The sequence below is a fragment of the uncultured Photobacterium sp. genome, assembly GCF_947502415.1.
Lineage (GTDB): Bacteria > Pseudomonadota > Gammaproteobacteria > Enterobacterales > Vibrionaceae > Photobacterium.
Window position 1 is genome coordinate 1 of the sequence record NZ_CANMZV010000024.1, and the last position, 57,671, is coordinate 57,671.

The 57,671-nt window shown below is 46.6% G+C and carries 41 protein-coding genes, 2 tRNA genes and 4 pseudogenes; 32 read left to right on the plus strand and 15 right to left on the minus strand.

Annotated features, from left to right (window positions below):
* Window positions 1–932 precede the first annotated feature (932 nt).
* Both ltrA and Q0852_RS19515 read left to right on the plus strand, forming a co-directional pair.
* The gene (gene ltrA / locus Q0852_RS19510; RefSeq protein WP_299021033.1) at window positions 933–2,405 is read left to right on the plus strand and encodes a group II intron reverse transcriptase/maturase; all 1,473 of its coding nucleotides are present in this window, start codon (window positions 933–935) and stop codon (window positions 2,403–2,405) included.
* A gap of 308 nt (window positions 2,406–2,713) precedes the next feature.
* Window positions 2,714–3,115 carry an H-NS family nucleoid-associated regulatory protein gene (locus Q0852_RS19515; RefSeq protein WP_299021035.1) on the plus strand — a complete coding sequence of 134 codons (402 nt, stop codon included), beginning with the start codon at window positions 2,714–2,716 and terminating at the stop codon, window positions 3,113–3,115.
* A 297-nt stretch (window positions 3,116–3,412) separates the two neighbouring features.
* Here Q0852_RS19515 and Q0852_RS19520 read toward each other — a convergent pair whose 3' ends face one another.
* Window positions 3,413–4,003, minus strand: a complete 591-nt coding sequence (locus Q0852_RS19520; protein WP_299021037.1) for a phospholipase A — start codon at window positions 4,001–4,003, stop codon at window positions 3,413–3,415.
* Between the two features lie 145 nt (window positions 4,004–4,148).
* Here Q0852_RS19520 and Q0852_RS19525 point away from each other — a divergent pair, with 145 nt between their 5' ends.
* The 5 genes from Q0852_RS19525 (at window position 4,149) to Q0852_RS19545 (ending at window position 9,991) form a co-directional block, all read left to right on the plus strand.
* A complete protein-coding gene (locus Q0852_RS19525; protein WP_299021040.1) occupies window positions 4,149–4,934 on the plus strand; it encodes a hypothetical protein in 786 nt (261 codons plus the stop codon).
* Window positions 4,935–5,346: 412 nt separating this feature from the next.
* A complete protein-coding gene (locus Q0852_RS19530; RefSeq protein WP_299021043.1) occupies window positions 5,347–6,192 on the plus strand; it encodes a bile acid:sodium symporter in 846 nt (281 codons plus the stop codon).
* Between the two features lie 10 nt (window positions 6,193–6,202).
* Complete coding sequence (locus Q0852_RS19535; RefSeq protein WP_299021046.1) at window positions 6,203–7,915, plus strand: FAD-dependent oxidoreductase; 1,713 nt, start codon at window positions 6,203–6,205, stop codon at window positions 7,913–7,915.
* Window positions 7,912–8,970 (plus strand): HlyD family secretion protein, encoded by a 1,059-nt coding sequence (locus Q0852_RS19540; RefSeq protein WP_299021049.1) that lies wholly within the window; start codon window positions 7,912–7,914, stop codon window positions 8,968–8,970. Before Q0852_RS19535 ends, Q0852_RS19540 begins: the two co-directional genes overlap by 4 nt.
* The gene (locus tag Q0852_RS19545; RefSeq protein WP_299021051.1) at window positions 8,960–9,991 is read left to right on the plus strand and encodes a DUF2955 domain-containing protein; all 1,032 of its coding nucleotides are present in this window, start codon (window positions 8,960–8,962) and stop codon (window positions 9,989–9,991) included. The genes Q0852_RS19540 and Q0852_RS19545 overlap by 11 nt, the downstream gene beginning before the upstream one ends.
* Window positions 9,992–10,349: 358 nt before the next feature.
* Here the strand turns inward: Q0852_RS19545 and Q0852_RS19550 are convergent, their stop codons facing one another.
* Window positions 10,350–11,615: a RidA family protein gene (locus Q0852_RS19550; RefSeq protein WP_299021054.1), complete on the minus strand. Its 1,266-nt coding sequence runs from the start codon at window positions 11,613–11,615 to the stop codon at window positions 10,350–10,352.
* A gap of 703 nt (window positions 11,616–12,318) precedes the next feature.
* Here Q0852_RS19550 and Q0852_RS19555 point away from each other — a divergent pair.
* The 4 genes from Q0852_RS19555 to Q0852_RS19570 all read left to right on the plus strand — a co-directional run bounded on the left by Q0852_RS19555 (window position 12,319) and on the right by Q0852_RS19570 (window position 15,729).
* The gene (locus Q0852_RS19555; RefSeq protein WP_299021057.1) at window positions 12,319–12,780 is read left to right on the plus strand and encodes a hypothetical protein; all 462 of its coding nucleotides are present in this window, start codon (window positions 12,319–12,321) and stop codon (window positions 12,778–12,780) included.
* Between the two features lie 151 nt (window positions 12,781–12,931).
* Entirely contained in the window at window positions 12,932–14,005 is a 1,074-nt protein-coding gene (locus Q0852_RS19560) for an SGNH/GDSL hydrolase family protein (protein ID WP_299021059.1), read from the plus strand.
* A 270-nt stretch (window positions 14,006–14,275) separates the two neighbouring features.
* Window positions 14,276–15,277 carry a DNA-3-methyladenine glycosylase 2 gene (locus Q0852_RS19565; protein ID WP_299021150.1) on the plus strand — a complete coding sequence of 334 codons (1,002 nt, stop codon included), beginning with the start codon at window positions 14,276–14,278 and terminating at the stop codon, window positions 15,275–15,277.
* Complete coding sequence (locus Q0852_RS19570) at window positions 15,274–15,729, plus strand: methylated-DNA--[protein]-cysteine S-methyltransferase (protein WP_299021061.1); 456 nt, start codon at window positions 15,274–15,276, stop codon at window positions 15,727–15,729. The genes Q0852_RS19565 and Q0852_RS19570 overlap by 4 nt, the downstream gene beginning before the upstream one ends.
* Here the strand turns inward: Q0852_RS19570 and adeD are convergent, their stop codons facing one another.
* Both adeD and Q0852_RS19580 read right to left on the minus strand, forming a co-directional pair.
* Window positions 15,730–17,493: an adenine deaminase gene (adeD, locus tag Q0852_RS19575; protein WP_299021063.1), complete on the minus strand. Its 1,764-nt coding sequence runs from the start codon at window positions 17,491–17,493 to the stop codon at window positions 15,730–15,732. It abuts the gene before it with no gap.
* Between the two features lie 261 nt (window positions 17,494–17,754).
* Entirely contained in the window at window positions 17,755–20,343 is a 2,589-nt protein-coding gene (locus tag Q0852_RS19580) for a family 20 glycosylhydrolase (protein ID WP_299021065.1), read from the minus strand.
* A gap of 457 nt (window positions 20,344–20,800) precedes the next feature.
* Between Q0852_RS19580 and dbpA the strand changes: the two genes are divergently transcribed.
* On the plus strand, window positions 20,801–22,189 hold the full coding sequence (gene dbpA / locus Q0852_RS19585) for an ATP-dependent RNA helicase DbpA (RefSeq protein WP_299021067.1): 1,389 nt from the start codon (window positions 20,801–20,803) through the stop codon (window positions 22,187–22,189).
* A gap of 103 nt (window positions 22,190–22,292) precedes the next feature.
* Here the strand turns inward: dbpA and Q0852_RS19590 are convergent, their stop codons facing one another.
* A complete protein-coding gene (locus tag Q0852_RS19590; protein ID WP_299021069.1) occupies window positions 22,293–23,624 on the minus strand; it encodes a hypothetical protein in 1,332 nt (443 codons plus the stop codon).
* Between the two features lie 662 nt (window positions 23,625–24,286).
* Here Q0852_RS19590 and Q0852_RS19595 point away from each other — a divergent pair.
* The 5 genes from Q0852_RS19595 to Q0852_RS19615 all read left to right on the plus strand — a co-directional run bounded on the left by Q0852_RS19595 (window position 24,287) and on the right by Q0852_RS19615 (window position 28,806).
* Window positions 24,287–25,810, plus strand: coding sequence for a methyl-accepting chemotaxis protein (locus Q0852_RS19595; RefSeq protein WP_299021071.1), 1,524 nt, complete (start codon window positions 24,287–24,289; stop codon window positions 25,808–25,810).
* A 30-nt stretch (window positions 25,811–25,840) separates the two neighbouring features.
* Window positions 25,841–26,608 carry an ABC transporter substrate-binding protein gene (locus tag Q0852_RS19600; RefSeq protein ID WP_299021073.1) on the plus strand — a complete coding sequence of 256 codons (768 nt, stop codon included), beginning with the start codon at window positions 25,841–25,843 and terminating at the stop codon, window positions 26,606–26,608.
* Between the two features lie 334 nt (window positions 26,609–26,942).
* Window positions 26,943–28,415, plus strand: coding sequence for a C69 family dipeptidase (locus tag Q0852_RS19605; protein WP_299021074.1), 1,473 nt, complete (start codon window positions 26,943–26,945; stop codon window positions 28,413–28,415).
* 182 nt (window positions 28,416–28,597) lie between these two features.
* Window positions 28,598–28,688: transfer RNA gene (locus Q0852_RS19610), tRNA-Ser, on the plus strand.
* 41 nt (window positions 28,689–28,729) lie between these two features.
* Window positions 28,730–28,806, plus strand: a tRNA-Asp gene (locus Q0852_RS19615).
* Between the two features lie 605 nt (window positions 28,807–29,411).
* Here the strand turns inward: Q0852_RS19615 and Q0852_RS19620 are convergent.
* Window positions 29,412–29,774, minus strand: coding sequence for a LysR family transcriptional regulator (locus tag Q0852_RS19620; protein WP_299021076.1), 363 nt, complete (start codon window positions 29,772–29,774; stop codon window positions 29,412–29,414).
* 148 nt (window positions 29,775–29,922) lie between these two features.
* Between Q0852_RS19620 and Q0852_RS19625 the strand changes: the two genes are divergently transcribed.
* From Q0852_RS19625 to Q0852_RS19665, 9 genes and pseudogenes are all read left to right on the plus strand, one after another.
* A complete protein-coding gene (locus Q0852_RS19625; protein WP_299021078.1) occupies window positions 29,923–30,774 on the plus strand; it encodes a DMT family transporter in 852 nt (283 codons plus the stop codon).
* Window positions 30,775–31,224: 450 nt separating this feature from the next.
* A pseudogene (gene tnpA / locus Q0852_RS19630) lies at window positions 31,225–31,422 on the plus strand (IS200/IS605 family transposase); the annotation flags it as partial.
* On the plus strand, window positions 31,416–31,730 hold the full coding sequence (locus Q0852_RS19635; RefSeq protein WP_299021155.1) for a hypothetical protein: 315 nt from the start codon (window positions 31,416–31,418) through the stop codon (window positions 31,728–31,730). The pseudogene tnpA and the gene Q0852_RS19635, both read left to right, overlap by 7 nt.
* 156 nt (window positions 31,731–31,886) lie before the next feature.
* Window positions 31,887–32,101, plus strand: a pseudogene (locus Q0852_RS19640) (transposase); the annotation flags it as partial.
* Between the two features lie 353 nt (window positions 32,102–32,454).
* Window positions 32,455–32,813, plus strand: a pseudogene (locus Q0852_RS19645) (GntR family transcriptional regulator); the annotation flags it as partial.
* An 18-nt stretch (window positions 32,814–32,831) separates the two neighbouring features.
* Complete coding sequence (prpB, locus tag Q0852_RS19650; RefSeq protein WP_299021080.1) at window positions 32,832–33,704, plus strand: methylisocitrate lyase; 873 nt, start codon at window positions 32,832–32,834, stop codon at window positions 33,702–33,704.
* Between the two features lie 220 nt (window positions 33,705–33,924).
* Window positions 33,925–35,097, plus strand: a complete 1,173-nt coding sequence (gene prpC, locus Q0852_RS19655; protein ID WP_299021082.1) for a 2-methylcitrate synthase — start codon at window positions 33,925–33,927, stop codon at window positions 35,095–35,097.
* 48 nt (window positions 35,098–35,145) lie between these two features.
* Window positions 35,146–36,597 (plus strand): bifunctional 2-methylcitrate dehydratase/aconitate hydratase, encoded by a 1,452-nt coding sequence (locus Q0852_RS19660; protein ID WP_299021084.1) that lies wholly within the window; start codon window positions 35,146–35,148, stop codon window positions 36,595–36,597.
* 75 nt (window positions 36,598–36,672) lie between these two features.
* Complete coding sequence (locus Q0852_RS19665; protein ID WP_299021086.1) at window positions 36,673–36,990, plus strand: hypothetical protein; 318 nt, start codon at window positions 36,673–36,675, stop codon at window positions 36,988–36,990.
* A 302-nt stretch (window positions 36,991–37,292) separates the two neighbouring features.
* On the opposite strand, the gene Q0852_RS19670 is transcribed toward Q0852_RS19665, so the two are convergent.
* Window positions 37,293–38,075 (minus strand): hypothetical protein, encoded by a 783-nt coding sequence (locus Q0852_RS19670; protein ID WP_299021088.1) that lies wholly within the window; start codon window positions 38,073–38,075, stop codon window positions 37,293–37,295.
* A gap of 274 nt (window positions 38,076–38,349) precedes the next feature.
* Here Q0852_RS19670 and Q0852_RS19675 point away from each other — a divergent pair, with 274 nt between their 5' ends.
* A complete protein-coding gene (locus Q0852_RS19675; RefSeq protein WP_299021091.1) occupies window positions 38,350–38,781 on the plus strand; it encodes a universal stress protein in 432 nt (143 codons plus the stop codon).
* A 19-nt stretch (window positions 38,782–38,800) separates the two neighbouring features.
* Here the strand turns inward: Q0852_RS19675 and Q0852_RS19680 are convergent, their stop codons facing one another.
* Window positions 38,801–39,331: a GNAT family N-acetyltransferase gene (locus Q0852_RS19680; RefSeq protein ID WP_299021093.1), complete on the minus strand. Its 531-nt coding sequence runs from the start codon at window positions 39,329–39,331 to the stop codon at window positions 38,801–38,803.
* Between the two features lie 207 nt (window positions 39,332–39,538).
* Here Q0852_RS19680 and Q0852_RS19685 point away from each other — a divergent pair, with 207 nt between their 5' ends.
* The 5 genes and pseudogenes from Q0852_RS19685 (at window position 39,539) to murQ (ending at window position 47,450) form a co-directional block, all read left to right on the plus strand.
* Complete coding sequence (locus tag Q0852_RS19685; protein WP_299021095.1) at window positions 39,539–39,898, plus strand: diacylglycerol kinase; 360 nt, start codon at window positions 39,539–39,541, stop codon at window positions 39,896–39,898.
* 521 nt (window positions 39,899–40,419) lie between these two features.
* The gene (locus Q0852_RS19690) at window positions 40,420–42,456 is read left to right on the plus strand and encodes a methyl-accepting chemotaxis protein (protein ID WP_299021098.1); all 2,037 of its coding nucleotides are present in this window, start codon (window positions 40,420–40,422) and stop codon (window positions 42,454–42,456) included.
* A gap of 428 nt (window positions 42,457–42,884) precedes the next feature.
* Window positions 42,885–43,896: pseudogene (locus tag Q0852_RS19695) on the plus strand (ammonium transporter).
* A gap of 473 nt (window positions 43,897–44,369) precedes the next feature.
* Window positions 44,370–46,397, plus strand: coding sequence for a DUF885 family protein (locus tag Q0852_RS19700; protein WP_299021100.1), 2,028 nt, complete (start codon window positions 44,370–44,372; stop codon window positions 46,395–46,397).
* 147 nt (window positions 46,398–46,544) lie between these two features.
* On the plus strand, window positions 46,545–47,450 hold the full coding sequence (gene murQ / locus Q0852_RS19705; RefSeq protein ID WP_299021103.1) for an N-acetylmuramic acid 6-phosphate etherase: 906 nt from the start codon (window positions 46,545–46,547) through the stop codon (window positions 47,448–47,450).
* Between the two features lie 80 nt (window positions 47,451–47,530).
* Here murQ and Q0852_RS19710 read toward each other — a convergent pair whose 3' ends face one another.
* From Q0852_RS19710 to Q0852_RS19740, 7 genes are all read right to left on the minus strand, one after another.
* Complete coding sequence (locus Q0852_RS19710) at window positions 47,531–49,384, minus strand: hybrid-cluster NAD(P)-dependent oxidoreductase (RefSeq protein WP_299021105.1); 1,854 nt, start codon at window positions 49,382–49,384, stop codon at window positions 47,531–47,533.
* 184 nt (window positions 49,385–49,568) lie between these two features.
* A complete protein-coding gene (gene fbpC, locus Q0852_RS19715; protein WP_299021107.1) occupies window positions 49,569–50,624 on the minus strand; it encodes a ferric ABC transporter ATP-binding protein in 1,056 nt (351 codons plus the stop codon).
* 17 nt (window positions 50,625–50,641) lie between these two features.
* A complete protein-coding gene (locus Q0852_RS19720) occupies window positions 50,642–52,738 on the minus strand; it encodes an iron ABC transporter permease (protein WP_299021110.1) in 2,097 nt (698 codons plus the stop codon).
* Window positions 52,739–52,871: 133 nt separating this feature from the next.
* Entirely contained in the window at window positions 52,872–53,906 is a 1,035-nt protein-coding gene (locus Q0852_RS19725) for an ABC transporter substrate-binding protein (RefSeq protein ID WP_299021113.1), read from the minus strand.
* Between the two features lie 138 nt (window positions 53,907–54,044).
* Entirely contained in the window at window positions 54,045–55,370 is a 1,326-nt protein-coding gene (locus Q0852_RS19730) for an MFS transporter (RefSeq protein ID WP_299021115.1), read from the minus strand.
* A 90-nt stretch (window positions 55,371–55,460) separates the two neighbouring features.
* On the minus strand, window positions 55,461–57,038 hold the full coding sequence (uhpB, locus tag Q0852_RS19735) for a signal transduction histidine-protein kinase/phosphatase UhpB (RefSeq protein ID WP_299021118.1): 1,578 nt from the start codon (window positions 57,036–57,038) through the stop codon (window positions 55,461–55,463).
* Window positions 57,038–57,664 (minus strand): response regulator, encoded by a 627-nt coding sequence (locus tag Q0852_RS19740; protein WP_299021120.1) that lies wholly within the window; start codon window positions 57,662–57,664, stop codon window positions 57,038–57,040. The genes uhpB and Q0852_RS19740 overlap by 1 nt, the downstream gene beginning before the upstream one ends.
* Window positions 57,665–57,671 lie beyond the last annotated feature (7 nt).

Genomic DNA, 57,671 nt, shown 5'->3' on the forward strand with positions numbered 1-57,671 from the left:
AATGGGTGTTCACGTTAAACCAGAATAGGTGTTCACATTGAACCGGAATGAGTGTTCAGCATGGGCCGGAATACGCAATAAATAGAAGTCTTTAAATATCATTCAGTTATGTCAGACTATATCACTAATAATCTCCAAATTCTCACACCAAGACAAAATTCAATGGGTATGTAAAGTTCTGCATTAAGGTGTAATTTAGTAGTATTATCGGCGGTTTTCGCAACGCACGTTTCTATTCAAAACCGTGCAAAACTAGCCACCGCTAGAAGCGCTCACCTTTGTGCGTTTTGAGATACGAAAAGTTATCTGAAGGTAAAATCCATCTGAAAATCGTAACTCGTTTCTGTCCGTGCGACCTGAAGTCGTATGAAGCGTTGTTCACCACGATAAGAGTGAACCATCTGTATCACCAGATGCCCCTAGGATTCTGAATAAAGCAGCGAATCCGACAATGTAACGAAACTCGGTCGTTAGACTGAGTGGGAGTTGAATCGTGAGAGGACGTTCTTCCTGATAACCACAAATCGGGTAAGTGCTAGGGTGTCAGTATGATGAACGTAAGTGAATCCACGTAAGGCGCGTTATATGACGAAGCAGCGGAAGTGGTTAATACGCTGTGGCCAAAATGGCAATGAGAGTCGGAAAGAAGTTGGACAGTTCTCTTTCGTGATCGGTGTACTCTCCGCACTATAGTGGGCATCTAACCTGATATTTTGCGCGACATACGGAACAGGGTAAGCCTGTATATCTCCCTAGGGAAAGCAATCTATGAAGATCGCCGATAGGTATGCAGGTAAAGGAGGTTAGAGAAAGCAAATGCCGTGTTGTAATGATGCGGATACAGGTCGATATCTGGCGCGAAAGCGAGCTGACTTCTAACTGGTCTCCCGTTGCAAGATGATTTGAAGAACTTTATTTAAGGAGAAACGCAAATGGTGACTTCATCAGAAGTTAGTGCCTCTCCTAGCGGCACTCAATGGCAATCCATTGACTGGAGAGCGGTTGAGTCGCGTGTTTTAAAGCTTCAAATGCGCATTGCAAAAGCAACCCGAGAGGGAAAACACAGTAAAGCGAAAGCTTTGCAGTGGATCTTAACACACTCCAGATCGGCGAAATTGCTTGCTGTGAAGCGAGTGTCCCAAAACAAAGGTAGTAACACACCTGGAATCGATGGCGTTATCTGGAATACGGATGCTCGTCGAATGACCGCAGTAGATCAATTGAGTCGCAAAGGCTATCGAGCCAAACCGCTCAGACGCATTTATATCCCGAAAAAGAATGGCAAACTCAGACCTCTAGGCATTCCATGCATGATAGATAGAGCGCAACAGGCGTTGTATCTACTTGCTTTGGAGCCGATATCGGAAACGGTAGCCGATCCTAATAGTTACGGTTTTCGTCCTAATCGCAGCACGGCTGACGCAATAGCACAATGCTTTAAATGCTTGTGTCTTAAACGTTCAGGTCGTTGGATTTTGGAGGGCGATATTAAAGCTTGCTTTGATAAGATCGGGCATGAATGGCTAATTGAAAATGTTCAAATAGACAAACGGATGCTAGAGCAGTGGCTTGGCTCAGGCTATATCGATAGAGGTTTATTTTACCGAACATCGGAGGGAACTCCGCAAGGCGGTATTATCTCCCCAACCCTTATGTTACTTACACTGGCTGGCTTAGAAAAGCTCGTAAAGGAAGTAGCCAAGGAAGCAGGAGAACGAGTTAACTTCATTGGTTATGCTGATGACTTCGTGATAACAGGAACATCGAAGGATGTCCTCGTCAATGAAGTCAAGCCACGGCTGATTGATTTTCTACAAGAAAGGGGGTTGGCACTCTCCGAAGAGAAAACGCACATTACCCATATAGATGAGGGCTTTGATTTTCTTGGTTTTAATCTCAGGAAATACAAAGGTAAACTGCTCATCAAGCCGAGTAAGAATAACGTTCTCTCCTTCTTGAGTAACCTGCGTGAACTCATCAAGAAGCACGCGACAATGCCAGTCAATGATCTAATTAGACTATTGAACCCCAAGCTGAAAGGTTGGGCGAATTATTATCGCCACTGCGTGGCAAAACGTACTTTCGGTTATTTCGGTCATCAAATCTTCTGGTTATTGTGGCGATGGGCGGTCAGGCGTCATCCCACCAAACCAAAAGACTGGGTACGGCGCAAATACTACATGAATAGAAGTGGTGGTTGGCAATTTCATGGCTGGCAGAAAATCGCCAATATGGACTGTTACTACAACTTGGTTCAAATAGCGAAAACGCCGATTAAAAGACATGTGAAGATCCGAAGTGCAGCGACACCGTTCGATCCTCAACACCAAGATTACTTGGCAAAGAGGAAACCGAAAAAGGAAAGTCGTCACTCCTGGTTTGATCCTGTTCTAACTGCTATCTAGGTTGCTGGGTAACGTAATACGCCTTAGCGGAGGCTTGAGCCGTATGCAGTGAAAGTTGCACGTACGGTTCTTAGGAGGGCGGCACTTGGTAACAGGTGTCGCCTATCCGACACCTTCGATTCAGCCAGCTCCAGGCTGACTGAAAGGCATGGCACGCTTCTATTCCTCCCCCCTATTCTTAGTTAGAGTCAAAACTACATGCTAATGCCTCCAAAAGCGTTACAAGTGTTATTGTCATTAATAGTAAATAGTTTAATTATCGAATTTAGTGTAATGTATCTGCTTTATTTCCTATCAACATAAAAATTATGAGTGACGTTTTTAAGACACTATTAAACCTGCGCTCTCTGCGCGCTGCTGCACGAGAAGAATTTACGCTAGAGCAACTTCAAGAAGCCCTTGAGAAACTGCAAACGGTGGTTTCTGAGCGTGAAGAAACCGAAGCAGAATCTCGCCAAGCAGAGAAAGAAAAAGAAGAAAAATTACAGGCATACCGCACCATGCTGATTGCAGATGGTATCGACCCAGAAGAGTTGTTAGCAACTTTGGCCGACACATCTAAAAAAGCTAAGCGAGCACCTCGTCCAGCTAAGTATAAATTCACCGTTAATGGTGAAGAGCGCACCTGGACAGGCCAAGGTCGTATGCCAGCACCTCTGAAGGAAGCTATCGATAATGAAGGAAAATCACTAGATGACTTTCTGATTTAATCGGCGCAAAGCCCCCGATTATTGGGGCTTTCACTTGAATTCACCCTGTGCTTAACAGATTGTTTTCGTTATCACTTAACTGACAATCACTTAACTGACTTTGTAAGTCTTTTCTGCCCAAAACCATTTAGATCTTTTGCTTATTCAAGGTCTGTTCACATGAGTTTGTCATACTGAGCTAATGTAGTAGAAAGTACCAAGAACAATTTGGATTAAAATAGCCTTCTTGTATTCCCCAAATAGGCTCTTGTTGGCCGTCAAAATAGATTCATTCATGTATCCGTGGGATCTATACAGTTAGAGCCAATCATAGATAAGTATCCCCAGGCTCGCTCGATTTACATTGTGGTTGTAATCTATAAGGCTTTCACCATAACCGTTGTAATACTGTAAATAGACTTTTACGGTGTCATAAACAGGGAAGGCCCAGCTGAGTTCTACGCCTCCTTTGTTGTCGCTGGCAAAATTATTGCGCAGCAATATGCTGTAGAGGTGACCCTCGTTTTTGTAACTCAACCGGTAATTACCGTAACCCATATATTTATGAATATCCGGGTTATCGTCATCGTCGTCATCTTCGGGAATGCGGTACCAGGGTTGGAGCGACAGCAGGAAATTGCCTCTGGCAAGTTTAAAATTGGCATAGATGCGATTCCAGCTGCGCGTAAGGGCTTCTCCTCGTCCATTGGATTGGTGAATAAACCCTATATCCGTTTCTAGCAGGGTAAGTCCCAGGATATTGATATCGGAGTAATAGCTGGCAAAAATCTCGGGGTTGTAGTTGGTCTCGCGAAAGGGGGCGGACTCGTCGGAGTTGTACAGTTGCCACCAGGCGGTTTGCGTGTAGCCAAACCAGAGATCCGAGTTCACCTTTGGTGCACAGTACACTTATACCAACCTGACCGAGCGCGGCGGTGAATGGCAGATTGAATTGTTACTGGGCAGCTGGAAAAAAATTGCCACGGAATTCTATTTTCCGCTCGATTATCAACAGCAGGCTTTTACTTCCTTTGGGGCAGGCTGGAACAATGAAGTGCGCCAGTTTTTTTTCGCCAATCTCGACATCCCACCACCGGAGTTCAATCAAGAGTTGGACTTTTCCGATGTGGAATATAACTATGGAGCAGCCTTTGCCGAAGTTGGCTGGAATATCGAGCCCTGGAGTGCGGTGGCAGTCGGTTATCGTGGGAACAGTGGCTATGTGGAACTCTTATTGACTGGGGGCAGGCAAGACCTTGACGCCTATGGCCCGTATATCCGTTATGCCTATGATTATCTCGACAGCCTGTATTTCCCTACGAGCGGCTGGTTATTAGATGCAGAGTGGGGCTACTCCCGGATTCACAGCAGGTTTGATGGGATAAAAACTGATGACAATACCAACTATTACAATGTCCGCGTGCTCAAGCCGTTTAGTTTTGAACGCCATACCCTAGTTACAAACTTGAAAGGCGGCGGTTCAGACTCAAAAGAGATGGTACCGATATATGCGCAGGATTTGGGAGGCTTGTTTAACCTTTCTGGCTATCACCGGTATGAACTGAACGGCCGTTACAGCTTGTTTGGTGCGCTGAACTATCGCTACCGTTTGCTGGATAATGACTTTGGTGCTTTTACTTCTCCCGTTTATGTCGGAGGTTCTATTGAGCGGGGCGGGGTATGGAATGATGAGGCGCAGATCAGCTGGAGTAGCTCTATGACGGCCGCCAGCCTGTATGTTGGGATCGACTCTCTGCTTGGCCCTGTCTATGTGGGGTATGGATATGCAGAGGGTGGCAAGAGTTCTTTCTACTTGGTGCTTGGAAGTGCACAAAATTGATGTTCTTGATTGATGTTTATCAGCTTGAAAAGCATATGCAGGCGTTTGCGTAATCGTTTAAGTCGATGCTATGCACTGGAATGTATCTTTTTAAAACTTCAGATTTGCAGTCTTGCCAAGGAAAATGAGAGGAAGCGTTATTGGTGAGAATCATTTAACTACAGCCAGTCAAAATGAAGTATTGAGTATATAAAATAGAATGGATAAAGGGAGGTAATAGAGTAAAACGTCTAACACGTTTATGTCTCTTGATTTTCTAATAATCCCAACATCAGTACTTCAATCCATCGTCCCGGTAGAGCAAAGGCCAGTGATGTACTAACTTTCATATTAGGCTTTTTAATGGGGCAGCTCAGGCTACTTCTCGTAATGACCCCCGTAGTGCAGCAAAGAACTCAGAAGGGAAAGTGTCATGAGCCTTCAAAGCGTCTTCAACATCATAGTCGTGGTATTTACGGTGGCCAACCTTGCGGCCATGGGGCTCGAACTGAATCTGCGCGAGGCGCTGAAAACCCTGCGGAACGCCCATGCTATTGCGCTGATCCTCGTCTGGGGCTGGGTGGTAGGACCGGCGCTGGCCTGGCTCATTATCAAGCTTATTCCGCTGATGGAAGCGCACGCGGCCGGATTGCTTCTGATCAGCCTGGCACCGACCGCGCCCTTCTTCCCACAGATGGTGCGAAAAGCTCGCGGCGACATGCACTTTGCTGGCGCATTCATGCTGCTGACTATACTCGGCACCGTGCTGTTTCTGCCGTTGCTGGCGCCGCTGCTGATCAAGGGACTGACCGTGGATGCGTGGTCGCTGGCGAAACCACTGCTCTTCATGGTGCTATTGCCGCTGCTGATCGGCGGCGCAATTCGTGAGGGCACCCCGAATGCAGCGGAAAAAATCTTCCCGGTGGTTAAGAAGATCGGCGGGATCTTCCTGGTGCTCACTCTGGTGCTCACCCTGGTGCTCTACGGACGTGACATGCTTGGTGCCGTAGGCAGCTTCGCCCCCGGAGCCCTGGTCCTGTTCTTACTTGCGATCACAACGATGTCATACAAGATCGGCTTCGGCCTGAAGCAGCAACAGCGCAGCAGCATGGCGCTTGGGATGTGCACGCGCAATATCGCCGCGGTGTTCGCAGCATATTTCGGCATTACGAATCCGCCGCAGGGCCTGTTCGTGATGATCATTCTGGTCGTTCCGCTCGCGGCGATCGTCGCGATGGTGGCGGCACGCCGGTTTGCCCGACAGGTTCCGACAAATTAAAGGAGAAAGTATGAAAGTCATTATCATTGGTGGAGTCGCCGGCGGTGCCTCCTGCGCTGCCCGGCTACGACGTTTGGACGAAAATGCCGAAATCATCATGGTCGAACGTGGGCCCTATGTTTCCTATGCAAATTGTGGTTTGCCTTATCACATTGGCAAAGTCATTCCCAACGAGTCGGATTTGTTGGTCGCGACGGCCGACACCTTCCGCCACATGTTTGCCGTCGATGCTCGGACGCGCTGTGAAGCGGTCGCCATTGATCCGGAACAAAAAACGGTGGATCTTAAAAACTTGGAGACTGGCGAAGTCACCACGGAATCCTACGACAAACTGGTTCTGTCTCCTGGTGCGCCGTCGATCCGGCCTCCACTGCCAGGAATTGACCTGCCCGGTATTTTCTCTGTCAGAACAGTGCCCGACGCTCGGGAAATTCGCCAGTGGCTGGAGAAAGGATCACTATTTCTGGCCGGGATGAGCCGATATTCCGGCATTCAGGCTATTCGCCCTAAAACCCGTGCTGTTGTCGTGGGTGGGGGATTTATTGGCTTGGAAACAGCGGAAAACCTAGTTCACCGAGGCTTCGACGTGACGGTGTTGGAGATGGGTGAGCAGGTACTGGGTCCGCTGGATCGGGAAATGGCGCGATTGGTCGAAGGTTATCTGGAACGGCATGGTATTAACATTGTGTTAAATGATGGTGCGGCAGAATTTCGGCAAGTACCTTCTGGCGCGCTAGAAGTCTACACTCAGTCGGGGAAAGTGTATCCGGCGGATATTGTGGTACTCGGTATTGGTGTCCGCCCAGATACGGTATTGGCGAAGCAGGCCGGGCTTGAAATTGGGATACTTGGCGGGATACGTACCGATGAGAAGATGCGTACCAGTGAGCCAGACATTTTTGCTGTAGGCGACGCCGTTGAAGTTAAGGACTATATGACGGGCGAGTGGAGCCTGGTGGCACTGGCCGGTCCTGCGAATCGGCAGGGGCGTATAGTGGCAGACGTCATTGCAGGTCGTGATTCTCATTTTCGAGGTACCCAAGGCACGGCTATCATCGGCCTGTTCGAAGGTACGGCAGCCTGGACTGGCGTCAATGAAAAAAGACTTAAACAGATTGGCGACACGGATTACGAAAAAATATACATGTACCCCAATTCCCACGCAGGTTATTATCCTGGCGCGAAACCAATTGCGATGAAGGTGCTTTTCCGTAAGTCTGATGGACGGCTGCTCGGTGCTCAGGGCTTGGGCGAGGACGGTGTCGACAAGCGCATTAGCGCTTTGGCTGGCTTACTCCAAATGGGAGCCACCGTGTACGATCTCGAGGAGTCTGAATTGTGCTATGCGCCCCAGTTCGGCAGTGCCAAGGATCCGGTTAACTTCGCTGGCATGGTGGCCGCTGCTGTGTTGAGGGGCGACATGCCGATCAGTCACTGGGACGAGATCGGTGAAGACGTAATTCTCGACGTACGTGAACCTGTCGAGCTTGCGGTGGAAAGTGTCAAAGGTGCGCTTAACATCCCTCTAGGCCAGCTACGGGCACGTATGGACGAGTTACCGCGTGATAAGACAATCCACATTGTATGTCGCTCTGGGCAGCGAGCTTACTACGCCACGCGTATTCTGAACCAGCATGGTTTCAATGCACGCAATGTGTCCGGAGGCATGTTGTCCAGGACCTATTCATCGTTCTTCTTACAGGAGGGGGAAGGTACGTCATGAAAGCGACTGTGGCGACTTCGGCGATACTCGCAGCCCTGATCTTCATCTGGTATCTCGTGGCAGACCGGATCACGCCTTACACTTCAAATGTCCGCGTGAAAGCGATGGTTATCGACATCGTTCCTGAGGTCTCCGGCCATGTCTCTGCGGTGGCCGTCAACAACGGGCAGGTCGTTGAGGCTGGTGACCTGCTCGCACGCATTGATCCACGGCCATATCAGCTCAAGGTGGATCGAGCGCGAGCGGTGCTTGAACTTGCTACTCAGAGTGTCGGTGCCGGATCATCCGCGATTGAGGTCTCTGTTGCGAATCTTACCGCCGCACGCACCAATCTCGAGAATGCCGAGTTTCAGACAGCGCGTACGCTTGAATTGGAGAGCCGCGGTATTGTATCGAAATCGAGGGGGGATAACGCTCGTGCGGCGCTGCAGGCAGCGCAAAGCACGGTTGTGGCCGCTGAGGCAGATCTCGAACGGGCACGCCGTGAGCACGGTGTAGAGGGCGCTGATAACCCTCAAATTCGCGAGGCTGTCGCCGCCCTTGGTGAGGCTGAGTTGGCTCTTGACTGGACCAAACTGCGTGCTCCGGCGCGTGGCGTTATCGTAGATCTTACTGTTACTTCAGGTGTTTATGCGCGAGCGGGGAGCCCTGTACTTACTTTCGTGTCCTTTGAAGAACTCTGGGTCGAGGCTTACATGAAGGAAAATAATATCGCCAATATCAGCATTGGTGACCCCGCCGAAATCTCGCTCGATCTCTACCCTGGACGGATATTTGATGGCGTAGTGGCCAGTATATCCTATGCTGCCTCCGATGGTACGCGAGAGGGCAGCCTACCTAATGCACCGAGAGTGGATGGCTGGATGCGCGATCCACAGCGCTTTCCGGTACGCATCGTCATGCCAGACTACCAGGTGGGTAGTGAGGGCCACGACATCCGGCGCATGGTGAACGGGCAGGCTGACGTTATTGTCTATACCGGCGAGAGCCGATTCATGAACGCGCTTGCGGTCGTGTGGATGCGGCTGATGAGTTTGCTTTCCTATGCCTACTGATGCGGCAGAGTCGGCGAACTACGACGCCCGACGTGTTCTCGATCGCCGCGCGCTGCGGCTCGGCGTCGGCGTCACGGCTATCTTCCTGCTGGCCATGGCGTTTCAATGGACGCTTGCCTATCTCGCGCCGATCTTCTTTCCGTCGTTGCTCCAGGCCAGCCGCCCGCTACGCGCAGCGGAGGCGGTCAAGCTGCTCGTCGCCGTCCTCGTCGTGATGTTAGGGACTTACGCCCTCGCCGCGATGTCGCGGCAGATACCGCAGCTTTTCGTGTTGCTTCTGATCCCAATTCTGTTCGTTACCTTTCGTTCGCTGTTCCGCGGCGGGCCAGTGTTGATCATCCTGATGGTCTTGATCGGCTTGGTGCTGCCTCCCCTCACGGCAAAGGTGTCGCTCGACGCGACATGGGACGTCTCGGCATCGTTCGTCATCAACCTCGGGCTGTGCGTGATCGTAAGCTACTTGCTCTTCAGGCTATTTCCGTGCCTGCCGGGTGAGCCGCCGCCGAATCCGCGTCCGGTCTTCCCGCCAGCTGAGGCCGATTGGCGCGCGGCTATGTTAGCGGTGATCGTCGGCGGTTACATGCTCGTCTACCTGGCTCTTGACTGGCACAACGTGCATACGCCGCTTTACATCGTGGTATTCGCCTCGACCCTCGGTTTTTCGCGCACTGCAGGTCTCGCTAAGGGAATACTTATAGCCAATATCGTCGGCGGAATGGTCGCGGTAGTGATGTTTGAGCTGACGGCGATGGCTCCGATCTTCCTTTTCCTCGCAGCCCTCACGCTGCCGGTAATGATCGTATTCGCGCGCGCCGTCGTTTCGGAGGCGCCTTGGGCGCCGCTCGCTAGCTTCGCGATGAGCGTAGTGCTTCTGATTTTCGGCTCATCGATCGGACCCTACAACTCAGATACCGGTTTTGAGAATCTGGGCTATCGCTTGTTTGAGTTGGGCATTGCAGCGATCTACGCAGTGGCGGCGACTTTCGTCCTAGAAATCTTCCGGCCAGCGCTGAAACTGTAAATACTCTGATATTCATCAAAAAGAGACAGATCTATTTAAAGGCTTGTCATGAGTTTTATCTATGGCAACAAAGCTCTTATAAGATTGTCCTCTTTCAAGGTTTATCGCAAAAAGCAGATCTTAATAAAAATGTTCGCTCTCTCATCGAAGCGGGCCATTCAGCGCTTTTCATAACGTCTGCTTAGCTGGTATGGGCATTGTTGATAGGTTAGGAATCTTGAGGGAAATTATCACTGCTTCTGGAATGAATTCTAAAGGTGCGAGCTATTTATACACTGAAGGAAAAAACTGCCCGATCTTTGTAAGCTGAATGCAGCTTATAGCAATAAAATACTACAAGCTGCTAATCCATTACTTATTATGCTTGTGGAAGCGTACCTTCGCCGTTAGAAACAACAGCGTCGATTTGTACTAACGCGCCCATCTCGATTTGAGAAACACCTACCACTGTGCGAGCTGGAAGATCGCCCTGGAAGAAAGTAGTGTAAACCTCGTTGATTGCATCGATATCAGAAACATCTTTAAGCTGGATGTTGATTTTAACGATATCGTCCATTACGTGGTCAACACTTTCAACGATAGCTTTGATGTTCTTCAAGCATTGCTCTGCTTGCTCTTTAGCACCACCTGCAACGATTGCATTTGTCGCTACGTCAACCGGAAGCTGAGCGGCAATGTGGTTGTAGTGAGAGAAAGCCACAGTTTGTGTGTGTAGTGGGCTACGTGGTGCAGCGTCAGTGTTGTTAGCACGGATTACGATGTTGTGACGATCTTCAACTTCTTGTGGAGGTGTGCCGTCGCCGTGAGATACAGAAGCATCAATTTGTACTAGTGCACCCATTGGTAGTGCGTCAGCAGCAATTGTTGAACGTGCTGGTACATAAGCAACGGTACGTGCGATAGCTGAATCAGGGAAGAAGGTTGAGTAAACTTCGTTAACTGCGTCAACATCAGATAGATCGTTTAGGTACATGTTGATTTTAACGATGTCATCAAAAGGCACGTCGATGCTTTCTAGAATCGCTTTCATGTTTTTCAAACACTGAGCAGTTTGCTCTTTCACGCCACCCTCAACAATTGCGCCAGTTTTAGGGTCAACTGGAAGCTGAGCTGAGATGTTGTTGTAGTGAGAGAAAGCAACCGTTTGTGTAGATAGTGCACTTTGAGGTGCATTTTCAGTGTTGCGAGATAGTTTGATTAGCGGGCAAGGTTCTTGTGGCGCAGTACCTTCACCGTTAGAGATAAGTGCATCTATTTGAACCAATGCATCGCTCATAGGTAGCGTAGCAACTTGAACCACGGTACGAGTAGGAATTAGGTTATCGAAGAAAGTTGCGTAAACTTTGTCAACTGCTTCCATGTCTGCGATGTCTTTAAGGAACACGTTGATTTTAACAACGTCGTCCATCACGTGATCGATGCTTTCGACAATGGCTTTAATGTTAGTCAAACATTGTTTTGCTTGTTCTTTTACGTCACCAACAACGATTTCGCCTGTTTTAGGATCTACAGGTAATTGTGCAGAAAAGTTATTGTAGTGAGAGAATGCAACTGTTTGAGATGATAGTTCGCTTTGTGGAGCATTTTCGGTGTTACGAGAAACTTTAATGATACCGCCAGCCATGTCGATATTTTCCTTATATGTAGTACAGAGATAATTATTTATCTTTAATCGGTTTTATTTAAATGAATAACGAAACTGGCGCAATGGTAAGGGAATTTATTTGGAGTGAATGTGACACGCATCAAAACATTTTTTTACTAAAAGGTGGCTAAAATAGGATAAATAATCACTTTACGATTAATTATCCACAAAATTATTAATAATCGGGCTGTAACAACATTTTATTTTTGCGATTGATTCGTCAATTGTGAATATAATCTCAGTGAGTTAATCGCCAATTTTGCTGGATTTTATCCAATTCTGATAAGTTGATCACAACAAGTTAATTCAAATTCAAGCATTAGCTCAATTGGTGCGCCGTTTATTTCGTTATAAATGCATAAATTCCCGTGTGTGTTTCACGGAATTCCTCTTCTTGGTAAGAAAAGTTTTCGACATCTGAAGCTCATAGGAGCGTTTTTAGCCATTTAAGGTGGCTGCTTCAGCTATAAATAGAGTTACTCCACAATGGATTAGGGTGAGCGTTCAAAATGTGAAACATCATTATGTTTTCACGTATTAATTAATCATCGGAACCGTAATATTAACGGCGTTGGTGATTTTTAACCTCAAATCACCGCCTTGCCTAATAACCTGTAAATTTTCATTAGAAAAGGAGCTTGAGGTCACTTGGGTGTAAAAATTAAACTTTTAGAAACTGCACATGAATAATAAATTATTTCGTCAACCTGCGAATACATCGCCTTTGTTATTTATGGCATCTGCTCTAGCTTTGTTACTTGCTACTTCTGATAATGCATCAAATTCCTATAGCAGTTCCATTAGCCTGGAAACCCCGTTCCCATTAAAAACAGCAGAGAAAATTACTGGCCTGATAGACTTCGGAACTAAATTTAAGAAGGTGGAAAAAATTTGCGCAAAGCCTGAATTTGATAGCAGCCACTCATGGTCGGTAACATTGAATGCATTTGATCAGGATAATAGCGGCGAAGTTAATATTAACATCAAGCGAGTTAACCGGAGGGCTTTTGTTCCGAGGCGCTTCATAACAAAATGTATCCTGATTGATTTGTCAACAGTATTATCTAATAGATATAGCAAACTTCTTAATATTCATTCACGTAAATCCTTTTACGTCCTTTGCCGTTATATCGGAGAGTTATAAATTGGTTTAGTCAATACGTTGAAACAGAGCTTATGACCAGGTCAGTTATCTTTGATGTCGAAAAGTCAGGTAGATGGTATGTCACTTTTCAAGGGGATATTGGTGTGCTCTGTAGTTATTCCATTTAAACCCATGATAAAAAGGACTTAACATGCTAAAAACCCTCGGTTGTCTTTCTTCTCTTTTCATTTCAGCATGCGTTTTCGCCCAAACCGTCCCGGCAACGTATCATGCTCTTCAGTATGAAGGTCGTAACTCGAAGGATTACAACTCCGGCACTGTTCAGATTAACTGGCCGGGAACCACGCTGAAAACCCGCTTTGTAGGCAGTAAATTAACTGTGGACATAATCGGTAACGGAGACCACTTTGACGTTCTAAATAATGGTCAGCTGACTAATAAAATTATTACCAATAAGGGGGGAGCGAAGCAGACTTTCGTATTATTTGAAAGTGAAGAATCTCAAAGCGTACTGGTGGAAGTGGTAAAACGTACTGAAAATTACGAAGCCATGACTAAGATCGTTTCCGTTGAACACGATGGTTATCTAGAAGGTACCTGGAGCAATCAGCCGCATATTCTGTTTATCGGCGATTCTATCAGTGCCGGATTTGGTAGTGAATCCACCAAACGGGACTGCACATGGGAAGAAGTTTATTCTTCGTCAAACGCACGTTTAGCCTTCCCTTATCAGACAGGACAGGAGCTGAACGCCAGTATAACTCAACTGTCTTTCTCCGGCCTTGGACTGATACGTAACTGGAACGGCAATCAGTCTTACCATGATCTGACGTACTATGCTGACAAAGCTGGTGCAATTTACGGTCAGAAACTAGATTTTGAAGATAAGTACCCGGATCTGATTGTGGTTGAAGTTGGTACCAATGACTTCAGCACCGATCCTCAACCTCATGAACCGTGGGCCGACATTGATGAAGTCAAAGTCGCCTGGGTAGATCGTATGGTGGAGTTTGTCAGTGATCTTAAGTATCGCTATAACACCGCCAATGTCATCCTGATGCCACGTCCAGCCTACCCTTACGATTACATTATTCCAGCAACCAATGAAGCGATTGAAATTCTCAATTCTCAAGGGCAAAAAGGTATCTACAGCCATATTTTTACTTCTCCGCTGAAAGGTTGTATCTGGCATCCGACGACTAAGGAGCACAAGTCTATTGCGAAGGAACTTAGTCACTTTATTCACGCAAACCAGCTCCTTTAAGTGACTGAAACTGAGTTAGGCTCAATGAAAAAGTGCGGCATAATTAGCCGCATTTTTTATTTGATGCTGTACACAATCTTCTTATCAACGCTAATGGGTCAGCCAGTTCTTATTTTTAGCTCTTGTTAGACTTCAATATATTTTTCTCATATGGGGAAGGCTTGAAAGGATTCACTGCCGATTCTGGCTAGTTTTGCGTAGCGAAGCCTTTAGACTTAATACATGAGTGATATATCTTAGCTTGGAAGAAGTGAGAACTACGCTGTGGAAATGACGCCAATGCAATGCCAGCAGTGCTTGTTGGCTAAGAAACTGCTGCACGATACCCGTATGCCGGTAACAGATATTGCGCTGGCCTGCGGCTTTAACAGTATCCGCCGTTTTAATGATTGTTTTAAGCAGCAGTTTTCCCTGACACCTTCGCAGATCCGTAAGCAAGGTGAAGTGTCTGGCAGTACAGGGAAAAAAATTGAAATTATGCTGGCTTACCGTCCGCCATATAATTGGGATTACCTGCATCAGTTTTTTTCATCACGCCTGATCCCCGGTTTAGAATGGCTGGATGATAATAGCTATGGCCGGACATTCAGTCATGAAGGATGTACTGGATATTTCACGGCTTATCACCAGCCAGAGAAGTCCGCCTTCAGGGTTGAGTTGCAGTTGTCGGATTTGAGTTATCTGCCGCGGGTGATGAAAACGATTCGTCGCTGTCTGGATTTGGATGCTGACTCCCTGCTGATTGAAGCGCGTCTCAGGGAAGCTCTGAATTGTGAACAGTTAACGATGAGCGGTATTCGTTTGCCGGGGATCTGGAGCCCTTTTGAAGCAGGGATCCGCGCGATTCTCGGTCAGCAGGTTTCAGTTAAGACGGCTCGTAATTTAGTTGGGCAGTTTGTTGCCCTTAATCCTGATAATTCGCTAGAGCCGCTAGAGCGGCGGGATTACTTTCCGTCACCGGATCAGGTGAGTCAGTTTGATTTAGAGTTGCTGGGAATGCCTCAGCGGCGGCGTGAAACGTTAAGACTGTTTTCGGCCTATGCGGCAGGTAATCCGTTGGATGAGTCCAACGCATTGCTGACATTACCGGGGATAGGGCCGTGGACAGTGAATTATTTACGGATGCGGGGGCTCAGTGAACCGGATATTTTTCTTGCTGGTGACTTGGGGGTAAAAAAGGCGCTGGAGATGATGCCGTCGTCTTTTGATGATACGCTCGCCGCACCTTGGCGTAGTTACTTAACTTTGTATTTGTGGAGCCTTTTGTCATGAATAACCAACTTCTGCAGACACCGATCGGCTGGCTGAATATTGTTACTGATACTTCGGCGGTAGTGGCTATTGAGTTTGATGCCTATCCTGCGGTAAGCGAAGCACCTAATGCCGTATCGCAGCATTGCTGCCAGCAGCTGGAGGCTTATTTCAGTGGTGAACTTCGGGATTTCGACGTGCCGTTAAAAATGCAGGGGACGGATTTTCAATGTCAGGTCTGGCAAGCTCTGAATCATGTGCCTTACGGGGAAACCTGCTCTTATGCCGACATCGCTAACCGGATTGGTAATCCAAAAGCGGTAAGGGCAGTCGGGGCTGCTAATGGAAAAAATCCAGTTCCGATCATTGTGCCATGTCATCGGGTTATTGGTAGTTCCGGCAAGCTGACAGGCTATGCCGGAGGACTGGATTTAAAAATCTGGCTATTAGAACATGAAAGTCGGTGTGAGTAATTACTCCTGTTGTAGTCCAATTATTTTAAACTGTTCGACATCAACCAGGCCTTTGACTGTAATTTTCAGTGATGGGATCACCGGCAGGGCGAGGAAACTCATCTGAACAAAAGGCTCTGCAACGGTTACTCCTATAGCTTTGGCTGATTTTTTCAATGCCACGATCTGGCTGGTGATGTTTTCAGAGCTGTCCAGGCTCATGATCCCGCCGAGCGGCAGGTTGAGTTCAGCCGTCACTTTGCTGTTTTGGACGACACAGTAGCCGCCGCCAATATTCAACAGGTGGTTAATAGCCAGTGCCATGCTTTGTTCATCGGCACCTATCGCCACTATATTGTGTGAGTCATGGCCGACACTGGTGGCTATGGCACCTTCGTTGAGTTTAAAACCTTTTACTAATCCCATGACGGGCGACAGTTGGTGGCCGTAGCGCTCAACGATTGCCAGCTTGTTGATACCTGTCTGATCGAATTGTTCACCGTCGAAATGGCTAATAAGGTGATTGGTCAGCAATTCATTTTTGACGATCTCGATAATATGGTAATCACCTTCGGTCATTGGGATGACCAGCTCGTTTTCATTGACAGGGGCATGCTGCATGGTCGGTTGGAGCGGCGGTGATGATGCGTTGAGCTTCTCCGCTACTGAATCGGTGAGGTTTAGCTCGTCGACAAACTGCCCGCCAATCAATACCCGTTGAATGTCTACCTGGTTCAGATCCTGGATCAGGTTGATATCAGCCTTGTAGCCAGGAGCAATCAGGCCGAGCCGGCGCAAGCTGAAGTGGCGGGCTGCCGACCAAGAAGCAACCCGGTAAGCGAGATGAGGCGGAATGTGGTGATGCTGGATCAGCCGTTTGACCATATAGTTGATATGGCCTTCTTTGGCGGTTTCATGTGGGTTACGGTCATCGGTACACAGCAGACATAGTGGTGAGCTGAATTCGGTGATCAGCGGTGCCAGCGCATCAAGGTTTTTCGCCACCGATCCTTCGCGCAGGATCACCGTCATCCCTTTGGCGAGTTTCTCTTTGCCTTCCTGATAGTTAGTCGTTTCGTGGCAGTTCTGAATCCCGCAGGTAGTATAGGCAGATAGTTCCAGCCCGCTGACTAACGGGCAGTGTCCGTCGATATTGAGTGCGCTAAAAGCTGATAGTTTGTCGAGCATTTTTGGGTTGGCGTTGATAACAGAGGGATAGTCCATGACTTCGGCTAAGCCAAGGACGTGCGGGTGTTCGACGTAGGCCTGCATCTCCTCCAGGGAAAAATCACTGCCGTTGATATCCAAATCAGCGACGGCTGGAACGCAGGAGCTGATTTGGACAAACATGTTTTGCATCATCATCTCGCTGCACCGTAGAAACCACTCGATCGCTTCTTTACCGATGACATTGGTTAGTTCATGAGGGTCACAGACAATGCTGGTGGTGCCTAGGGGCAGGGTCGTTCGTTCAAATTCAAACGGGGTCATGGTTGATGTTTCAACATGCATGTGTCCGTCAATAAATCCCGGTACGGCGGTCTGTCCTTTACAATCGACGGTTCGATGCGCTTTGAGTGGTTCGGCTTCAGGCCCGATGGCAACGATATGCCCTTGTTCGATAACAATAGGACCAGGGATCGTTTCACCGTTGATCAGATCTAGCACAGAGAGGTTGGTGAGTTTCAGTGCAGCGGTCTGCTCATTACGCTGCACCGCGAGTATTTGTACTAGCTGTTCCCTGTTGAGTTGTTGGGTGTGTTTGTGCATTAGGTTCGACATCATTGTACTCCTGATTAATGACCGTCGACGAAGTAATTCTATTGTAGGAAGAAGGGCTAAAAGTTTGGGTTGATGTAGTTCGCATTTCATCAACTTTGTTGTTGCGCATGTAACAGATATTGATGTCAGTGATTATCGATGTGTTTGACTATTATGGGGTATAGCAAGGCCTGTCTTGTCTATTTAATGATGTTTGTACGGTTTTGTGGATTGAGAGGGATAAGCCCCGATACGGTAATCGGGGCTTTCTTTTAAGGGCAATAATTAGTTCACACTGGCAATACGGCTGGTACGTTCACCGGATACAGTGCGCACTTTAACTGATGCTGTAACTGCTGGTGGATTAGTATGATCATAAACATGCCAGCTTTGACTGTTGTCTGTTGAATACTCAATAGCCAGACCAGGGAAAGGTGAATTGGCTTTGAGCACACCAGCTTCGATGACAGCACCTGGAACCGGTAGGTTGAAGCTGATGCCATCGGCTTCAAGATCTGGCAGGATTTGCTGGCCGAGAAGGTTGGCAAAGTGGTTGTAATCGGCATTACGTGCTGCCTTATCGACGATCACATTGTTTTTGTCATGCGCTTCCCATGGCGCGGTATGCCATGCACGCTCAGCAAGAGCCAGTGCCCGCGGGAATACCATTCCTTCAAACTGCTCTTCAGTTCGCACGGTTTCCGCCCAGAGAGAACCCTGAAGACCGAGCACGTTTTCCGGACGCTCAAGGGACTTCACGCCCGCTTTGGCGAGGACTTCTTCTTTATTGATTGGCACACCTGCACGGGTGAAGTCGGCGTTGGCAAATAGGTCGTCAGGCATGAACCCGAAGGACTTGCGGGTATCAGTATAGCGAGGAGCCCAGTAGTAGCCGCGCTCCTCTGGATCCGGCTCGTAAGGGTGGTCAAAGTAGAAGTGGCTGGCTTGGTTATAGACGACACCATAACCGTTGTTAGCCAGATTGTAGGCCCGGTCGGCCACACCCCATTCCCAGATATTCTGCCAGGCATTACCAGCCACTAGCTTGTTGGCCATCTGGCCACGCGAATAGACCTTGTTGTTATGCATCAGGCCGTCTTCCCAACCACCAAGATTGAGGCCGTGATTCGCTGTAATGGTTGAAATACGTTCGACGAAGTAACGGCTCAGCTCGGAGACGTTGGTTATCCCTTTATTATTATTGGCAATGAAGCTTTGGCATACTGGTGAATCTTTCCAGGCCCCTGCGATTTCATCACCACCGAAGTGGAAAGTTTTCAGTGGCTGGATGTCCTGGTGAAGGGCAACAAGGCCGCTAACGACGGTATCGACAAAGGTGTAGGTTGACTCCATACAGACGTTCATCGCATTGTCGTTAAACATCTGTACCGACAGGTACTCTGTCTGGTCGTTAAAGTCGGTTAGCAGGAATTCGCTGGCTTTGGCGGCATCGCCTTGAGCTATGAAGTTGTGGTAACGGGCTTCCATCGCCTTGATCGCTGCGTGGGCATGGCCCGGCATATCAAGCTCTGGAATGATCTCTATATTCAGGCCTTTGGCAACATGGAGAATTTCCCGGTAGTCCTCGGTCGAATAGAAACCGTTGGATTCAGTTGTTCCGTCTGGTCCCGCACCCAGGAACGGCAGCAGACAGTTCTGTTCGGAAAGATCATGGCAGCGTTTGGCACCGACTTCAGTCAGCTCGGGCAGAGCAGCTATTTCGATACGCCAGCCTTCATCATCGGCAAGGCGCAAGTGTAGCTTGTTGAGCTTGAAGGCCGCCATTTGCTCCAGCAGCTGCAGCATGGAGTCTTTGCTGCGGAAGTTACGGATCGCATCGACAGAAAGGCCGCGGTAGCTGAAACGAGGGGCATCGGCAACGCTTGCTGCAGGAATTGTTTCACCTTTTTTCAGCTGCAATAAGGTTTGTACAGCATAGAAGGCACCGGCCTGATCGACGGCTTTAATTTCTATATTGTTGGTATCTGCATTGACGTTGAACTTGTAGGCTTCGGACCATTTGGGTTGCCCGTCGATATTGATCTGTCCCCATCCAATATGAATGACGTTTGCTGTTGCAGGAGACCACGGTACGGCTGGTAAGCCGAGCTGCTTGGCAAGGTATTTAGCCTGATCCTGGTAGCCGTTATCGAAGCTGACTACCCAAGTATTATCGAGGGTGACGGGATCGGTGCCTATCGTCATTGCTGCTGGTGTCGGGATCACGCCGTTGACATTATCGATCTTACTAAGGCTGTTGTTGCGTTCAAAGCGGTCTTTGGCGGTGAATGGATTATAAAAGTCTGTAATTGCACTGCTGTCGTAGCGTTTCCATTTTTGGGGTGAGTCAAAATCGGTAACGAAAGGTAATTCTTCACTTGGCTTAACCGGGACTTTGCCGTTGGTCTTGTTACTGGTACTAGTGATCAGGGCTGTGATCTGCTGGCCTTTATCTTTTGAGACTAAATACCAGTTTGGCATGATATCCGTTTTGGCAACCTGCCAGTCACCTGCGTCAAATTCGATGTTGAAGGTTTCACCGGACTTGAGCGGCTTGAATTGCGCAGTCGGTTCAAGTTTGAAAATGTCGCCGTTAACATGACTGACTTTCAGGGATGGGGTAGATAGCGATTTGAACTGTCGGATATGGCTGAAGTAAATGGCCCAGCCTGACGCAGGCAGCGCCTTCGCGCTGTTGTTGGTCAATGATAGCGCACCGCGAAAAGTACGCCAGTCGTCCTGGGTGTTATCCAGTACGCTGTAGGTGACATCAAGTCCGTTGCCGAGCTGATTTAAATCTGCAGGTGTCATGGCATAGGCCTGTGCGCAGCAAGCGGCGGCCAGCGCGATGGAAAGTATGGATTTATTTAGCATGTTTCCCCCTTGTTTTATAGTGAAAACAAAGGGTATGTAAAAGAGTATTGGCGATAGAAATGTTATTAGGGCTTACATGGAATTACATGCGCAATTTTATTTGCATTTATCAGGTTGGAGTGAATGACCAATCCTTAGTGACATTGTTTTGCGAGCGATAACGCACTGATTACTTTTTAATAATTGTGTTTTTATAGCAGGTCGTGCATTTAGAGCGATGGATGATGTTTTTGGTGAAATGGATATGTAACACAGCTTAAGGTCACTGAAATGGGAAGATGAAATGTCTTCCCTTTTTTGTTTCTTTTATCGTCAAAGACTGGTAGTGTCGCTGCCCTCGTATCAGTGTATTGGGCTCATTCGGATTTGCTAAGCTGAATAGTTCGAGTCTTAGTACACACATCTTTAAGTTGCCTGATTAATCGGCACTTTACCGGAACCATATAGGAAACTGACTGTGAGCCAGACTGCCTTCTCGACTCTGGATTTGAAACCAGAGTTACTTCAAAACCTGTCATCACTTGGCTATAACGCGATGACACCAATTCAGGCGCAGAGTTTGCCGCATATTCTGGCTGGTAAAGATGTGATTGCACAGGGTAAGACCGGCTCGGGCAAGACGGCTGCATTTGGCTTGGGTGTTTTGGGCCTTCTGAATGTGAAGCGCTTCCGTGTTCAGTCTTTGGTGCTTTGCCCGACGCGTGAACTGGCTGATCAGGTAGCAAAAGAAATCCGTAAGCTGGCACGAACCATCCATAACATCAAGGTGTTAACGCTGTGTGGCGGTATGCCGTTTGGCCCGCAGATTGGCTCTTTGGAGCACGGTGCGCATATCATTGTCGGTACGCCTGGCCGAGTGGAAGAGCATGTGCGTAAAGGTAACCTGAATCTGGATGATCTGAACCTGTTGGTATTGGACGAAGCCGATCGTATGCTGGAAATGGGTTTCCAGGATGCGCTTGATGCCATTATTGATGCCGCGCCGGAACGCCGCCAGACCCTGCTGTTCAGCGCGACCTACCCAACACAGATCAAGTCGATTGCTGATCGCATTATGTACAAGCCGGTAATGGCTAAAGTGGAATCGACCCATGACAGCAATACGATTCAGCAGTACTTCTATAAGGTAGAGAGTAACGACGATCGTATGACGGCATTGCGCTTGCTGTTATCGCATCATCGCCCTGAATCGGCAGTGGTTTTCTGTAATACCAAACGTGAAACTCAGGAAGTGGCGGATGATCTGGAACACTACGGCTTTAGTGCCATTGCCCTGCATGGTGATCTTGAGCAGCGTGAGCGTGATCAGACATTGGTTCGTTTTGCCAATAAGAGTGCTTCTGTGCTGGTGGCGACGGATGTAGCCGCACGTGGCCTGGACATTGAATCACTGGATGCGGTGATTAACTACCATGTTGCCCGCGATACTGAGGTACACGTGCACCGTATTGGCCGTACTGGTCGAGCTGGAAGCAAAGGTGTTGCTTGTTCATTCTTCAGTGACAAGGAGCATTATAAGATTGCTCTGCTTGAAGATTACCTGGATAAAACAATCGAAGGTGAAGAGTTGCCGCCGATGCATTTTTTGGATCAGCCAACCCATCGTCCGGCAATGGTAACGTTGCAAATTGGGGGCGGTAAGAAACAGAAAGTCCGCCCTGGTGATATCCTGGGAGCGTTGACCGGAGAAAACGGAATTGCTGGTAATCAGGTGGGTAAAATCAATGTCTTTGATTTTTGTGCCTATGTAGCCGTGAACCGCGACGTGGCCCGTCCTGCATTGAAAAAGCTGGAAAATGGCAAGATGAAAGGGCGTTCATTCCGGGTTCGCCAGATCCATAGCTAATTATTTTTTAGTACTATTAAAAAACCCGCTTCGGTTGAACCAAGCGGGTTTTTTGTTTTTGGGCTATTGGATCGCTGCGCTGTAAATCAGGCTCTCTCTTAGTTTACAGGAAAGCCAGCAGTGGAGAGATACAGAGCAAGATACCCGTAATGATGATCATGTTGGTTGCCATTCCCTTGTATTTTGCCAGGTGCGGTACTTTGTAGACCAGGTAAGCTGGGATTAAACAACCGACAAGGCCGAATACCGGGCTGCAAATTGAAGTAAATGACAGGATTGGTGCGTTGATTGCCACTGCACCCCATGCCAGCAAAATAATGAACAGGGTTACCAGCTTGTTTACCAGTGTTTTATTGATTTGTGATTCTTCGTATTTACGCTGCAAGATATTCATTGTCAGACCACGGCACGCTTCCTGGAAGGCAAGGAACACACCAAAGAAAGAAGTCACCACGGCAAAAATGTTGATAATGATACCTGTGATCGTTGCCCAACTCCCCGGGAAGTAGCTGGCAATAATTGCCAGTGCCGAGATATTTTTTTGCATGGCTTCGGTTGCTTGCTCCTGGCTGATCGCCAAAGTGAACGATACGGCAAAGAAGAACACGATGAAAAATAGCATGAAGAAAGCAATTTTCATTGCCCGGGTTGCCTTATAGCGCGCCACTTCAATGGATTTTTCGTGGGAGCGATAAGAAATCACCATCGGACTTAAAGACTGGATGAACAAAATTGAAGTCAGGGTGAAAGGCAAGGTAATGATGGCGTCTTTCAGCATTGAACCCAATGTGCCAACGGGTGGAATGTTGGCTAGATCCCAGCGGGCAACAAGCAGGACGCCCATTACTGCAACCAGTGATAAGACGGTTACTGCCATGAATCCGGAAAGCTTAAACAGAAGTTTTTCACCTTTGGAGCCGATAAAGGCCAGGGCGCAAATCAGTGCTAGGCCGAAGAACACATTATCATTCAGGTGGCCTTCGGTGATCCCATAAGTATGTAAATAGGAAGCACTGTCATTGGTTACTGCCAGCGAATAGACCAGTACCCAGATCACCAGCATGATAAAGTAAAGTACGCCAAGTAATATTCCCCAGTTTTTGCCCAGATAACCGGAGATCACACCAGGGTAATCAGTACATTTTTTAGATTCTGCCAGGGTGTTGATAAATAGTTTCTGGAACATGTACATGGCAGGGTAGCCGATAATAGATGATAGTAAGAACACCCAAAGCCCCATAACGCCGACTTGTACCGGAAGAAAAACGATACCAGCGCCAATTGCCATGCCGATGCTCATGACTATCCAACCAATATCGACATTGTCAAATTTGATCGCTTTTTTCCATTCTTGTTCTGTCATGTTTGCTTTGTCGTGCAAAGCGGGTTGGTTGCTTACTTTTGCTGTTTCCTCAGCATTGAGTAAATCGGCCATAATTATTCTCCAGCCATAATTGATGTAGGGTCATATTTCTTATTTTTTGGCATTATCATCAAGAAAGGGCGAAATGGTTTTTAAAAGCTATTTTATTGCTTTGGTTTGCATTTTTTCGCTATTTTCTTGATGTCAGTCGGAAGCATACGCCTGTCAGAGGAGAAAAAAATTCCCTAATGTTGAAATATGACGCGCCAGATAGAAATATTTTCCCCTATCGTGATTGGTGCATAAAATAATTTTATCTTTTTTGATTTAAATCGTGTTTGCTTCTGTTGGGGAGCAATAAGAGCATGATTTAGCTCAAAAATCCAGTCAAAAAATGAGCGGTTAGACAAAGGAAGAGAGAAGGAGAAAGCAAGAGATAAATCACATATTTATCATTTAATTGTGGTTTTTTATGTGCCACCAATGTCGATCACTGCCTCATATTGATTCATCTTGCTTGTTTCCTTCCTTGATGGTTTCATATTTTGGTCCACTATCTATATGTAACTGTGTGCATTATGTGGTTATTTGGTGTCGCAGACGGTGAAAAGAAAGGTCTGTGGATAATAAAAGGGCCTTTGCTGGTGGTTGGCTGCCCTTTGCTCATTTTGAACGTGGCTGTATACCTGATATGAGCAGACTGTAGCGAATAAAACATTCATTACAGGTGTCTTATGAATTTTAAAAGTATTCAAATAAGGATTATTGCTCCTTTTATCCTTGTCGTTGCTGCGTTTCTAGCGGGGTTTGGCTGGATTAGTTACAACGAAACACGCGCTCAACTCGTTCAGCAACTTCAAATACGAACGGAAAATAGCCTTCATCGATTGCAACTCAGTTTACCTGAGCCTGTATGGAACTTTGATACTGAGTTTCTCACTGAAAGCGTGGATCTGGAGATGAATGCTGATTTTATGGCTGCTATAGAGGTGAAAAGCGATGGCGAATCGTTATTGTTTCGGGCGAAGTCGCCTGAAGGCATTATTATTGATACCACCTCAGTTCCTGTGGCGAGCGCTTTCAATATTGGTGCTAGCTTGTCTTACGATGATGGCAACGGCCAACAAACAGTTGGTGATGTAACAATCTATATCGATGACAGTCAGGTTCATATCAAGTTACAACAGTTTCTTCGTGAATTGGCGATTGAAATATTGCTGTTAGAGATTGCAATTACGGCGCTAATGCTATTGCTGGTGAATCATGTTGTACTTTGCCCGTTACGGAAAAATATTCAGGCTACGATGGAAATTACTAAAACTGGCGATTTCCGGCAGCGTATTGATACTCATAGCGGTGATGAAATTAGCCAGGTCGGTGAAGGGATAAATAGTTTTATCTGCAGGTTGCAGCAAATTATCGGCCAGGTTTCTCTTCTTTCCGAGTCGGTACTGAAAAGTGTCAGTGCGACAGTGTCGGTCAGCCATGAGACAAACTCAGATCTCCATAAGCAAATGGACGGAATCCACACCATTGCCGAAGCCATATTACAAATGAGCGAGGCCAATGAAAAAGTGGCTCAAGGTGCCATATCAACATCTGATTCAGCTGATGAAGTGCAAAAATTGGCCGAGCATAGCTGTCAGGTTGTGAATCAGGCCGTTCAGAACATTGAAGCCCTATCGGATAAGGTGCAGCAAACAACAGAAGTTCTTCAGCAATTGGCAACAGATGGCGAACAAATTGGCACAGTTACAGTGGTGATCAAAGATATTGCCGACAAGACAAATTTACTGGCGCTGAATGCCGCGATTGAAGCTGCCAGAGCCGGAGAGCAGGGGAGGGGGTTTGCCGTTGTTGCTGATGAAGTTCGTTCGTTGGCGCAACGAACACAAGTTTCTACTGATGAAATTAATAACATTATCGAACGATTACAGAATGGCTCAAAAGATGCGGTTACTGTAATGATGGAGGCAATGGAGCAAGTGCATTTGGTGGTTGAGGAAGCTTCGGAGGCTGAGTTGTCTATTGGTCGCATTACGCCAGCGATTGCCGGTGTGTCTGAGATGAGTAGCCAGACAGCAAGTGCATCAGAAGAGCAAAGTTACGGCGTGCAAGAGATCAATCAAATTGTCGAAACAATATTGAAAGTGAGTCAGGAAACCGTTGAACGCGCTGTTAATACAGAACAATTTAGTCATGACTCTGCGCATCTGGCGACAGAACTTCAACAGCAAGTAGCTCACTTTAAAGTGTGAAAGAGCCTAATTCGTTAGAAGGAATTAACTATGAGTATGATAAATAACTTGAAAAATCAGTTGGTCATGTTTTTTGCGGTTATTACTTTGAGTTTCCCATTATTTACAGTTAATGCCGGTGAGCTTCCGGGGGAAATAAACTTAACCAGTGAGGCGTGGGAAGAGGCCACGAATCAAGATGGCAGCGGTTTGTATTGGGATATTATGCGCCTTGTATACGAGCCGTTGGGGATCAAGGTTAAGTACAGCACAATGTCTTATGCCCGAAGTGTATCTTTGGTCAAGCAAGAGAAAGCGGATGCCTGGTTGGGGGCTTATATAGATGAAGTGGAAGGTGTTCTGTATCCACAATGGCATTTCGATGCTGATCTGGTTTCGGCCCTATATAAAAAAGATGATGCAATAAATTGGCAGGGAGAGCAGAGCCTTGCTGGTAAGAATGTTGGTTGGATCAAGGGGTATGACTATAACGAGTATATGGAAACCAAATTTAACAACAAGGAATATAAATCAAGGAAACAGGCTATTAAGCTGCTGGAAAAAGGTCGGCTGGATTTTTTCCTCGATGCCAAAGAGGAATTAGATGAAGAGGTCGAGAAAGGTTATTTCAACGCTGCTGATTTTGAGATTAAACCCATTATGGATCTTAAGCTTTATCTAGCTTTTGCTAATAACGAACGAGGCCAACAGTTAAAAGAAGTTTTTGACCAGCGTTTTCCGGATCTGCTCAAATCTGGTGAAGTCCAGAAGCTATATAACAAATGGGACTGGGAAAGCTTCCCATTTAAAGCTCAGTAAATCATATTGAGAACATGTCCATGTTGGTAGCTAGGCTGCTAATGTGGACGTTTTCTTTCATTATTTAGCAAGATCTCATAAGAATTTCCTTTAACAAGTTTATTCTCAAAATTATCTCTTTTAATTATTGCATATAACAATATTTGCTCTTGTTATTTGTTACACCATACCTTCTTATTTCAGTAGCGTGATCAGCTAAACAATAAACAAAAAGGCAGATGGATACACTGCAGAGGCGTTAGTTATTGACATAATTAGCATGAATAAGGTAATTAATGCTTTTTCTTTGAATTTTTATTCATTCTTGGTTTTCCAACGATTATGGAGATTTACGATGAACAAAATGTCTTTGACTCTTGTCTCAGCAGCTATTCTGTCTGCAATTAGCATGAGTGCCAATGCGTGTACTGGCCTGATCGTCGGCAAAGGTGCATCGGTTGATGGTAGCATCATGATTGCCCGCAACGAAGATTTTGGAATCAATAACTGGAATAAGCACTTGGCTTATCGTCCGGCCCAGAAAAATGAAGCGGGTGACTGGAAGTTGGGGAATGGCTTGATTGTTCCTATGCCAAAGCAATTTTATGCATATTCTGCGATTCCTGATTGGGATGCCAATACCGTTGACAGTAATGGCAAGTTTTATGAAGAGCGTGGCATCAACGAATACAACGTTGCGATTTCTGCCACAACCAGCGCCGAAGTGAACGATAAAGCTCAGAAAGCAGATCCTTTGGTAGAGAATGGCATTATTGAAGCGGTGATCCCGACGTTGATTTTGCCTCAGGTAAAAACTGCTAAAGAAGGGGTTGAGCTGCTGGGCAACTATGTTGAGCTGTATGGTGCTGGTGAAGGTAACAGCCTTTACATTGCTGATGTGAACGAAGCCTGGCTAGTTGAAATCGGTTCTGGTCATCATTGGATTGCGGTGAAAGTACCTGATGACAGTTATGCCATGATTGCTAATGGTCTACGTGTTCATGGTGTTAGTCTCAACAGCAAAGATGTGTTGCACTCAAAAGACCTAATGGCTTTTGTTAAGGAGCATCAGTTACTGGAAAACCCAAATGCCAAGTCATTTAACTTTGCTAAGGCTTTTGGTGTAATGGGGGATATCTATAATACTGACCGTGAATGGCTGGGCCAGAAGATGCTGACAGCATCGGAAAAACAGACAACCCGCCAGGATCAGTATCCGCTGTTTATGAAACCGGATCAGAAGATTTCAGTCAACGACGTAGCTGAAGTGCTGAGTGCTACTTATAAGGGAACAGAGCTTGAAACAAAAGCCAAGCGTCCGATTCGTGTTGATCGCCAGCTTGAATCCCACATTATACAGCTGCGTAAAGAGATGCCGTTTGAACTGCAAGGCTTGATTTGGCAGAGCTTCGGTGTCTTGCCTGAATCAGTATTGGTACCAATTTACTCAAGTCTGCAGGAGTATCCTACGCCTTATCAAATTGGCAGCGATACGTACACCGATCAGTCGGCTTACTGGCAATTCCGCAGCCTGACCGCGCTGGCATCAGCAAACCCGGATAAGTATTTACCAATGCTTAAAGAAAACTGGGATAAGGAAGAGTCTAAGCTGTACAAGCAAGTTAGCAGTATGGACATGACGCTGAAGTCACTTTATAAGTCTGATAAGCAAGCGGCTTTGAATATGGCTTCGGATTACTCTTACGGACAGCTGCAGCGTACTTTAACGATGGCGACTGAAATTCGCTATAAGATGATGACAGATCTCACTAAGAGCACAGAAAAGAAATATTCTGAAGAAGAGTTTAAAAAAATCATGAGCCTGTAGGGTTTATTGATTAGATTGAACTTACCCCCGAAGCTCAATTCTTCGGGGTTTTTTGTATTCTATTTTTCTGCTTTTTGAATATTGTTCGATCAGATGGTGGGCATAGCGTGTGAAAGTTGAACGGTCGGTTTTTTCTGGGGTTTACAAGTTCAGTTACCTACCGTATTATTCGCCGCACTTACGGAGAGATGGCTGAGTGGTTGAAAGCACCGGTCTTGAAAACCGGCATACGTTTGTAGCGTATCTAGGGTTCAAATCCCTATCTCTCCGCCACATTCTAGAAGTTGGGCGAAAGCCGGGCTTCACACAGAATTGGAGCGGTAGTTCAGTTGGTTAGAATACCGGCCTGTCACGCCGGGGGTCGCGGGTTCGAGTCCCGTCCGCTCCGCCACTTATTAAAGCCCTTGTCGAAAGACAAGGGCTTTTTCGTATTGCGTTGAGTTTGACTCTATCCTGCGGACAGATAAGTCCCGTTTTTTTGTCTATTGATTCGGTAATTAATTATGGGTAAACCTCCGGCTATGCTGAGGAGACTCGCATAGGTTTTACCTATACCGCGGTAAAGGTACTTTCAGTACTCCTCCAATAGTAAGAAGGAATAACCTATGCGGGATTACAAACGTTTGTTTCATACGCGATGGAATCGTAAATACCAAATTGTATTTATTCTCCAAGAAAAGACAGAAAGTGATATTTGGTGCGATTAGAAAGCATCTTGGTGATGTCTTTCATGAGCTAGCACGACGGAAAGGGATAGTTATCGAAGAGGGGCATCTGTAGATGAGTATTGCACCGATAACAAATTGTGCTCCCATAACGCATCGGGAAGTGGCTTGTCCTTGATTTTCTGCCTGAGTTTATACTCGCACTCCGGATAGAGGCGCTCAGTGTACAGAAACTGACTGACGAAGTTATGTTTCGGTGGATTCACTATGATAAAACAATCGGCGACTTGATCACTATACTCCGGTTCACCGCAACTATATTGAGCGTTAATTAAATTTCCGGGTATTGCTTGCGTAAACTTTTTAATCGTGGAATTAACCTTTTCACCGCCAGTGAGCTGTATAGCGCCAGGCGAATCTTGCTGGATCTCTCTTCCCGGATCTGCTGGCTGGCATTTGCCAGGCTGCACAAAGGCTTATACACTTCGTCAAAATAGCGCTCGCCAACCTCTGTTAATGAAAAAGAGCGGCCCTGATGATTAAACATAGCCGCGCCAAGATACTCTTCCAGTAACTTGACCTGATGACTGAGTGCATTCTGGGTCACATTGAGCTTACAGGTTGCTTTTGAAAAGCTGCCCAACCGTGCTACTGCTTCAAAACATTGTAGTGCTCGTAAGGGAGGTGATTTCATTATTAGCTTGGCTCATGCTAAAAGTATTTTTATCATTATACATTCTTATAGGCTTTAACATACTCTAGCCGCATCATTTTTTGGGGCCGATCCAGGGTCACAGATTCATTTCACTCAAAAACGCTTTGAGTACAGCGGGAGCATTAAAATGCCGAAAATGTCTGTCGGATTAGCCATGGCCGTACTAATTATTGGTAACTTGATTGCGGTTTTCTCTGATGCATTGATCAAAACCTTGTCAGCAGATAGCGCTGTTTATCAGTTTGTATTATTCCGCCAGTTAACTGCAGTTCTGATCTTACTGCCTTTTTGCCTGACTTGTAGTAAGACAAGCTTCATTGATGGACTAAAATGGCACTTTCTACGCGGTCATATCTGGTTATTTGGCGCTGTCTTTATGGTCATCGCACTGAACTCTATGCCCTTAGCTACCGCTAATGCCATTTTTTATGCCGCGCCTTTGATCATGCTGCCATTAGCCATGTTATTGTTTCAGGAAAAGTTGACTATTCACTCTATCTCAGCTGGTATTCTTGGCTTTATCGGTGTGCTTATTGTAATCCAGCCCACCCAAATTAACTGGGCTGCAATATTTGCATTGATCGTCGCCTTTACTTTGGCGGTGAATAATTTATTGATCCGCAAACTACCCAAACACCAGACTGTATTCCAAACCTTAATGCTCACTAATCTGGTTGGTATTCCAGTATCTCTGGGATTAGTGCTATGGGAAGACAAACCTTGGGATTGGGCTCCGATGTTAACTGCCGTCGGCTCTAGTACTTTCATCTTAATTTATGCAGGTCTTGCTATTCTGGCATATCGCTCTGGTGAAGTCAGTAAAATTGCCAGTGCCGAATACAGCGGGTTATTAGGGGCCGTGGCTGTGGGGATCTTGTGGTTTGATGAAATGCCTGATTTTGGCATGGTGATCGGCACTGCATTTATTGTTATGCCGTTGATCTGGTTAGCCAGAATCGAAGCCAAGAAAATATCTTGAATTTATGGTCGACAGGTGTTTTTCCATGTTGTAAAAAGCCTTTTAGAACGGCTAACTATTGAATCCTAAACTTCAGGAATTTAGGTCATGAGACAAAACAAATTTGTTCTCAGTATGTTGCTCCTTTCAGAGTTGAGAGAACAAAAATGACTTAGTATTAGATAGGCTCATACTAAGCAATTTTTATTATTATGTGCATACTTGGCGTGTATCCAACCGACTGCATTTGGGGCAAGGTATATTATCGATGTACAGCTGCAGCATGAAAACCATAATATTCCAGTAAAATAATCTAGAGTCCACAAGTTATGGCAGGTTGTGGCAATGAGTGAGTAAATTTAATTAATTATGGGTAAACCCCCGGCTATGCCGGGGAGACTCGCATAGGTTTTACCTTTACCGCGGTAAAGGTACTTTCTGAACTCGACCAAGAGTAAGAAGGAATAATCTATGCGAGATTATAAAAGTTTGTCTCATACGCGATGGGATTGTAAATACCATATTGTATTTATTCCAAAGAAAAGACAGAAAGTGGTATTTGGTGCGGTTAGAAAGCATCTTTGGTGATGTCTTTTATGAGCTAGCACGACGACAGGGATAGTTATTGAAGAGGGGCATTTGATGAAAGATCATGTACATATGTGCCTAATTTTATTTCAGATAATATCCATGACATGGTTTCAAATAATGGTGCATACCTTTTAACGGAAGATGTATCGAGAGCAAACCATAAGGCATTTAAAATATATACATGGGGTCGTCAAGAGAAAGGTGCTGGATTAACAGTGGATCAATACGGTAATTATAACACTATTGATGGGCGCTCTGTGGCTGTTTATCCCGAACATTATGGCTTTACTCTATTTACCAATTATGGAGATGTGTATTCCGTTAGTGGCACTGATGCCCAGGCGGACGTTCAACACTTAGACATGTTTTTAAAAGTGAAGATGTAACGACGATTGCGCATTGAATTAAAATAAAATTTCAGTAAAGAGTGTACAGACCGATGGATGGGTAAGCTCTAATATTACTATCTTAACTTTTTGATAAAACACACTCACCATTTACACGGTGTGTGTGTTTTATTTGAATAGGTCCTATTGACTCACAAGCTTCATTATCTTCCGCCTTACAGTCTGAATCTCAATCCGATAGAACGGCTTTGGAAAGTGATCAACGAGAAGTCGAGGAATAACGTTGACTTCGAAAGCAAACGTGATTTCAGGGAAGCGATTGACCATTTTTTACTGTGACTCTTCCTGAGATTGTGGCGTCTCGAATTAACGATAATTTTCAGGTGATCAAGTCTGCACCTTCAAGTTAATTGGGTATAGCTGTCACGAGAATGGCATAGGTATTTTGGTGGTAGCTCAGTATATAGAAAAAAGCCTTATGTTGTTAACTTAACTATCATTAAAGTATTGGTTTACATGATGTAAGTAGCATTTTTGTTTTTTGTGGTGATTCTTTTTCTCTTGAGAGTGTCAACAGCTAGATTAAATCTAATACATATTGTTAACAATTAGCCTTGATCTATTCGTTTTCTGGGTCTAGGTTTGCTCGTAAGTTGATTAATTGTTAACAGTGATTATGGGCAAACAAAGTGCAGTGGCAGATTCTGTCGAGAATCTTTCCCTTGTTGAAAAAGTCGGTAATGGTTGCTCGCCTGCCTGCATACATATCACTGACGAAGAAATCGATGCCCTTCAACATCTGCTGGAAACTCACCGGCAGCATATCGAACAGGTTGATGCGCTTCATATTTCCATCTGCAGGGGGATTTCGATTTTCACCACCGGATCATCAAGGCCAGCCGCAACCGAAAACTCATCCATCTGTTATGCGGAGAGCTCTATCATTTACTGCGAATATACCGCTACCAGTTACAGCGTACACATTTGCGCCCCTCTCGGGCATTGGGCGAACATTTCCACTTGCTTTCGGCATTGAAAGACAGAGACGGCGAGTTGGTAGAAATGCTGATGCGGCGATATATTTTGCGAAGCCGTCAGCTGATTGAACAACAACTGAAATGATGACAAGGAGTAAGTCTAATGAGCCCGGGAAAACGCTTCAGGCAGGTTGTTGCTGCCAATCATCCGTTGCAGATTGTCGGTACTATTAATTGTTATTGCGCCATGATGGCGGAGCAGGTTGGCCACCAGGCGATTTACCTTTCTGGCGGCGGTATTGCCAATGCCTCTTATGGCCTGCCGGATTTGGGGATCACTACGCTGAATGATGTGTTGGAGGATGTCCGTCGGATCACTGCCACAACAGAGGTGCCGCTGCTGGTGGATATTGATACCGGTTTTGGCGGCGCGTTCAATATCGCCCGCACTATTAAGGAAATGGAGCGGGCCGGAGCTGCGGCTGTTCACATGGAGGATCAGGTGGCTCAGAAACGCTGTGGACACCGTCCCAATAAAGCCATTGTCAGCCAGGGGGAAATGGTCGACAGGATAAAGGCGGCAGTCGATGCCCGAACGGACGATGACTTTGTCATTATGGCGCGAACCGATGCACTGGCGGTGGAGGGGATGGGCGCGGCAATTGAAAGGGCTGTCGCTTGTGTTGAAGCCGGTGCCGATATGATTTTTCCTGAAGCAATTAATACGCTGGATCAGTACAGGGAATTTGCTGCTGCCGTTAAGGTGCCGATTCTGGCCAATATTACCGAGTTTGGACAAACCCCGCTGTTCGGTTGTGATGAGTTGGCAGAATGCGGTGTTGATATGGTGCTGTATCCGCTTTCAGCCTTCCGGGCTATGAACAAAGCCGCGCTGAATGTGTATCAGCATCTGAAATTAGAGGGACACCAGCGCAATATTATCGATCAGATGCAAACCCGTGATCAGCTGTACCATTATTTGGGTTATCACGACTATGAGCAGAAGCTCGATAAGTTATTCAGTGATAAATCATAATTACCACCCTTCCTTTAAATATTGAAATACAGGCAAGTCAGTATTTCCGTTTATTAGTGGGAAGACAGTTTATTTAGTGGGAAGCCCGAGAAAAAATATTTGTAACCGCTGCTGTTATCGGGCGGTAGGGTAACTTTTTGCCTGAAGAAAGGCGGGTAATAAAGATAACAGTGAATATTTATTAATAACGTGAGTCACAGAAGAGAGAAAGGAGTCTGCTATGACTGCGATAGCCGTAGCTGATAAGAAAAAGGATACCCCGTTAAACAATAAGCCACTGGGCGGTGCAGGCCTTCGTGGCCAGAGTGCCGGGATAACAGCGTTATGCACGGTTGGTAAAACCGGAACCGGACTAACTTATCGTGGTTATGACATAACCGATTTAGCCAATTATGCCGAGTTCGAAGAAGTGGCTTATCTGCTGTTTAAGGGCAAATTACCGACTCAGGCTGAACTTGATGATTATAAACAAGTGCTGAAAGATGTTCGTGGCCTGCCACCGGCATTATGTCAGGTGCTGGAGGCTATTCCTGCTGATGCTCACCCGATGGATGTGATGCGTACTGGGTGCTCTATGCTGGGAAATTTAGATCAGGAGCAGGATTTCTCTGAGCAGTGGGAAAAGACTGACACCCTACTTGCCATGCTACCGGCCATTATTTGCTACTGGTATCGCTATAGTCACAACGGTATCAGGATTGATACTGCCAGCAGTGAACAGGACAGTATCGGCGGTTATTTTCTCGAAATGCTGACAGATAAGGCCCCGTCTGAGCTGCACAAGCAGGTGATGCACTGTTCACTGGTGCTTTATGCCGAGCATGAGTTTAACGCCTCGACTTTTACCGCCAGAGTCTGTGCGTCCACTTTATCCGATCTCCATTCCTGTATTACTGCCGCGATTGGGAGCCTGCGCGGCCCGCTGCACGGCGGGGCTAACGAAGCGGCGATGGCCATGATTGAGCAATGGCAGACGCCGGATGAAGCGGAAGCCGGGATTATGCAGATGCTGGATCAGACAGAAAAAATCATGGGATTCGGCCATGCAATTTATCGCGAGTCCGATCCGCGCAATGCTCTTATCAAAGCATGGTCGGAGAAACTGTCAAAAGATGTCGGTGACACCTCGCTATATCCGGTTTCTGAACGTGTTGAACTGGTCATGAAGCGCGAGAAAGGTTTGTTCTGCAATGCCGACTTTTTCCATGCTTCGGCTTATCACTTTATGGGCATTCCTACCAAATTGTTTACACCGATTTTCGTTATGAGCCGGGTGGTGGGCTGGGCGGCGCATGTTTATGAGCAGCGTGCCAACAACAGGATTATCCGTCCGAGTGCGGATTACACCGGGCCGGAACATCAGGAATGGCTACCAATAGAAGAGCGTAGTTAGGGCTGGTTGGATGCAATCCAGAAAACGAATTGAGAAGGGATTAACACGATGAGTTTGAATGTAGATATTAATGAGCGACCGCAACCGGATAAGCTACTGGTACAGATTGCAGAGTATGTTGCTAATACCGAAATTGAATCACAGGAAGCTTATAACATTGCCCGCAACTGCCTGATGGATACGTTGGGGTGTGGTTTGTTGGCGTTGCGTTTTCCTGAGTGTACCAAGCACCTTGGTCCGATTGTGTCAGGAACTAGTGTCCGAAATGGCGCAAGGGTTCCGGGAACCTCCCATGAGCTGGATCCGGTGATGGCGGCGTTTAATATCGGCTGCATTATCCGCTGGCTGGATTTCAATGACACCTGGCTGGCGGCCGAGTGGGGACATCCGTCTGATAACCTGGGCGGCATTCTGGCCACTGCCGATTACCTCAGCCGTGTTGCTGTTTCGCAGGGCAAAGAGCCGCTGATCATGCGTGATGTGCTGACTGCGATGATCAAAGCGCATGAGATCCAGGGTGTACTGGCGCTGGAAAACAGCTTCAACCGTGTCGGTCTGGATCATGTGTTGCTGGTGCGTGTCGCATCGACTGCTGTGGTTACTAAAATGCTGGGTGGCAATCGCGAGCAGATCATCGATGCGGTTTCCCAAGCGTGGGTCGACGGCTGCTCGCTCCGTACCTACCGTCACGCCCCGAATGCCGGCTCTCGTAAATCCTGGGCGGCCGGGGATGCCACCTCACGAGCGGTGCGACTTGCCATGATCACGATGAAAGGGGAAATGGGGCTGCCGTCTGTGCTGACAGCTTCGCAATGGGGTTATTACGATGTGCTGTTCAATGGCGAACCGTTTCAGGTCAACCAAACATTCAATAGCTATGTGATGGAAAACGTACTGTTTAAGATCTCTTTCCCGGCAGAGTTCCATGCTCAGACTGCGGTGGAATGTGCGATGGCTTTGCATGAAAAGGTGAAAGACAGGATAGATGAGATTGATCGAATCGAAGTGACCACCCATGAATCGGCTATCCGGATCATCTCCAAGGTTGGTGATCTTGCTAACCCAGCAGATCGCGACCATTGCCTGCAATACATGATTGCAGTTCCGTTGCTGTACGGCGATTTGGTAGCAGAGCACTATGAAGATGAATTCCATCAGGGCGATGAGCGAATTGATGTTCTGCGCAATAAGATGGAAATCATCGAAGACAAACGCTACAGCGCCGAATATCTGGAAGCAGACAAGCGTTCAATCGCTAATGCAATTCAGGTCTATTTCACAGACGGTTCTTCGACCGAGAAAGTGGCAGTTGAATACCCGATAGGCCATCGTCGCCGTCGTGAAGAAGGGATCCCGGTGCTGGAGCGTAAGTTTATGTGTAACCTGCAAACTCGTTTCCCGCTTGCAACCTGTCAGGAGATTTTTAATTTGTGCAGTGATCAGGCCTGTTTGGAGGCAACACCAGTAAACGAATTTATGGCGCTGTTCGTGATTAATTAAATTTTTTTGTGATCTTGATCATCCTCATTTTCTGCACTATCAATAAAAACAGTGTATTGCGAAAAGGAGGGTGCTATGCAATTTAACCTGATTATTGTGCTGTTCGCGTTTGCCGCTCTGGCGTTGGATAAGCTATCGATGTTTGATGATAAGCCTGAGCGATACGTGAATGCCCCTGTCGATATTTCACCATCACTGGGGCCATCTATGGAAAGAGTTAATGCACAGTCAACGTCAACAAAGAAGCAGCCAGTAGTGAATAAACAAGTGGCGAATAAACAAGCGCTGAGTGTTCCCGGAGAAAGTAATAGTGCAGATCAGTATGAACAAAAGATGTTTCCGACAATGCATCAGGTGGTTCTTGGCTCGGTGGTTGTACCTGTAGAGTATTAAAAAAGCCGCATTAAGCGGCTTTTGGGTATTGTTTTAAAAACGAATTTTTTTTCTCAGTAGTGACTGAGATTGTTTTTTAAGTTTTTGCCTAACCAGTTTGTTGTCTTTACTCATCGTAATGACTCTGTGCGCTCCTTGCATGCTTAACTGACGTTGTAACAAATTCAGGGATGAATGATTATTTCTTGCAAGAATGGATTGAAAGTTGTGATGTGAATCGCAAATAACAATTCCCAGGCGAAATATATCGCATAAAGGACTTAATGGGTGAGAGGTTGTGGTCGTTTTAATTGCAGATTTTTTTAATATTTCTCTAGGCTATCACGGAGATCAATCAGGGGTTGCTGGCTGACTTCAATGATACTTCGGGCAGGGCGATCCAGCTCGACGATCAATGTGAGCACCAAGGAAAAGGCCAGTGCAAAGGGCAGTGCTGCAACCAGTGTTCGGTCTTGTCCTTGGGAGCCAACCTGTATTCCGTTAAGGGCAATGGTCAGAAAAGTGAGTAAGCCGAGGGTAAACCAGATACTGGGCGGGATCCGCCCTCGTATGCCTTTATTGACTCGTTCTGTGTGGGTATCAATAACTTCATTTAGAGATTCTATATAAAGGCGACTTTGACCTGTTACGCTTCCATGATGTGCTGCTGCGGCTTGTTGCCATAATTGCTGTTGGATGTCTTCGCTGATACGGATTACTTCATTGACTCTAGCTTTTCGCTCACTTTGTTGTTCAACCACTCTCAAATCCACATATTCTTTCAGTAATTCCCTGCTATTGCTGCGGTAAGGCTCGTTGAGTAATTCCGTGCGCAGAATAGCTGTTCCAACTTGATTAGCTTCGTTTAACACTAGCTGCTTCCTTATGTCGTTTTTGGCTGCGGCCATACTGAATGTAATGGCGAGAATGAATGCCAGCAGGCTGGCAAGCCCGGTAGCCATGGGAGTGATGGTTTTACTGATTTTGTTCGGTAGAAAAAGTTGAGCGAGGCGGTAGCCAAATTCAAACATCAGCAGAATTGTCCCGAAGATAAGGGCGAGAATAATGAATATTGAAAGGGAGTCGATGAAAGATTCCTGATACATAAAATTGCCTTTGTTGCTTTGCTTTTTTTGTAGGTGTGATTTTGGTTTTGTGAATGTAGCAATAGCGATCAATGCAATATGTTTAAGATACACACCTTGGTCAAAAGTATAGCGGCTCACTGGGAGGGAGTGATGATCACTTGAGAATATGAAACAAAATGTGTTCAGTCGGATTTCTCGATTGAGCTTTTATCTTCTATGGTTTTTGTATAACCACCCAAAAATTTTCATTAACGGCATCGTTCTGACTGCCATCGCGGTAAAGGAGAAATCTATGGGATACAAACACGTATTACTTGCGCTGAATTTGGATGAAAACGCAGAGTTTTTGGTGCTAAAAGCGGCGGAGCAAGCCAGGATTAATCATGCTTTGTTCAGTGTGATCCATATTGACCCAGATCTCGGACATCTGGATGAAGGGGTACGTGAGTATGATGAAGCGAATCTCGATGAAAAAGAGCATTATGAATCCGTGCAGGCGATGAAGCGATTATTGCGAGGATGCAATTATCCTGTGTATAAGCACTTGTTTTATACTGGTTATATTGAAGATCAGATGAACAATGCTATTGAAGAATATGATGTTGATCTGCTGGTGCTTGGTCATCATCAGTCGACAATCTTCCGTCAGTTGATGTTGTCTCTCACCGAACCTCTTGTCAGGAAAATGCCGTGTGATATCCACTTATTGAAGTTAGAGACATAACAACAGGCTCGTATCGGGGTTAAGCTTGTACAAGGTGCGAAATGTTCTTCCATCGATAAACATATTCAGTTACCTCGCTGCTGTCCGGGGCTTGCCATAACTGTGTTTTGGTATGGCTTGCGCCTAGTTTTTTATAAAAATCCTGAGCGGCCTGATTACTAGCCAAAACTTCTAAGTACATACCTCTATCTGGATCTTGGCGATACGATAAATTTGCAGCTGTTTGTAACAGTTGTTTACCTAGTCCCAATCTTTTGCTGTGCTTCTCGATGTGCAGGTTTTCGATCAGTGTCCCCCACTGAGGATGGTTATTTAAATAGAAACAGATAAACCCACATATTACGCCGTTATTAGTGGCGATGAATATTCTTTGGTTAGCTGATGGAAAAGTCAATCGATGTTGCCAGACTTTATTTCTATCTAGGTAAATATCGTGTTTTAGATAAGTGACAGATAATTCTTCCACATAAATTTCTTGCCAGCTTTTGGCATGCAATAGGGCTATTTTTTCTATGTCTTTTCTTGTGGCAACTCTTATCTCCACATTCATTATGCCTTTATCTCTGGGTTATTGATTAATTTTAGTTTATTGCTTGGGCTGTTGGTAATCAGTTCAATAGCTTTAGTGGGAAGGGTAAATTGGATTACTGTGATCTGACTAGGACTTTTGATTATTTGAATGACTATCTTGTTATTATGAGCTTTTGCTACTGTGCAATATAATTCACTTAAGAAGTAGATAATAGTGAGTAAAAATATGAAGCCAGGGGAAACAGGACTAAAGCGTGTAATTGATGCAACCGGTTACTCTATTCAGGGGCTGAAGGCTACCTGGAAATATGAAGAAGCCTTTCGGATGGAAATGATATTGCTACCAATACTGACCTGTATCACGTTCTTCATGCCGGTGACAAAGCTTGAGCAGTTGTCCATGGTTGCCAGTTTGGTTTTGGTTATTATTGTTGAGTTGCTCAACTCAGCGGTTGAGGCTGTTGTTGATCGCATTGGACATGAGCATCATGAGTTGTCAGGAAGAGCTAAAGATATTGGTTCGGCTGCCGTATTTGTTGCGATGCTCCTGGCTGGGTTTACCTGGCTTGTGGTTTTATTTGGATAGTTTATCGCGTTGATTATTGAATTAATTATAATCAACATGATAGATTTTTTATAAAAAAACTAGTAGCTTGGACTATATCTAACGCTTGATGATTTATTAAGTTCAATTTGATGAACGTAATGTATTAAGCTGTTCTGGATATAGCCCAGTTATTGGTGAAATTATTACATTCCATTTCAGCATCAGTAATACTTTTGTTCTTGATAAAAGTATTGTTGGATTTGTATTTTGGACATTGAGTCCGAGAAGGTGGGCAATTTATATCAACACAATGATTGCTTTTGTCGGTTGATTTTATCATCGGTTGCATATCAATATAAGACATTGAATTCACAGTGTATTGGTGCGTATTGATTGTGTTTGATTATTTTTGAATGTGTGCAAATACTTTGAATCCAGATCAATAAAGTTTCCGATTATGTAATTATTTATCAAATTGTTATTTACACATATCTTTTGCGAATACATTATCTCTGCTTTTATCGATGGTGAAGCGGGAGACTAGTCTCTGGTATAGGTATATGTGGAAAAATATAAGTAATAAAAGTATAGGTTTTCAATTAAAGTTTGCGATCAGCTTTTTGTTGCTAATTGCGTTTAGTTTAACAGCTACTGTTGTTTATCGAAATTCGTCGGATATTTTATTAAAGCAAACTATGACAGAACATCAGGCAAAACTTGATGCGCTGGCTGTTTCAATTGCAGGTCAGTTTGACGTTTACCTGGAAAATGCACGCGAATTGGAAAGTGCATTTCGAAATGGATATTTACATGGTTTGAGATTTACTGGCGAGAATGTCAGCTTCTCGGGGCATCAGGTGCAGAATATATTACAAGACGGAGAATCGATGATTAACAACACTGATGTTGTTGATCGTTTCACTCAAGATACTGGTGCCATTGCGACACTTTTTGCGGCATCGGACAGTGATTTTGTTCGAGTGTCTACCTCTTTGAAAGATAATGCAGGCCAGCGCACTTTAGGTACTACTTTAGGGCAGAGCCATCCGGGCTATCTAAAGTTGAAAGGCGGTCAGCCTTACTATGCCGAGGTGGAGCTGTTTGGTCGTAGTTATTTGACTTTTTATAACCCAATTAAAAATATCACGGGACAGATTGGGGCGGTTTCTTTCATCGGTATTCCGATGGACAATGCATCTAAAGCGATATTTGCCAGCGTGGCGAAAGATACTTGGGGCGACACAGGTTATACCATCGTTGTTGATAATGACAGTAAGTGCCAGGGCGAGTACCTATACCACCCGACTAATAAACTGAAAGGTTCAAAGATTCAGGATGTTGCTGATTACAATGGCAAAAAGCCATTCGGTGCAATTTTTGAATCTCAGAGCGGTATTCTTACTTACCCGTATGAGCACAATGGTAATATTGGTGACAAATACCTTGTTTTTACCGAAGTACCGGGTTGGAACTGGAAATTGCTGGGTGGTACTTTTATTGATGAAGTGACCAAGGGTAGTCAGCAGCTGTTGAACATTATTGTAATGGTCGCTTTGGCTGCCGGTGTTGCGACTTTCCTGATCCTGAGTCTGTTCTTGAGCAAGTTAACTCGTCCGCTGACGACGTTGACTGGTTATATGGATCGCCTTCGTGAAGGTGAAGTGACATTGTCGATGGAGTCAGGTAATGCAAACTCCGGTAATGAGATTGAGCGCCTGACCTACGGTGTATATTCAATGGCAGCCAAGCTGAATGAATTAGTTAGCGATATCCGCGGCACCAGTGAATCGGTGAATGGGCAGGCGAGCAGTGTTTCAGAAGATGCGAATCACAGCCTGAGCCAGGCTGATGTTCAGCAGGAGCAAGTTGAACAGGTAGTAACGGCTATCGAAGAGATGGCGTCTTCGGCGCAGTCGGTCGCTGAACAGGTTGAGTCTATTGCTGAAAATGTGCGTTCGGCGAATGAAGAAAGTGCATCAGGTTCTGAACTGGTTTCGCAGGTGAGTATTGAAGTCGCTAATCTGAATGAGCAACTGGTTCAGTCGGCAGAGGCTATCGATATGGTTAGCCGTGAAAGTGACAACATCCAGTCTGTTACCCGCATGATTGATGAAATTGCTGAGCAGACTAACCTACTTGCTCTGAACGCGGCTATTGAAGCGGCTCGTGCCGGTGAGCAAGGTCGTGGTTTTGCGGTTGTTGCCGATGAGGTTCGTACGCTTGCTCACCGTACTCAGGAATCTGTTAAGGAAGTGGTTAGTATCATCGAGCAGCTCCGTGCCTGTACCGGTAGTGCTGTAACAATGATGTCGGAAAGCCAGGAGAGAGGAAAACTGGTAACCGAGCAGGCGATGCAGGCTGGTATTGCCCTTGAAGGGATCTCGACTCAGGTAACTGAGATTGCGGCTCAGGCAGAAACCATTGCTGCGACATCTGAGGAGCAGGCTCAGGTCAGCCAGGAGATTGCAATGAATGCAACCGAGATCAGCAACCTGAACCGACAGGGGCGTGAAATCGCCGCTCAGACATCGCAGAGTGCGACTAACCTTCAGGAATTGTCTGAAGAGCTTAAACAGCAAGTAGGCTACTTCCACTAAGCGAATATCTGAATGTTACTATTTCGATAAGATGAAAGAGAGGCTCCGGCCTCTCTTTTTTTTGTCATTTTTTATCTTGCTATTTTCGCTAAACAATAAGTGATCAGATACCCACACGTGACGCTGTCACTGATTGCGTTAGGTGACGCACGTTCGTGGTGTTTATTGAAGCACTGGGTTGGTGCATGGTGTGTGGCCGCACCAATTAAGAGCGTTCGCTGCGCCTCTATTTTTGGGTGGTGGTTTGCAATTTATTGATCATTTATCCGAGCGCACAAAATCCGTGCATTTATCTACAGATCTAATTACTTATAAAACAGTTAATTACCTTCCGATTTTACTCTAAAGCCCAATTTGGTTCCCAATGATGGATGAACTGGCGCAGAACCTGCTCTATCAGTGTTGCAACATGATTAACCAACAAGGATGTGGAGACGTTTGTGGACGACATCAACAGCGCGGTAGAGATACTGATCCAAAGTTCGAATATTTTATTTATTTTGATGGGAGCCATTATGGTTCTCGCGATGCATGCCGGATTTGCTTTTTTGGAAGTGGGGACCGTCAGGCAGAAAAACCAGGTTAATGCCTTAGTGAAAATTATTGCTGAACGTGCTCGTTTTTATCCAATGCTGATTGGCGCGTTCTTCACTGTTGGCGTGGTATACCCTTTCTTTGAAGGGATAGTCTGGAACGGGAACTTCGGCTTTCAGGACTGGCTTGAAGCGACTTTTGGTGCCGGGTTCCATGATTTTGCAGGCTCGGTTGTCGTAGCCTTACTTGGGCTTAGGAATGGGCGTTATCGCGGTGGTCGCTTAGTTGCATTTGCGCCATCTAATATACCGTTGTTGGCCTTGGGGGCGTGGATCCTGACGATTGGCTGGTTTGGTTTTAATGTGATGTCGGCACAGACGATGGATGGCATCAGTGGTTTGGTGGCAGTGAATACCTTAATGGCGATGGTCGGCGGGATCGTGACATCGTTGTTTGTCGGAAAGAATGACCCCGGTTTTATTCACAATGGCCCTCTGGCCGGTCTGGTGGCGGTTTGTGCCGGCTCGGATTTGATGCATCCGGTTGGAGCCCTGGTGACGGGGGGGAATTGCGGGCGCACTGTTTGTGTGGCTGTTTACCTATATGCAGAATAAGATGAAACTTGATGACATACTGGGTGTTTGGCCGTTGCATGGCGTTTGCGGTGCTTGGGGGGGGATTGCTGCGGGAATTTTCGGTAGCGAAGCGTTTGGCGGTCTTGGCGGTGTCAGCATGGCGAGCCAGTTTATCGGTACTGTTGTGGGGATTGTTGTTGCGGTTACGGGATCTGCGGTTGTCTATGGCATCATTAAGAAGACGGTTGGATTGCGTTTGACAGATGAAGAAGAATACAAAGGCGCTGATTTGTCGATTCATAAGATCGGTGCGGTGAACGAAGACGGATAATCATAACAGAGATCGGTTATTGTCGTTAGCGAATGACTGGTGACATAGCGGATGCTTATATTTTGAAAAAACAATGATGCTATTGACTATATCTTTCCAATTGATGCCTGACTCGGTCAGGCTTTTTTTATTTTTCTATTCATGGAAATGAAAAAATATAACAATTGAGTTCACAGTTAATAAGTTAATTTAGATCTTCTGCCAGAAAATTAAAATCTTTACTAGAAACAATGAGTTTTATTATTCAACAATTATCTCTATCCATTCAGATTTATGTCATTGAATAGACTCTAGCTATCAAGGTGTTGCATAAATTACCCTCTATTTGGATATGCATTGTTTGCATAAAAAAGACGTCATATGGATCGTGAGTATTTTCACAAAATGTCTGTTGATTATCTCTTAATCTCTCTCTTGTTAATTTTATTTATCAAGAAGATACGATCTAAATACCCAAGTAAGAGGGAATATCAATGAAAGGCAGTGATATGCGTAAATCACCGTTGGCTATTGCATTATTTGCAGTTACAGCATTAGCTGGCTGTAATGATGAAACAACCAATGTTATCGAACAGCCCAAATTCACGACAGATTCTGCTGTTGCTATGCGAACAGTATTTTCTGATTACCAAAAGGCAATGGATACATTGGATAGTACGAGCTTCGGTCAAATAAATGATCAGATGGCATCATCATGCCAGGCTGTCGATCGCTTATATCTTGATAAGCTAGAATCTATTAATCGTGATTCTTTATCTGATGAAAATAAGATTTATTACGATACTTTCCGTTTCGACCGTAATATCGCAATTCGCGGTGCATCACTGCCTAATACACGGTTTGGTAATTTTGCTATTCCGATTACCCATTTTTATAACTACATCAAATGGAATGCCGAGTATGTCGGAGCTAAACAGAGCAAGCTAGAAGATTATCAGCAGCATATTCAGGTGGTGCGTGAATTTACTGCCTGGGTTAATAATCTCTATGCCCAATATTCGATGGGGCAAGTTGAGCATACTCAGCTACCGAAAGTGCTAACTGAAAGACTGGTGACAAGTACTGAAGAATCAGTCGCAGCTCATGATTATCAGGTATTGAAAGAAGGGCTTGCTGATATTAAAACGCATTCCGGCTATGACACTGAATTTTACGATGAATACGAGCTGGCTGTGGGTGATGCAGTCAGAGCGACTACTGAGCTGATTACCTATCTGAAAGGCGGTTACATGACAGCCGCTCGGGGTGAGGGAAGTTTGGATGATCGCAATATTGGCTGGGGTGATTTGCCTAATGGGCAGGCTTGGTATCAATGGCATCTGGACCGAAATAGTACGACCGGGAAACCTGCAATGGAACTCAATCGACTGGGTGAAGATCTGGTTGCTGATGCCAAAGCTGAAATGGAACGTGTAGCGAAAATCCTTGTTAAGAACCGCGGAAAAACGGTTGAAGCTGACTGGCGCGATGACAAAGGAGTTGTAAGTAAGAAGACATTTGTATTGGAGGACGCTGACGGAAACATTAATTTGACAGCATTTTTCGCTTTCCTAAATAGCCAACAGTTCTTCTATGGTCGTGATGGTCGGACGATTTCCGGTACTGTGCACGCTGAGGCCTGTAAAACTGCATCAGATATATCGGCCTGTGAAGCGGCTTTGACGGACTACTATAAGTTCAAGAACGATGCCAATGATGTGGTTGCCCGGTACTTTAAGCCGATAAAAACCGATTACAGCATTGTGCCAATTCCGGCAGATGGCGAACTATATGAAGGGGTCGCATCCTACGGGCAAAACGAGTTTAATCTCAATACAAACCCTGACTATAGTTTGCAGAAGTGGAATGTTTCGACTCTGCTGTTGCATGAGGCAGCACCGGGCCACCACTTCCAGAATGCCTATTCGCTTGAGTATCCGCCAGCGAATAAGCCTGACTACATCAAAGGTGTCAGTTACACCGCTTATGCAGAGGGGTGGGCGCTTTACACTGAATGGCTGGGACTGGAAATGGGTATCTATGGTGAGTTAGATGCCAATGGTAAGCCGACATTTGTTAACGGTACAGGCATGTGTAAAGAAGACCTTGATTATTCTTCTTTCCAGGGCGGTATTTACAACAATGCTGAAGAGTGTAATGCGCTGCAATATTTCGGTAGCCTGAATGAAGCTCAGCTACGTAATATGCGCCTGGCCGTTGATACTGGTATCCACGCTAAAGGTTGGAGTATTCAGGAGGCGCGTGACTATATGCGTGCTAATTCTGCATTGGGAGACGGAGATATCGAGTCTGAAAGTTTCCGTTATGCGGCTTATGTCGGCCAGGCTGTTTCCTATAAATCCGGCTATTTAGTGATTAAGGAAATGCTGGATAAAGTGAAGGCTGAATTAGGCAATGACTTTGATTGGGCCGAGTTCCATGACCAGCTCTTGAAATATGGTGATCAGCCAATGGAAGTGGTTCAGACTAGTATTGAAAACTGGATCAAATCAAAGCATTAATTCACACTGGTAATTCATTGTGAAATCAGCCCCTGCGACAAAAAGCGGGGGCTTTTCTGTTTTTGGTTATGTAATTTTGTTTTATATCCTCGTTTTCTCTTATCCATTACAATGAAAACCAGTTAGTAACCACGAACCCGGATCCCGATGAAAATTGATCTATCCAGCATGGTAACGGAAAGCCGTAATGCCGCCAGCCAGCAAATCGATACACTTTCGACAATTGAGATGCTAAAGGTCATCAATGAGGAAGATAAAAAGGTCGCGTTGGCGATAGAACAGGTATTACCGCAAATCGCTCTGGCAGTTGATGTGATTGCGGCAGCTTTTCAGAGAGGTGGACGATTGATCTACAGCGGAGCCGGAACCTCGGGTCGGTTGGGCATTCTGGATGCCAGTGAGTGCCCGCCTACCTATGGCACTAAGCCGGAGCAGGTTATTGGCTTGATTGCCGGTGGTCATCAGGCGATTTTCAAAGCGGTAGAAAATGCCGAAGATAATCGGGTGCTGGGGGCGGACGATCTTAAAACGTTGGATTTCAATCATAATGATGTTCTGGTTGGGATCGCCGCTAGTGGCCGGACGCCTTATGTTCTGGGAGCGATGGAATACGCGAAATCAGTCGGCGCAATAGTCGCTTGTATCAGCTGTAATCCACAAAGTGTGATGACTGAGAAAGCCGATATTAGTATTACGCCGGTCGTTGGTCCGGAAGTGGTAACAGGCTCTTCGCGCATGAAAGCTGGAACGGCACAGAAGTTGGTGCTGAATATGCTGACAACCGGAGCGATGATTCGAATTGGTAAAGTGTATGGCAACTTGATGGTTGATGTGGAAGCCACCAATGCCAAATTGGTTGAGCGCCAGAAGATGATTGTTATGGAAGCCACCGAGTGCAGCCGCGAAGACGCTGAGGCAGCCTTGATAGCGTGCAATGGTCACTGCAAGACTGCTATTGTAATGATTCTGGCTAAGTTATCGGCTAACGAGGCTAAATCATTGCTGGTACAAAACAACGGATTTATTCGTCAAGCCATTGCAGATAGTAACTAAGTTATTTTTAGCTCTTCGTCCTTAGATATAGGGAGAAGGGCTTTTAACTCTGTTCGAACCTCGAACCTCGAACCTCGAACCTAGGACCTAACATCCACATCCGTTTTAGGGGTACAGCAGCACGCTAGTGCCTTTCCTTCTTCCTTCTCACCCGGTAACAGACCTGGGACATCGGGTTGCTCGACTTCTCCCGATTCAATGCTCACTTTGCATGCGCCGCAGAAACCGGCACGACAGCTGTTAGATACGGATAATCCGGCATTTTCGGCCTGCTCTAGCAGGGTTTTCTGGTTATCTCCCAGGAATAGGTTGCCATCGAGGCTGATGGTAACAGTTTGGGTTTCCTCGATATTGCCTCTGGCTGGGCCGAAGGCTTCCTGATGGTAGTTGGTCTCATCGAGTCCGGCATTACGCAGTAGTCGTTTAGCTTCGGTCATGAAGGCGTCCGGGCCGCAGACAAACACTTGGCGCTCGGCAATGGCTGGTATGTACTTGAGGTGGCTTTCGGTAAGTCTTCCGCTCAGGCCATCCCAGTTTTCTTCCGGACGGCTGAGAACAAAGATAACTTTAAGCGGCGGGTACTTGGCGGCAAGAGCTGCCAGCTCCTGGCGGTATGGGATATCAGCCTGGCTACGGCACTGGTGGTGGAATACCACATCTCGTACTTGATCGTGGTCAGCAAGATAGCGCAACATGGAGATCATTGGTGCTATCCCGCTACCAGCTGATAGCAGAAGTAACTTATCGGTGTGAAGTCCCAGGTGGAAGCTACCGTCAGGCTTTTCCGCAACCAAAGTATCACCGACCTGAAGGTTGTTATGGAGCCAGTTGGAGACTCGACCGTCGCTGATCCGTTTGACTGAAATCGCATAGCGTCCAGGTCGTGACGGGCTGGAAGATAGAGTATAGCGGCGTGCCACATATTCACCGTTGATCTCGACCTGTAGTGGCAGGTGCTGACCAGGCTGGTAGGTAGGTAAAGTTTGCTGTTTGGCAGGCTCTAACCAGAATGTGCAAAAATCGCGTGCAATATCTTCACGTTCAACACAGGTTAGCGTCAGTTTGTCATCACCGTTATCTTCGTAGACTTCCTTGGGTTTGGTCTCCAGTACTTCAATTTTATCGCCGGCTTTAATCACACCTTCATTCAGGGAAACTAAATTTTGACCGAAGAAAACATCACCGGATTTGTCAGAGCGGAATTTCGACAAGGTTACTAATGGTTCTTTGAGCGGATGCGGTTCACCGGTTTCCGGATTAACGGTGGTCAGGATGCAACGAGCACAAGGCTTTACGGCTTCAAATTCCACTTCACCGATACGTACCCGTTTCCAGCTGTCTTCGGCAAAAGGTTCAGTACCGGAGACAACCAGGTTGGTACGGAACTGATCCATTGTATGTTTTTCCGTGCTGCGTTTATTCAGCGCTTCCAATGAAGCTTCGCTGATCACCAGTAACGGATAACCATCGGCGAAGCTGACATTTTGCTGGATCTTGCTACGAACACGGTTGGATTGTTCGCCGGTGTAAAGCAGGCGAACTTCTTGACCGATGATATGGCTGAACCAGGCATCGGCTTTTGATGATGTGGTGTAAGCACAGAAGGTGTCGTTCCAAACGGTGGCATCAGCTTCATTCATTGAGAAGTCGGCATATTTCAGAACGAGTGGCGACATGCCGGGAAAGCTGAGGCTCAGGCCGTCAGGCAGAAGTGTGGCGCTGACTTTTACCAACTGCGGATATTTCCGCGCGGTAATCATGCTGCCATCTTTTTTTGCCACCATAAAGCGACGATCGAAACATAAGCCTTGTTTTTCGACCCAACTTTTCGACAGGCTGAGTCCGCTGACAGATTTGACGGGGAAGACATTAATTTGCGACAAGTGCGGCGTTTGAGAAAGAACCGGTTTACCGGTAGGTGCTGACTGGCTCACTGTAACTGTCCTTGCTGAGTGTTGTTTTATTTCGACGCCTTATTTTATCAGAGCTTGGCAGATGGTGAGTGTTACAGGGCGCGTAATTTGAGTATTTAAGGCCAGGGTTTGAAGAAAAAGCCCCTGAAAAATAGTCTTTTAGCTAAAGACTTCTTAAGCAGGGGCTTGTAATGGTGATCAAGAGTTAGCGTTTATCTGTCAGTAAGAACAAGTTGCTCGGATTAATTGTCAGATAAGCATGATCAGCCAGGTTGGCATCAAACTGAGACGAGTTTAGTTGTAACAGGAGCTGCTGGTCGTGCCAACGTACCGAGACTTCGTACATTGATCCCATATATACTGCACTTTCAACGATGCATTGCTGGCAAGGTTCACCCTCGTGAGCTAACAAAATTGCCTCTGGGCGAACGCCGACCTGATAGCGGCCAGGCGCTTTGCCGTTAACAACATTCGGATCAGCCGGGATGCGATAGCCATTGATTTCAATATGCTGGTCATCGAAGTGCCCGGAGAAGATGTTTGCATCCCCCATGAAGTTTGCCATAAACATTGAAGCCGGCGATTTATATAGCTCGTCAGGTGAACCTTCTTGCATGATATCCCCGTCTTTCATCACGATGACGGTATCAGAAACCGCAAAGGCTTCAGCTTGGTCATGGGTAACATATAGCGACGTGATATTAAATTTTTGCTGCAACTCACGGATCGTTTCACGCATATTACGTCTCAGGTTTGCATCCAGGTTACTTAGTGGCTCGTCAAATAGCAGTACCTTTGGCTTTAGTACTAAGGCGCGTGCCAGAGCAACACGCTGTTGCTGGCCGCCGGAGATCTGATCAACAAAGCGATTGCCCATGCCTTCGAGATCCACCAATTTCAGGGCTTCATCTACCCGTTGTTTGATTTCAGCGGCAGGTAGCTTGAGCATTTTTAGGCCGTAGCCGACATTGTCATGCAGTGACATGTGCGGGAACAGCGCGTAGGACTGGAATACCATACAGATGTCACGGTGCTGAATAGAGGTGTTGGTAACATCTTCGCCGTCGATAAAGATCTGCCCGCTGGTGGGTTTTTCAAGACCTGCTACCAGACGAAGTACAGTGGTTTTGCCGCAGCCGGATGGGCCAAGGAGGGTAACCAGGCTGCCTTTTTTGATTTCGAGGTCAAGGTTGCCAATAACCGTGTTATCACCGAAGCGTTTGCAGACATTTTTTAGTACTACAAAGTTGTCATTTGCCATGAGGAAGTTCTCCATTTTTATTCTTGATTGTTGGCTTTTGAACGCGAGACACGGGCTTCGCCGACAAGGAAATCAAAAGTTAGGATGATGCCAAGCATCACGAAAATCAGGACAGAGCCGTAGGCAATGGCAATCCCGTATTCACCATCTTCCACCCGGTTAAGGATGTATGAGGTGGCAACGCGGGTTTCTGGCGTTACCAGGAAGATGATGGCACTGACGGTTGTCATTGCACGGACAAAGCTGTAAATCAGCGTCGACAGAATCGCCGGACGCAGCAGCGGGATAAGGATATGGATAATGGTCTTGAACGAGTTGGCACGCAGGCTCAGCGAGGCTTCGTCAAGCGATTTATCGAGCTGGCCCAGTCCGGCCACACCGGCACGGATCCCCACCGGCACGTTACGCATTACCATTGAAATAACCACAATAGCAGCGGTGCCTGTCAGATAAACCGGCGCATCGTTGAATGCCAGGATATAGGAAACGCCAGCAACAGTGCCCGGAACGGCGAAGCAGAGCATGGTGGCGAATTCGATCACTTTCTTACCGTGGAACTGCTGGCGCACCACAATATAGGCAATCAGCAGGCCGAATAAAGCAGTAATAGGCGCGGCAATACCGGCGTAAGTCATCGTGGTTATCAGCGATGGCCAGGCGCCTTCGCCCATACCAAGGCCGAACAGGTTAATGTAGTTATCCAGAGTCAGGCTGTAATCAACCCCCCAGTTAACGGTAAAACTGCCGTAAACGATGCTGCCGTAGAGCAGGACATTAAAGGCCATCCAGAAATACAAGGTACCTGAAACACCGTGCTTCAGTGTTGTCGGTAGTGGCTGGACGTCGCCACGGTAGGATTTACCCGAGATGGTGACGTAAGAGCGTTTGCCGATCCAGACATATTGGATCACAAAGATTGCAAGTGAGAACAGGAGCAATACGGCACCTAGAGTACTGGCTGATGCGTAGTCCAGTTGCGCTCCGGCGATATAGAAGTAGATTTGGGTTGCCAGAACATCGAAGCTGCCGCCAAGTACTAACGGGTTACTGAAATCAGCCAGTGACTGGACGAAGATGATCAGGAACGAGTTGGCCAGTGCTGGTTTTAGCAGCGGCATAACTATTTTGAAGAAAGTCTGGTAGCGGTTAGCTCGCAGGGTGTAGGACGCTTCTTCAAGGGACGGGTGTAGAGATTTCATTGCGCCGTCGAGGATCATAAATGACATAGGTGAGAAAGCCAGTACCTGTGCCATCCAGATCCCGGTGAAACCATAGAGCCAGTTAGTGTGCTGCAGACCGAACCAGTCAACCATTAGCTCGGTGATATAACCTGAGCGGCCAAGCATTAGGGTAACACCCAGGCCGACAACAAAGGGTGGTGTAACGATAGGAAGAATTGAAAAAATTCGGGCAATGAACGCAGAGCGCTTGGCTATACGGGTGGTGTAGATAGCGAAGATCAGGCCGAAGAAAGTGGCGGTAATACCAACAGATGTACCCAGGGTTATGGAGTTAAGAATGATCTGGATGATTTGCGAGCGGGTAAGAATGACGACAAATTGCCACATCACAAAGTTGCCCATTTCGTCTTCAAACATCGGGACGAAAATGGCAACACTTGGATAGATGATAAAAATAGTGATCAGCGAAACAATGCTGACCAGAGCTCCGATAACAAAGATATCACCGCCAAGGTATTCAAGCCGGGCAAGTGCCATCGTCAGGATACAGCCAAGAGCGATAAACAAGACAATGCTGGCATAGCCTAGCCCTTGTTCGGTGTGCCATGAGGTGAACAGGGTAAACAGCATACAGAAGCCGGTATAACCGATGTCGAACTGATGGCGTTTTCTGGCGTATTTGTTCTGAGCCTGAAGCGGTCGGATCAGCAGAGCCAATGGTAGGCTGAACCATAGCCATGAAATATTCATGCTGCTCCAGCCCATGGCCTCTTTGAATTCCTGCGAGGTTGATTCAAGCAGACCATAATCAAGGGCGAAGGAAGGCAGGAGCACGAAAGCCCCGACTAACGCGATGAGCCAGTAAAACACAGGATCGCGCCGTTCTGAACTTTGGAGCTGTCTTGACGGAATGTCAGCGGCTAAGTCATTCATTGTTTGATACCAATTATATTTGTTGGTGTGTTGCTGATTTCAGGGTGCACGAAGCCCCGAGAAATCATCTTGTACTTCTCGTGTGGAGCAATGAGCAGCTGTCAGCTGCTCATATTTCGGGTGAGACTGGCGGTTATTCGCCCATCTTGACGACGTTAACCCACTTGTTGATCAGGCGCTTACGTTCATCGGAAGAACCGTAGGTTTCCATGTCGTAGTTAATTAGCGAAAGTTTCTTCGGATCCAGTGCGTTAGGTGATTGCTCTGCGGCAGTATTGGTTAGAATTTGGAAGGATTTGCCTTTCTGCCATGCCAGCTGCTGACCTTCTTTAGACAGTACCCAGTCAACAAACAGCTTGGCGTTATCCATGTTACGGGCACCTTTGATGATGCTGACGCCGCCGATTTCGTATCCTGTACCTTCACATGGGGAAATCAGTTCAAGCGGAGCACCTTTAGATTGCTCCAGCGAGTAGTCATGCAGGAAGCCGATACCAATAGCGATTTCACCGCGTGCAGAGTTACGGGAAGGTGTCACACCGGATTTAGTGTACTGCGAAATGTTTTTGTCGAGTTGCTTGAAGTAATCAAATGCCTTGTCTTCATCCCAAAGCTGGATAAAGGTTGCCAGTGCGGTGTAGGCCGTACCAGAACTTTGCGGGTCAGCTATTTGGATTTCTTCTTTGTACTCAGGCTTGGTCAGGTCATTCCAGCAACGCGGAATTGGCAGGCCTTTTTCTGCAAGGCGTTCGGTGTTGACGCCGAAACCAAGGATGCCCATGTAAACAGCAGAGGAGTAGTTGCCTTTGCGTTTGGCCGGATCGCGGAATTTCTCCATGATGTTGTTCAGCTCAGGCGACTTATAGGCTGCCAGTAGATCCATTTCACCAGCCTGTGACTGTGGATCCAGAGTGCCGCCGTACCAGACGTCAGCGCGGGGGTTCTTTCTTTCGGCCTGGATTTTTGCCAGGGTGCTGCCCGATCCGTTACGGACAAACGAAGTTTTCACGTCATACTTTTCAGAAAAGGCCTTGGTTTCAGCTTCACACATGGCGTTGGTTGCGCTGCAGTAAACAACCAGACGACCTTGTGCCATAACCTGGGGAGCTGCCATGGCTGAACCAAGAATGCAGGCTGCAAGCAGGCTGCGTTTAGTTTTTGCTTTCATTATTATTTCCTCTGCTTTTTATTGGAGCCCGATGCCAGAGTTCACAGGTAGGAAACACCGGGCTTTTACCGCCACCTTGCGGTAAATCTTTATTCGCAGGCGAAACGGTAGCGGCAGGAGGAAAGAAAGCCCTGAATGCTATAACGCAGCTACAGTTCGCTGTTGTGCTTTGATGAAAGGCAGGATCAGCAGGCCGATAGAAGCGGCGGCCAGAGTGATAACGCTGAAGAAACCTTCCCAGCTAAATTGTTCGATAATCAGTGATACCGGATAACTGGCCAGTGCTGCACCAAGGTAGCCGAACAGGCCGACAAACCCGGTGGCCGTGCCCGCGACATCTTTGTGCGAACACTCGGCTGCAGCCATTCCAATCATCATTTGTGGTCCGAAGACAAAAAATCCGATAGCAAAGAAGCATCCTGACAGTACGGCAAAGTTGTCCATCGGTGTTAGCCATAATGCCGCGACGGAAATAAAAATCCCCAGTGCAAAAATCAGGTTCATCGGTGCCCGGTTACCGCGGAAGAAACGGTCTGAGCCCCAGCCGCCAAATAGTGACCCGAGAAAGCCGCCGACCTCAAACATAGAGACTGCCGTATTGGCGGTCAGCAGGTCGAAACCGTGGCGTTCGGTCAGGTATAGGTTGCCCCAGTCATTGACGGCAATCCGCACCACATAGACCAGCAAATAAGAACTGCACAGCAGCCAGATGTATTTATTGCCGACTACATACGTAGCCAGGATCTGGCGGAAACTGAGCTCTTTTCCTTCCTTCTCCTGTTGCAGCTCCAGCTCATCGTTGCGCCATTGCCCGATGGTTGGCAGCCCCATGGTGGAAGGCTTGTCCCGCATGTGGAAACAGAGCATCAGGCCAACCATGATCCCGACAGTTCCCGGGATGATAAATCCGTAACGCCAGCCCCAGTTGAGGGCGGCAAAGCCGATAAACAGTGGAACCAGCGCACCACCTAAGTTGTGGCAGGTATTCCATATCGACCACCAGAAACCCCGCTCGGAACGTGAGTACCAGGTTGTGAGCAGCTTGGCGCAGGGCGGCCAGCCCCAGCCCTGAAAAAAGGCATTTAAAGTCCAGAGCACTGCGAATACCGCCAGTGAGGAACTCATACCAAAGCAGATGTTAATCAGTCCGGTTGCCATCAGTCCCAATCCCATGAAATAACTTGGATTGGACTGGTCACTCACCATGCCTGAAATAAATTTTGAAATTCCGTAAGTGATGTAAAACAGGGTGCCGAGAAAACCGATATCGGAGTGAGTCAGACTGAGATCCGCCAGCATAGCCGGCATGGCGAAATTCAGGCTTTTGCGGGTGAAATAAAATACCCCGTAGCCGATATACATCGAGAACATTAAATGCAGCCGCCAGTGTTTATAGGTAGCATCAATCCGCTGTTTATCCGTTATTGTTTGTGCGGGTTGTGCTGATGTAAGAAAGCCCATCATGGCAGCACGTTCTCCTTGTTGCTGAATAGATAGTAAGTAATCGAATACAGAAATGAATGAGACAGGTTTTTAAATCCCTAGGAAAAATTCCTAGTTATCTTCACTGCTTGGTATTTTTGTGGGCAAGTTAACAATAAAGCGAGTTCCCTTTCCTGATTGGATGGAAAAGCTTCCCCCTAATGCGCTGACTCGTTCTTCGATGCCTCTAAGTCCATGTCCTTTAGTGCGCCAATTCTGCGGCAGGCCACGGCCGTTGTCGCGCAGTTCCAGGCTAAATGTGGTGCCGGGCATCAGGCTGAGCTGGATTTCGGTGGCTTGCGAATGTTTGCTGACATTATTGAGTAGCTCTTGGACGATGCGGTAGAGGGTGACAGCGGTAATGTCGTCGAGTTGGTGGTTGGCTATCCCGATATTAAGCTGGATATTAATCTGGCGTTCGGCAAACTTCATTTCATGGGCCAACTGGCGTAAGGCATTTTCCAGTCCCAGTTCATCAAGGATTTGCGGTCGCAGTTGGGTGAGCAACTGGCGGGTAGATCGGTGTATCCGCATTGAGAGCGAGTGGATAGCTTCGGCAATGTTTTTGGTGTTGTCTTCCTGCGTCGTACGGTCGGCCAGCATCGCCTGGATCTGAATAGCTGTGATGTTCTGGCCGATCTCATCATGCAGTTCGCGGGCAACGGATTTGCGGATATTTTCTTCAACCTTTACCAATTGGCGGGCGAGTTGCTGTTTATTGTCTAACTCTCGGGCCAGCTCGCTGTTTACCATTTGTAATTGTTGTGCAAGCAGGTATTGACGACTGATGGCAATGCCAAGACCCAAGCCAACCAAGGCCTGGGTGGTGATAAAAACTTTCAGTTCCAGGTCGCTGGAAAAAGCCCCCGATAACTGGCGGGCACTGGTAAGCAATATACTGTTCATCACTGCCGCCAACACGCCGCCTTGCCAGCCATAGCGGTAAGCCATGAAGATATTGGGGAGTAACATGATCAGTAAGACCAAAGGCTCCAGCTGTTCAAGCAAGAAGAGTTCGGCGGCAAGTCCGAAGGTGAAAAAGACCATGGCCCACAGCAGGGCTGAAGGGCGGATGGTGATTTCTTGATGGACTAAGACTGGACTTAGTGGCACCCATGTTTTGTTGAGGTAATCGTAAAGAAGGTAGCAGAAAGGAGCCAGCAAGATCCCGCCGGTAACGGCAGTAATTGTGCCGGAAAACGCGTAACCGACAGGAAAATCCAGAGGTTTACTGAGTAATAATATTACCAGCCCGATTGCCAGCCCGTGTACCTGGACTAATGCGACAAGTGCAAGTAATCGTTGCCAATAGGTTTTTAGTTGCTGCCAGAAGCTGGCAAAAGGTAGGGCCAGAAAATAACCGATAAACGGGCTAAGTAGCAAAAGCCAATCATGAGGCTTACCATCGAGGGTGGAAAGCAACCAGCCACAGATAACCAGTTCACAGCCAAGGAACAGGAGCCAGAAACGGCGTGGTGTCAGTACTTGTATCGCCAGTTTTAGCCCGGTTGGCAGGAAAAGGCCGGCGAGGAGCAAGTCAGGTGACAGATAGCTGCTGATACTCCAGAGGCAAAACCAGCTGATAGTGAACAATACGCAGCTAAAGGCGGACGAAAAATAACGGCCCGCAATATGGTGACGATGATTCATTATTCGACCAGTAATTTGTGTTGCAGCGCAAAGCGGATCAGTTCAACGTTATTGGATAGGCCGAGCTTGCCGAGAATATTGGCACGGTGGACATGGATGGTTTTGTGGCTGATTGCCAGCTCAGCCCCGACTTCTTTTACACCTTTTCCTTTGATCAGGTGGTTGAATACTTCACGCTCCCTTTTTGTTAGTTCGTCAAGCTCCTTAGGTGCGGCAGGTGCGTTGCTAAGGTTAAATAATGCATCGGCACAGAGGTAACGATCACCGGCAGCCACAGTACGAATTGCCGTGACCAGCTCGCCGGGTCCACAGCGTTTGGAGAGATAACCACATGCTCCGGCTTCTATCGCCTTGCTAACAAAGGAGGCGGAATCATAAATACTGAGTATAATTGCTCGAAAATTCGGATTATTTTTTCTTAGATGTTCGAGCAGGCTCAGGCCGCTTTCATCTGGCATGGAAATATCAATAACCGCTACATCAACTTTTATGTGTAAAAGAGCGGCGAAAGCCTCTTGGGCAGAGCTGTACTCTCCTTTAACTTCAATATCATGCTCGACATTGAGTAGCTGAGCAAAGCCGGAGCGTACCATAATATGGTCATCGACCAGGGCGACAGAAATCATTTCCACA

What these genes read in the sequence shown, in the direction of transcription:
- ltrA (WP_299021033.1), top strand. Translation starts at nt 933, where the DNA reads ATGGTGACTTCATCAGAAGTTAGTGCCTCTCCTAGCGGCACTCAATGG.
- Q0852_RS19515 (WP_299021035.1), top strand. Translation starts at nt 2,714, where the DNA reads ATGAGTGACGTTTTTAAGACACTATTAAACCTGCGCTCTCTGCGCGCT.
- Q0852_RS19530 (WP_299021043.1), top strand. Translation starts at nt 5,347, where the DNA reads ATGAGCCTTCAAAGCGTCTTCAACATCATAGTCGTGGTATTTACGGTG.
- Q0852_RS19535 (WP_299021046.1), top strand. Translation starts at nt 6,203, where the DNA reads ATGAAAGTCATTATCATTGGTGGAGTCGCCGGCGGTGCCTCCTGCGCT.
- Q0852_RS19540 (WP_299021049.1), top strand. Translation starts at nt 7,912, where the DNA reads ATGAAAGCGACTGTGGCGACTTCGGCGATACTCGCAGCCCTGATCTTC.
- Q0852_RS19545 (WP_299021051.1), top strand. Translation starts at nt 8,960, where the DNA reads ATGCCTACTGATGCGGCAGAGTCGGCGAACTACGACGCCCGACGTGTT.
- Q0852_RS19550 (WP_299021054.1), bottom strand. Translation starts at nt 11,615, where the DNA reads ATGGCTGGCGGTATCATTAAAGTTTCTCGTAACACCGAAAATGCTCCA.
- Q0852_RS19555 (WP_299021057.1), top strand. Translation starts at nt 12,319, where the DNA reads ATGAATAATAAATTATTTCGTCAACCTGCGAATACATCGCCTTTGTTA.
- Q0852_RS19560 (WP_299021059.1), top strand. Translation starts at nt 12,932, where the DNA reads ATGCTAAAAACCCTCGGTTGTCTTTCTTCTCTTTTCATTTCAGCATGC.
- Q0852_RS19565 (WP_299021150.1), top strand. Translation starts at nt 14,276, where the DNA reads ATGACGCCAATGCAATGCCAGCAGTGCTTGTTGGCTAAGAAACTGCTG.
- Q0852_RS19570 (WP_299021061.1), top strand. Translation starts at nt 15,274, where the DNA reads ATGAATAACCAACTTCTGCAGACACCGATCGGCTGGCTGAATATTGTT.
- adeD (WP_299021063.1), bottom strand. Translation starts at nt 17,493, where the DNA reads ATGATGTCGAACCTAATGCACAAACACACCCAACAACTCAACAGGGAA.
- Q0852_RS19580 (WP_299021065.1), bottom strand. Translation starts at nt 20,343, where the DNA reads ATGCTAAATAAATCCATACTTTCCATCGCGCTGGCCGCCGCTTGCTGC.
- Q0852_RS19590 (WP_299021069.1), bottom strand. Translation starts at nt 23,624, where the DNA reads ATGGCCGATTTACTCAATGCTGAGGAAACAGCAAAAGTAAGCAACCAA.
- Q0852_RS19595 (WP_299021071.1), top strand. Translation starts at nt 24,287, where the DNA reads ATGAATTTTAAAAGTATTCAAATAAGGATTATTGCTCCTTTTATCCTT.
- Q0852_RS19600 (WP_299021073.1), top strand. Translation starts at nt 25,841, where the DNA reads ATGAGTATGATAAATAACTTGAAAAATCAGTTGGTCATGTTTTTTGCG.
- Q0852_RS19605 (WP_299021074.1), top strand. Translation starts at nt 26,943, where the DNA reads ATGAACAAAATGTCTTTGACTCTTGTCTCAGCAGCTATTCTGTCTGCA.
- Q0852_RS19620 (WP_299021076.1), bottom strand. Translation starts at nt 29,774, where the DNA reads ATGAAATCACCTCCCTTACGAGCACTACAATGTTTTGAAGCAGTAGCA.
- Q0852_RS19625 (WP_299021078.1), top strand. Translation starts at nt 29,923, where the DNA reads ATGCCGAAAATGTCTGTCGGATTAGCCATGGCCGTACTAATTATTGGT.
- prpB (WP_299021080.1), top strand. Translation starts at nt 32,832, where the DNA reads ATGAGCCCGGGAAAACGCTTCAGGCAGGTTGTTGCTGCCAATCATCCG.
- prpC (WP_299021082.1), top strand. Translation starts at nt 33,925, where the DNA reads ATGACTGCGATAGCCGTAGCTGATAAGAAAAAGGATACCCCGTTAAAC.
- Q0852_RS19660 (WP_299021084.1), top strand. Translation starts at nt 35,146, where the DNA reads ATGAGTTTGAATGTAGATATTAATGAGCGACCGCAACCGGATAAGCTA.
- Q0852_RS19665 (WP_299021086.1), top strand. Translation starts at nt 36,673, where the DNA reads ATGCAATTTAACCTGATTATTGTGCTGTTCGCGTTTGCCGCTCTGGCG.
- Q0852_RS19670 (WP_299021088.1), bottom strand. Translation starts at nt 38,075, where the DNA reads ATGTATCAGGAATCTTTCATCGACTCCCTTTCAATATTCATTATTCTC.
- Q0852_RS19675 (WP_299021091.1), top strand. Translation starts at nt 38,350, where the DNA reads ATGGGATACAAACACGTATTACTTGCGCTGAATTTGGATGAAAACGCA.
- Q0852_RS19680 (WP_299021093.1), bottom strand. Translation starts at nt 39,331, where the DNA reads ATGAATGTGGAGATAAGAGTTGCCACAAGAAAAGACATAGAAAAAATA.
- Q0852_RS19685 (WP_299021095.1), top strand. Translation starts at nt 39,539, where the DNA reads ATGAAGCCAGGGGAAACAGGACTAAAGCGTGTAATTGATGCAACCGGT.
- Q0852_RS19690 (WP_299021098.1), top strand. Translation starts at nt 40,420, where the DNA reads ATGTGGAAAAATATAAGTAATAAAAGTATAGGTTTTCAATTAAAGTTT.
- Q0852_RS19700 (WP_299021100.1), top strand. Translation starts at nt 44,370, where the DNA reads ATGAAAGGCAGTGATATGCGTAAATCACCGTTGGCTATTGCATTATTT.
- murQ (WP_299021103.1), top strand. Translation starts at nt 46,545, where the DNA reads ATGAAAATTGATCTATCCAGCATGGTAACGGAAAGCCGTAATGCCGCC.
- fbpC (WP_299021107.1), bottom strand. Translation starts at nt 50,624, where the DNA reads ATGGCAAATGACAACTTTGTAGTACTAAAAAATGTCTGCAAACGCTTC.
- Q0852_RS19720 (WP_299021110.1), bottom strand. Translation starts at nt 52,738, where the DNA reads ATGAATGACTTAGCCGCTGACATTCCGTCAAGACAGCTCCAAAGTTCA.
- Q0852_RS19725 (WP_299021113.1), bottom strand. Translation starts at nt 53,906, where the DNA reads ATGAAAGCAAAAACTAAACGCAGCCTGCTTGCAGCCTGCATTCTTGGT.
- Q0852_RS19730 (WP_299021115.1), bottom strand. Translation starts at nt 55,370, where the DNA reads ATGATGGGCTTTCTTACATCAGCACAACCCGCACAAACAATAACGGAT.
- uhpB (WP_299021118.1), bottom strand. Translation starts at nt 57,038, where the DNA reads ATGAATCATCGTCACCATATTGCGGGCCGTTATTTTTCGTCCGCCTTT.
- Q0852_RS19740 (WP_299021120.1), bottom strand. Translation starts at nt 57,664, where the DNA reads ATGATTTCTGTCGCCCTGGTCGATGACCATATTATGGTACGCTCCGGC.